The organism is Palleniella intestinalis (assembly GCF_013166595.1).
GTDB classification, from domain to species: Bacteria; Bacteroidota; Bacteroidia; order Bacteroidales; family Bacteroidaceae; genus Prevotella; species Prevotella intestinalis.
In genome coordinates this window covers 57672-115342 of record NZ_JABKKG010000008.1, presented here as the reverse complement: position 1 = coordinate 115342, position 57671 = coordinate 57672, and the positions used below count along the sequence as shown (strand labels likewise).

Genomic DNA, 57671 nt, shown 5'->3' with positions numbered 1-57671 from the left:
ATGCCATGCGCTGTCTTGGCGACTGCTATGCCGGCGGCAATGGCATAAGGAAGAATGCGAAACAAGCCGCTGCATGGTATGCCAAAGCCACGGAATCGGAGGCTGCTTCTAAGTGATTTTGGGACTATTATTGTTTGAAAAAACACTGACAAGCAGTAAAGCTACTCTCTTGCCACCGCTAACGCAGTTCTTTGCACAGACACATCCGGACATTGCATATACAATCAGAGATGTATTTGCGTTTTACCGGACGACACCAATAATTCCTTTTATGATACATAAGAATCCTGACTTTTATCATACAAATCCGACATATTCTAAAGCTCTTCCTGAACAAAACCATCGCTGCGACAAAGCATAGAGAGGACAAACAAGAAAGAGGATGTGCCGATTTGAAGTGAACCCTAAAGTCCTCCGGCACATCCCCTTTATTATAAAGAATTATTCCACAACAACCTTCTTATTACCTATTATATATATGCCTGAAGGGAGTCCCTCCGTGGCAGAGGACATGTCCACTTGCCGCTTTATCAGGACACCTTGGGCGTTATATACATCAACTTGCGCATGGCTGCCGATAACCTCCGTCACGCCGGTTGGCTCGATTGTCGGGTCTGTCACTATTGACAATTTCCCATATTCTGCAACCCATCCTTTGTAATTCTGGTCGGAGAAATCACCGTTGCTCACATAGTTGACAGAGTTGTTGCCGACCTTGATAACGGAGACATCATCAACATACACATCGCCATAGAATGATGAACTCGGCACCATATTGATTGACTTGACAGGCTTCTGTGTCGTGAAACTGATCTCTGCATCCCTCCAAGTTGTAATGATTGTCTGTCCGAACTTAATGTAGTCCTTGCTGATATGGTCATCATACATCACTGTGAAAGAGCAGGAGGTCTGGGCAGACGCCATTAATCTTAGCTTCAACTTGTAATTGCCGGCTTCCAATGGTACGGGGAACCGGTACTTCAACTGCATCTCGTTAGTTTTGTTTTTTTCACGCGAACATTTCAGACATGGATGCTCAACAGGGGAAGGTATAGGCAATATCTCACCCATCTCCCGCCATTCTTCGTTGTTTTTGTACGCTTCCAGACTTTCATCCTTAACATATATGCGTCTGTCACTCCCACTGAAGGCCTGATAAGCAGCAGGCGGCTCGGTGGCAAGAACTGTCACGTCAGATGCCGGACAGCCATTAAAAGCTCTTGCCATATCCTTTACGGATTCTCCAATAACAATATTATAGAGATTGTTACAGTTCGTAGAGATATATCTGCCTATATCTGTCACTGAGTTAGGAATTGTCATTTCGTATAAAGCGCTTCCTGAGAAGGCAAATTCTCCAATGGCAGTGACACTTTCCGGTATTTCCAATGCTGTTAGCGAATGGCATTCTGCAAAGGCACCGTTTCCGATTTTGGTCACAGAGTCAGGAATCTTCACCGATGTCAGGTTTGTATTACTCAACATATCATCACTGATTTCTGTAATATTCTCCGATAAAAGAATTTCCTTCAGTCCAGAATGTGAGAAGGCATAGTTCCCGATTTCCCTTATCGTGTTCGGCATGGAAACCTTCACGACATTTGTTCCTTTAAACGCAGATTCACCTATTCTTGTGACTGTGAATTCCTTGCCATCGGCAATCGCTTTCTCAGGAATATCAATTTCACTTGGCGGGTCCAACGCCTTCACCAAAGTGCATTCCGCAGAACCTTCCTCGTATTCATACACTATATTGTCATAAGTAAATTGCTTCACCAATTCCGGATCTTCAGGGTCTGGGTCCACAGGATCAGGATCTTCAGGATCAGGATCTTCAGGGTCTGGGTCCACAGGATCAGGATCTTCAGGATCAGGATCTTCAGGGTCAGGGTCTACAGAGCCTGACATAGGCAATATCTTACCCATACTACACCATTCTTCGTTGTTTTTGTATGCTTCAAGGCTTTCATCCTTAACATATATGCGTCTGTCATTCCCACTAAAAGCCTGAGAAGCAAAAGGTGGCTCTATGGCAAGAACTGTCACAGTCGATGCCGGGCTGCCACAGAAGGCTTCTGACATCTCCTTTACAGATTCCCCAATAACAATATCATTGAGGTTTTTACAGTCTTGAAAAGCACACCTGCCTATATTTGCCACCTTGTTTGGAATGGTCACTTCACTTAAACTGCTTCCTGAAAAGGCATGGTCTTCAATCTCTGTGATACCGTCATGCAATCCAATATCCTCTAATGATTCACAACCACGGAAAACATCAGATTTAAGTACGGTTAAGCCATTCGGTATGGCAATAGACGAAAGCGATGTGCAGCCCATGAAGGCTCCGCTTCCCAATGTCTGCAGGTTTTCAGACAATACTACACTACGCAAAGATATACAATTTTCAAAAGCAGCACCACCTATTTTCTTTATGGTGTTCGGCATGGAAACCTTCACGACACTTGTTCCTTTAAACGCTGAATCACCTATTCTTGTTACCGTCAATTCCTTGCCATAGGCAGTCACTTTCTCAGGAATCTCTACTTCATACAGAATCTCTACTTCATACAAATAGCCCAACGCCTTCACCAAAGTGCATTCCGTAGAGCCATCCTCGTATTCATAGACAAAATTTTGATCAGCAATAGAACCAATTACAGGCAATATCTCACCCATATTGCGCCATTCGTCGTTATTCCGGTATGCTTCAAGACTTTCCTTTTTGACATATATGCGCCTGTCATTCCCACTAAAGGCCCCGGAAGCAGCAGGTGGTTCAGTGGCAAGAACTGTCACTGCCGATGCCTGACAGTCATAAAAGGCTTCTGACATGACCTTCACGGATTCCCCAATAATAATATTATTTATGCGTGAACAGTTCTGAAAAGCATACAACCCTATGTCTGTAACTTTGTTTGGAATAGCCAAAAACAAAAGCGATGTGCAATGTCTGAAAGCTCCATTTCCCAATGTCCTAAGGTTGGCAGGCAATGCTATGTCACACAAGGAACTGCAACCGGAAAAAGCATAATCGCCAATATCGGTGACGCCGTCAGGTAGTTTTACATCCTTCAGCGCCTCACACCCACTAAAAGTACCCGACATAAGTGTGGTTACACCGTTTGGTATAGCAATAGAAGAAAGCGACGTACAACCCAAGAAGGCACTTTCTCCCAACATCTTAAGGTCGGCAGGCAATGCTATCTTACTCAAAGATTTGCAATAGAAAAAAACATTACTGCCAATATCAGTGATACCGTCATGTAGTTTTATATCCTTCAATGCCTTACACCCACTAAAAGTACCCGACATAAGTGTGGTTACACCGTTTGGTATAGCAATAGAAGAAAGCGACGTACAACCCAAGAAGGCACTTTCTCCCAACATCTTAAGGTCGGCAGGCAATGCTATCTTACTCAAAGATTTGCAGTTGTAAAAAGCCAAGGATTCAATCTCTGTAACTCCGTCTGGCAGTTCCACATTTGTCAGCAACGCACAATCTGAAAAGGCACTTCCTCTGATTTTAGTTACAGATTTAGGAATCTTCACCGATTTCAGCTTTGTAAAGCTAAACATGCCGGAACTGATTTCTGTAATACTTTCTGATAAAACAATTTCTTCCAAATCAGAACTTGAAAAAGCACTGCCTCCTATTTCATTTATAGTATTTGGCATGGAAACCTTCACGACACTTGATTCTCGAAACGCTGCATAGCCTATTACTGTGACTGTTAGTTTCTTGCCATTATCAACCACTGTCTCGGGAATATCTATTTCACGTGGAGAGCCCAGCACCTTCACCAAAGTACATTCCTTCTTAGAGCTATTCCAATATTCATAGACAATATTGTCATAAATGAACTGTCCAGCCATCATCATCTGGCATGCGCCAAGCAACAGCGTCACTGCCAATAGTCTTTTCAATAACATAATAATATCTCCTCTATTCATGATTAATACTGACGCTATTCAGCTGTCAGTGATTACAGCTGCCCTAAAGACCACAACAACTTTGATTAGTCATTATTACGGACAGCTGTAATCTCATTCTATACTCTCATTGCAATAACGGATAAAGTCTTACAGTATCACTTTCACGGTCTTTCCGGAAGCATAGCGGAGGATGTAGATGTCAGAAGGAAGTGCCATAAGCTGTGAACGGTCTGCCTTCTGAAGCAGCTTCATGCCTTTAAGGTTGTAGACATCAAACGATGAATCGTCAACGGCAATGCCCTCCACACCGCTTGATTTGCTGCGGACACCGCGCACAACCACGCCCTGCGTGTTCTTGCGGTTCTCGAAGCCCGGAAGCATGCCTGACATGAGGTACGCTGCCGGATAGTTGCCTGACACCAAGTCTGTGTCGTTGGTCTTTGAAGTCTGGAAGTAAGCCGAACTCTTGTCGTTTCTTGCAGAAACATTCATGTAACCGGTAGCCGGGAAGAAGAGTTTCTCGCCGTTTTTCTTTGAAGTGAACTCAAAGCCTCCGTCCACACTTGACATTGTGCAGTTGTCAAACAGCTCCTGCACTTGCTCCTTGGAAGGAGTGAACCAGCCGTTGCCCATGAACACTGTTGCTGCGTCATACTGTGTGCCTGTCACATCCTCCACAGGGACAACGCGTGGATTATTGTTGACGTATGGGGAAGCGGTGGCCGACCATTTCGTCACAATCTGCGGAGTGGCAAACATGAAGAAGTCGCCCATGTCCTTGGTGGAAGCAGCACCTACATTGGCAGGAGCCCAGATGACACTGAGTCCGAGGTCCACGCCGTCATTGTCTGCCACTTTTCCCACAGTGACCTCGCATACAGCCGCGATGCCTGAGCCGTCAGTGGCAGAAGCTGTGATTTTGGCTGTGCCGTCACCCACTGCCTTCACACGGCCGTAACGGTCGACGGTGGCAACACTCTCGTCGGATGTCACATAGTTCACCAAACGGCATGAAGCATCTTCCGGCTGCACAAAAGCATACAGTGCAGCCTCATCGCCAACGCTGAACTCAAGTTTGTCACTGTTGAGCGCGATGCTGCTGACAGGCTTGGCAGTGGCGTCCGGCTTGTCCTTCACAGGAATGATAAGGCAAGGCGTGTTGCGGTCGGCAGGCTGAAGTTTTGCCCCCGTAAGTGAGAATTCATACATCCATGCCTTGGTGTAGTCTGTGTCGGTGTCCGATGCCCTGTAAGCTGTCGATGTCCAGAATTCGAGAGTCAGATAACCGCTCTTCACCAGCTTGTACACCACCGATGCGCCATTTGTTCCCGTGAAAGTGTATCCACTCACTCTGTTGTCCACGATATAGTCCTGCATGCCAAGCGCAAGCAGTTCCTCCACCTCGGCTTTTGTCGGCAATCGCCAGCCGTCGCCCCACACCATGGAGGCAGCGTCGCAGTTGGTGGAGGAGACTGAAAGCCCCAAATCCATGTCATTAGGCATGAATCCGGCATAGTCCATGTATGAAGCACGGCTGAACGGCGATGCCCACACATACTCGTTAGAATAAGCGTCGGACGAGGATGCCTCCAGATACTGTGTCGACCAGATGACGCTCAGTCCGAGGTCCACACCTTCCTCTGCGGTCTTCGCCGAAGAGTCGGATGCCGGCACAGCAGCGGACATTGTGGCAGTGGACAGAGCCATTCCTGCCATTACCATACCGACACTGCGGGATGCCTTGCCAAAAATTTCCTTGGTGAATTTGCACAAGCCGCTTCTTCCCCATAAGGAAGAAGTTGATGTTGTTCTACTTTTCATTTACTTGTCTGTTTTGGGTTAATAATAGTTTGTAAAACGAATACGTAGAACCACCGCCTAACGTCGTCATGGCCTACCACAGCCAACTTACCTATAGGAAAAAGTGGTTCCACGTTATGCTTCGGACACACTCCACCCATTAGGTAAGTTGAAAAACAGCCTTAAGAAGTCTGATGTGGTAGTTCGACGACGATTAAGCTGTATGTCTTAAAACGAACCTCTCTTAAATTCGTTTATGGCACAAAGGTAATCATTTTTATTCAGATATACAGACTTAATTATTAAAAAAATATTTAAAATAATCATTAATATAGTAACGGTTCGTGAAAGGTAAGCCTTTGTTTTATAAAAAGTGACGGTTTATCAAACAAACGGTGACACCTTGCAACGCAAAGTATCACCATTTGTTTTTCCATTTATTGTCTCACTCATTCCGCACCGTCACATGCCGCCCGTCACATCATAGCGAGAATGTCCTGTCCCACACATTGCCTCTGCCCTCTTTCCTGAAGATAAAGAAGTTGATGGCATAGTGCATAACCACGAAAAGCAGCACATCGACGACAATCATCAGTGTCTGGCTGATGTTGGAGACGAGGTAGTTGACCGTGATGAACATGACAGACAGAAGCAGTATAGCCACCATCGTCATCCTTCCCGTAAGCCCGGTGCGCAGGAGCTTGTGGTGTATGTGGTTCTTGTCGGGCAGGAACGGGTTGCGTCCGTCACGCAGACGGGAGGCGAAAACGCGCACAACGTCGAGCAGAGGGATGGTCAGTGTGCTCAGCGCCACTATGCCTATGTTGTGCAGGGAGTCATTCCACACAGGGTCTTTCTGCCAGAAATGCAGCACAAGGAACGACAGCGTGAATCCCAGAGTGAGACTTCCTGCATCGCCCATGAAGGTCTTGTCGCGCTTGCAGAACACATTATAATAGAAGAAAGAGACAAGCACTCCGAGATAAGCCACCGGAATCAGTGCCCATGTGAAGTTGCCTGAGATGATGTTCAGGCCGGCAATCACCGCCATTGCCACTATGGACAATCCCGATGCAAGTCCGTCGATGCCGTCGATGAGGTTCATGGCGTTGGTGACATAGACCACGAAAAGCACCGTGAAAGGCATGCCTATCCAAAACGGAATGGTACGGATGAAGAAGACATATGAGAAATCTGCCACCCAAAGCCCGCTCACACAGAGTAGCATGGCAGCAAAAATCTGCACACAGAACTTCACCTTGTAGCCTACTCCGTGTATGTCGTCGTACAGTCCGATGACATAGAGCATCATCGCGCCTGCCATGTATGCCAGGAAATGCTGTATCGTGGCACCTTCCCAAACCTTGTCGCCCATCACGCCCATGCGCAGCAGCACCACCAGCACAAGTGTGATTGCGATGACCACAGTGGGGAGGAACATCACGCCGCCCATCCTCGGAATGGGAATCTGATGCACCTTCCTGCTGTCGGGAAGGTCATAGAGGTGCAGCTCTTTCGCCACCGCCACCACACGCGGAGTGAGGAAAATGCCAATGCTGAGGGTGAGGACGAAGGTCACTGCCAAAACAAATATAACGTTCATTGCAAGTTCTTTGTATGTTCTATAATAGTCAGTCCGGATGTCTTTTAATATTTCTCAAAGTGCAGACGCAGCATCTTGTCACGCAGCACCATCCTGTCTCCCGTCAGCCGCTCTACGAAAAATGAGTCCTTCAGACAGTTGATTCCGTGGCGGTTGATGTCGGCAAACCATTTATCTTCCGTCACTTTCTCATCCCCCAAGGTACGGTCGGAGAGGTAAGGCTCGGTGACTGCGACAGTGTCTTTTGCATGGCTGAAGCGGTAGACGAACTTGATTCCCGTGGGCATGTCCTCCGACTGCATCAAGTCTGCCTGGAAAGCCCAGAAGACACGCTCACCACTGTAGTCCACAGAGACACCGCTGCTGAGCGTGTCCACCTGCCTTAGCGACCAGTAGCCGTCAAGTCTGCCATTGTCGGAACTGTGCAGTGAGCATGCTGCAAGCACAGCCGAGAAGATTATAGCGTAGGTTATTTTTCTCATGGTTTGTTTTTTCTGTCAGATTGACAACTTGACAAATTGCCAATTTGCCAAGTTTATGAAAAACTAAAGTTCATACTTCACTGTCATTTGCACTGCCTTGTTGTCCCCGCGAAGCTCACCGAAGTCCGCGCCAAGTCCGAGGGTAAAGGTCACAGGGCGCAGGCAAGAGGACTCTTTCGGAGTGCGGTAGGAGGCCTCGAGAAGCAGGCTCGTGTTCTCCTTCGGCAACATATACGGGTCTGCATATCTGCCCCACCCCTTCTGCCAGCTTGCCTTCAGGCGGTAATGCAACCCTTGCAGAGGGTCGCCGGCGACACCGAAATGCACGGCGCGGAAGCGGTTGCAGTGCGTCCCTATGTACCCGTCATCGTTGTAAAGAGGGGAGAGGTACAGAGGATTGCCCATTACCTGCCCCCAATGCTGCCACCCGGAAAGGCAATAGTGGTTGTAGTAGTCGTCCCGTCCGGCAACATGGTCGCTGATGTTCTCCGTGCGGTCATGGTAGATAGGACCGGACTGATACGTGGTGTTCATGTACTCCAGCACGAATTTGTTGACGATTTTCACCTTCTTCAACTGCAAGTCAAAGCCGAGATTGAAGTCTTTCAATGAATAAACGAAGTATCTGCTGCGCTCCTTCACATTCCAATTCTCTCCCGAACCGTAGCCGTCATAATCGAGGAAGAACATTCCCGAATGGTCCTCAAAGTAATGGTCCATGTACAGTCCTGCCGTTATGCGGTCGTCATTCCACTGCAACCGTGCCACCCACGAACCGAGGATGTTGCCTTCGGCGTTCTCATAAATCCCTTCACCGGCATCGGCTGTCGCACTGCCTACAAAGGCATTCCAGTAGCTTTTAAGGTTGCTCTTCAGCTTTACCGCCTCCTCATGGTTCTCGTTCTCATCCGTTCCTGCCCAGTTGTAGACAGTACCGCCGAACTGCGATGCCATCTCCAGCCCGAGAGTGAGTGTCAGATGATGCGCCTCATCGTCCTTTCCGATGCGCAGATAGCCGGCTTTCTGATGATAGCGCGTGTTCTTGTTCCATTTGTTTGGTGTCCCTTTGGCAAACGATTCCTGCCAGTTACCGTCGGTCATCATGCCGAAGGCGAGATGTCCCTTGAAGGCGAACCACCTGCCGAGTATCGGAATCGTCCAATAATCGTTAAGCCCGAGACGCACCTGAGGCACAGGACGCGCATTGATGCCGAGGGTCTGGGCACCGCTTGCCAGCTCATTGTCACGCAGTTCCATGGGTTGCTGCTTGCTTCCGATGGTCAGCGAACCGAGCTTGTAACGCCCTTCAAAATACGCCTGCTGCACAATGAACGAAGAGGTCGTGTTATATGCCGTGGCGATGTCCAGCCCGTAGCCCACTCCCCACCGTCGTGTGCTGTCGGCAGCGACATCGCGCTCCACCGCCACACGCAAGTATCCGTTGTCCGAATCGAGTGAAGAAAGGCCGTATTTGTTGGCGTTGAGCCACAAAGGGTTAAGTCCCTTGCCCACCGTCACCTGTGTCTCGGCATACGCACCTATGTCGGAAAAGATGTCGCGCTTTGCATCTGCATTGCCCTCTGCCTGCCCGAAGACGGACAGGCAGCCCAAAAACGCCACCACCAATGTATATATTCTCTTTGTCATTCTCATAAATCTTCATTGCGGAGAAGCCCGCAGAATCATAGTCCTTTAGTTTTTAACGCAAAACAACCTTATTTATTTTATAATTGATGCAATAAATTGGAAAGTTTCTTTTCCTGACTGTCCGTTTCATTGATTTCCACCTTCTCGCAAGCAAAATGCTGCGGATTTCTTTGTTTTTCAAAATTAAATGCTTATCTTTGTGGCGCAATTTGCGTTACGCAATTTGCGTAATAAGCATAAAACCCTAACCCAAAGACTGTTACAATGAAGACAAAGAATCCTTTCCTGACCTACGGATACATCAGTCCGGAGTTCTTCTGCGACCGCGAAGAAGAAACCGCAACCCTCATTTCCGCACTGGAAAACGGCAGGAACATCACACTGGTGAGCAGCCGGCGCATGGGCAAGACGGGGCTCATACATAACGCTTTCCACCGCATAGGCAGGGAGATGCCGGAAGTGAAATGCTTCTATCTTGACATTTTCCACACCAATTCGCTGAGAGAGTTCACACTGCTGTTTGCCAAAACCGTCATCGGACAGCTGGATTCCTTCAGCGAAACGATGCTCGGCAGACTGACATCGTTCTTCAAAAGCTGCCGCCCTGTTGTCTCCGTCTACAGCATGACGGGCGCGCCGTCGGTGACTCTCGACTTTGTGCCTGACAATGCGGAGCAGACATTGGGAGAGATTTTCGAGTATATGAAGCAGAGTGGCAAGGAATGTGTCGTCGCCATCGACGAGTTCCAGCAGATAACGGAATATCCGGAGAAGGGAACTGAGGCCCTGATTCGCTCATACATCCAGTTCCTTCCGAACGTAAGTTTCATATTTTCAGGCAGCAAACACCATATAATGCTTGACATGTTCATGTCGCCGAAACGCCCTTTCTACCAAAGCACGCAGAAGATGCACATCGGAAGCATTGACGAAAGGAAATACCACAGGTTTGCCGCATGCCACCTTGCCAAAAGGGGCATAACGATGGATGAAGGGACTTTCCATTATCTGTACACAGCATTGTTCGGGCACACGTGGTACATACAGCGTCTGTTGAACAAGGTGTTCGAGATTGGCGAAGGCAATGTCAGTGAGCAGGACATCAACGAATGCGTAAGGATAATAATCAGCGAGGAGGAATTTAATTTCCAACAACAGTTCTCAATGCTGACCCTCAACCGGCGGAAGCTGCTGACAGCCATTGCCAAGGAAGGCACTGTGGAGGGCATCAATGGAAAGGATTTCATGCAACGCCATTCGTTAGGCGCACCGAGCAGCATCAACCGCGCACTGGACAACCTGCTGAAGAATGAGTTTGTCACAGACAATGGCAACAGCTACCAAGTCTATGACCGCTTCATGGGAATATGGCTGAGGAAACAAAGTATTTAGCAGATGTCCTGTAAAATATAACGTGAGTTCGACGAATTTGCTGTATCCGGTAAAAAGTAAAATGCTATAAAATTCGTCGAACTCACGTTAATATGCAAGAGCTTCACTGCTTGTCATTGTTTTTTAGCGTACACTAACAGTTTCAAAAGGTAACACTTTACCATGCGAAAGGTAACGGTTGACATGGTAAAAGGTAACCTTTCACAGTGCGAAAGGTTATCTTTTGTTTTACTATTTTTATAACATTGATTTACAATCTGTTACATCTTATCTCCCGAACTTGTACACAGCGAATGACTGTGCAGGTACGGAGAGCTTCAGGATGTTGCCGTTTTGTGCGGCAAGGGTTGTGGTCACAGGCTTCACGACATCCTTCTTGGCGATGGTGTTTATTGCCTTTGGATTGTCGGAACGGAGAGTTGTGACAGTCTGCGCACCGATGTTCTTCAGGCCTTTCACCTCTATTGCGACCTCACGCGCGGCATCGTTGAGATTGGCGATTTTCAGGATATACTCCTTTGTGCGCTTGTCATAAGTGGCGGAAGCATAGAGTCCGTCCTCGCCGGCGACAGGCTGCTTGCCGGCAGTCAGCGGGAGGACGTTTGTTCCCGGGTTGGTGGAATAGAGCTGCTGCACATAATAATTAGGTGTGAGGACAGTCTCCAGATTGTCCACCCAGATAAGGTCGGGACGCCACTGCCAGCCGTCGACATGCGCGAAGAGTGGCGCATAGGCTGTCATGTGGACGACATCGGCGTTGCGCTCCATGCCGGTCATGAACGCCGCCTCATGGAGTGCGGAGAGGAAATTGTTCTGTCGTGTAGGCTCTTTGCCCTCGGCTTTCTTTGTGTGGCAGGCATATTCGCCGGCGAAAACCTTAGGCCCTTTGCGCGGATATTTGTCATAGCGCTTGATGTTGTCACGGAACCAGTTCTCGTCACGGTAGTAGTGCTCGTCGACAAGTTCCACGTTAAGGTCGCGCATACGCTTCCAGCCGTAGTCGAATCGCTCACCGCTTGGGTCAGGACCGGAGGAACCGATGATGTTCATCTTAGGATATTTTGCCTTTATAGCCTTGATGAACGGCTCAAGACGCTGAGGGTACGCCTCGTCCCACTGCTCGTTTCCGATGCCGATGAACTGCAGGTTGAACGGTTCGGGATGACCCATTTCCGCGCGAAGCCTGCCCCATTTTGTGTCTGTCGTGCCGTTTGCGAACTCGATAAGGTCAAGAGCATCCTGGATGTATGGGTCAAGCTCTTCCAAAGGCACATTGGCTTTGGCTTCGTTTCCCTTGTTCTGATACTGGCACGCCATGCCCACGTTAAGGATAGGCAATGGTGTCGCGCCGATGTGTTCAGAGATGAGGAAGTACTCGTAGAAGCCCAGTCCGCCCGTCTGATAATAGTTCGGGTAGAGGCGGTGAGGGAATGTGTAGTTCCAACGGTTCTCGTTCAGCGGACGTTCCTCCACCTTTCCCACGGTGTTTTTCCACTGATAGCGTGAGGCAAGGTCAGTGCCCTCCACGATACATCCGCCCGGGAAGCGGAACACTCCCGGCTGCAGGTCCTTCAGAGCCTGAAGCATGTCGGTGCGGATAGCCCCTTTCCATGCGTCGGAAGGGAAGAGACTGATGTGATCAAGATCCACACCGTCCTTTGATTCAAGGTAGACGCGCATGAAGGCGTCCTTTGCCGTTATGGGCGAAGTGATGGTGACAGTATGCTTCTTCCATTCGGTGGAAATGATGTCGAGACGGCTTTTGGCAACGATGTCGTTATCCTTGTTGATAAGTTCCACCCTTATCTTGCCGGCTTTCGCGCCTTTGTCGGCAAGTCGCGCCTCAACGGAGAAATTGTAGACCATGCCCTTCTTCACGCCCATTCCGAAGAATCCGTGGTTCTCAAGACCTGTGCGCTTGTCGCGATGTCCCGGGTCTTTCAGTGTGACATAGTGCGGATTGTTCTTGAAAGCAGGGTTTGCGGTGTTGACAGTGACATTGCCGAAGGTGTTCCAGCCCATGAGTGCCTGCGGGAACTCAAACGAGCGGTTTTCCACCATCTCGGCATAGAGTCCGCCGTCCGCGCCGAAATTGATGTCTTCGAAGAATATGCCGTACATCGTAGGCTGTACGGTGATTCCCTTCTCCGGCTTTGCGGCGTTGAGTGTCCACCTTGCCGGAGCGTCCTCTGCCATGGCAGTCGCTGCAAGGGCGCACATGGCGAGGGTTGTAAGCAGTTGTTTTTTCATAAGTATGAATAATCGTTTTAGTGTATGTAAATATGTTTTGTGTCTTGTGAAATCGTTATGTTTCGCACGGCATACCCCCATTTATACCCCAATGATATTTGGAATCACTTGGGAAATGTTGTACCTTTGCATCAGATAAGCTGCACCTCGGCAATCAGGAACAAGTTTCATTCCATAATTTAAGCTGCACCTCGGCAACATCTCTATCTTGGCTGTAACCAATAATAACTCTGAAAGTGTGGCGGAGCCACAGTCCTCATGGTAACCCCTGACTTCAGTCATGGGGATAGTGTGAATGCTCATAATGCTGTGTGGTGGAACCACACTCCTTTATGCCTCCTATACCCCTCCACCTGTCAATCTTGGTCACCATGACAGCATCGTACCACTCTTTATCCAACATAAAGGAGTGTGGCGCTGCCACACAAGTTACTAATGGACTTTCAAGACCCCATGACTGAAGTCAGGGGTTACCATGAGGAATGTGGCTCCGCCACACCTGCTGCATTCCAAAATCAGCGACTTTAATAGACTACTGTCGTGAGCGCCAATACCGTCGCAATGGTCTCTGTATCCTAAAATCAGTGCTTTTAGTAGACAAATATCCTGTAATCCTTCACGCTTCCGGGAGCACCTGTTTCGGCGCGAGGCAGATATTCGAGGGCGGAGACAGTCTGTCGTGTGCCCAAGTCGATGACAAGCAGATGAGGAGCTTTGGCGTTTTTCGCCGTGCTCCAGTAGGTAGACTCCTGAAGGTCAAAGGCCTTCTCGCCCGTCATGTTCCTGTTTATGTCCTCACTGTCAGCGTATTTCACCGTCCATGGCTCACGGCTGATGCGCCTGCCGGCAGTGTCAAGGAGGTAAAGCTCCGCTATCTGCACATTGCCGGTGCCGTCATGCGTAGTGAGGCACTCTATGGCTATGTGGCGTCCCTCGGCTGGCTTAGCGAAGCGGACGGTCTGCCAGCCGTTGCCGGAGGTGAAGGATGATGCGGCGATTGGTGTGGAGGAAGCGAGGTCAGGGCGGTTTTCAGGGTTGTCGTTCCTGCGCGGCTTCTCTGTCTGCAACTTGTCAAGCTCCGGCGAATCCTGACACCACACGACAGGTTTCTTAGGGCCTGCGACATCAAGCACTATCACTTCGTTGCGCCCTTTCCTAAGCCAGCAGCCCGGAACGTAGAGCGTCTGCTGAGGGCCTATATGCCAGAAGCGGCCGAGAGCGTGGCCGTTGACATAGACTTGTCCCTTGCCGAGGTTCTCGACATTGAGGAATGTGTCGCCGGTGCGTGACAGATTAAACCATCCGCGGTAATATCCTGACGCTCCTTCGATAGGGGACGCTGTCTTAGCCTTCATGCCAAACGCCTGCAAGGCTGTCGCATAGTCGTCAGGAATGATGTCCATCTGCCAGTTTTTCAAGTCCCATGTCAGCTCATGTCCGTCGGATGAGGTCTTGATTGTCACTCCGTTGGTGATGCCTTTGAAATCCTTTATCGCGCGACCGAAGTTGATTCGTCCCATGGCTTCCACCACTATTGTCAGGCGGCTGCCTTTCTTGACGGCAGGGAGGGCGAGGGATTTCTCCTTCCTTACACGGTCGATGGAGCCTATCAGTTTGCCATCGATGAACACCTGGCTGTAGTCGTGCCCCTCGTTCAGTGTGAGCAGACTCTCTCCTTCGAGTTCAGGCAGCTCCGTGGAGTACATGGCTGTGCCCCACCCCATGTCCATTTCCTCGAATGTAAGAGGAGTGCGGGCGGTGAGAGTGTTGCTGATTCCGTAGGACAAGGGCGCATATTCGTCCAGCGAGAACTGAGGGACGGTGATGATTTTCGCAGGCAGTCCCGGCACTTTCGGCAGCTTTTCCTTGGAATGTCTCTGCATCATCTCGCGCAGTTCGTAGTATTTCGGTGTGGCTTTGCCATACTCGTTGATTGGCGCATCGTAGTCGTAGGATGTCACATCCGGCGCGAATCCCGGCGAGTTTGCTCCTGCCCAGTGACCGAAGGATGTGCCTCCGTGGGTCATGTAGAGGGAGAATGAGATGCCTTTCGTAATCATCTCCTCCATATTGTCCACCATTTTCTTTGCCGGACGTGTCTCATGCTTCGCGCCCCACTTGTCAAACCATCCGCTCCAGAACTCCGAACACATCTGCGGAGCGTCAGGACGCAGTTCGCCAAGCCGCTTGAACTGCGCGTCGATGTTGGCACCTGTGCCGAAGTTCATTGTCCATGTGAGGTCGTCAAGTCCGTTCTTTGTGAAGTTGCTCGCCCAGTCGCATTGGAACAGCTGCACCTTGTCAAAGCCCGAAGCACGGACTATGTCGCGGATTTCCCCGACATATTGCTTGTCCTCACCGTAGGAGCCGTATTCGTTTTCCACCTGCACCATGATGATAGGGCCGCCTTTCTCGATTGTGAGCGGTGAGAGTTGCTTGCCCACTTCGCCCATGAACAAGCGCACGCGCTCCATGAAGTACGGGTCTTGCTCACGCAGCCGGATGTCTTTCTTCTTAAGAAGCCACCACGGCAGACCGCCCATTTCCCACTCCGCACATACGTATGGGCCGGGTCGGACGATGACATACATGTCGTTTTTCTTGCACAATCGGCAGAACTCCGCTATGTCATTGTTGCCTGAAAAGTCAAATTTGCCCTCCTTCTGCTCATGGATGTTCCAAAAGACATACATGCAGACGGTGTTCATTCCCAACGCTTTGCACATCTTGATGCGGTGCTCCCAGTAGTCGCGTGGTATGCGTGGATAATGGAGTTCGGCAGCTTTCACGAGGAAAGGCCGGTCGTTCAGCAGGAAAGTCTTCTTGCCTGTCGTGAATGTCCCTGCTTTGTCTGCCTCCGGATTGACGGCTTTTCCCTGCATGGGGATGAGAGAGAGCAGTGCAAGTAAGGTCAGATGTTTCAATGTTTTTATTGTTTTCACAGTGTGGTTGGTGTTTCTTGTTATGGAAAATTCGCTTGCTACCGGACAGCGGCATGCCGCCGGAAACGCGCTGTTTTTACTTCTTTTTAGAGTTCAAACGTGTCCCTTCAGGATTCAGACGTATGACAGTGAATGAGTAAGGGCTCATCTCGTAGTCGGTCATCGGACTTATTTCGAGTTCCGTCTTGACAGGTGCGACAGCCTCATCGGCTGGTTTTCCCGCCATTGTCTCTGCCGTCGCACGGACTGTTGTGCCAAGAATTCCCTCAAGATTCAGCTTTGTATTTACCTTAACAGGCAGGAGATTCATCAGTTTTATGATAATGTCACCCGTCTTGGAGTCACGCACAATGCTGTGTCCTATGCGCAGACGAACATTCTCCTGGTTATTGTCGGCCTTGGCATAGCAAGGGATATACTCGTCACCGGCATTCCGTCCGTAGAGTTTCTGCACATGGTAGTCGGTGGTAAGGCGTATGGATGCGTTGTCAAAATAGATGAGATTATGCGACCACTGCTGATGTCCGCGGCGTGAGAGCAATGGCGCATAGCTTGACAGGCGCACCACATCGGCATTCCTTTCGACAGAGGCGAGATAGAGGGCAGTGGTCAAGGCGGACTCCATGTTGTGCTTCTTGCCCGGCGTATGTGAGGCATACTCGCCGAGATAGACCTTGGTCTTGTTGCGGTCGTAGGAATCATAGAAGTCCTGATTGTAAATCATCCAGCCCGAAGGGACATAGTAATGCTCGTCGATGATGTCGAGATTCATCTCGTTTGCCAGTTTCCAGCCATACTCATAGTCAGAACCTCGGTTGAAAGGTCCTGCCGTTCCGACAATTTGGATGTCGGGATACTTCGCCTTTACTGCCTCGCAAATCATCTTGTAGCGCACGGTGAAGACATCGGAGATAAGGTCTTCGTTGCCTATACCTATATATTTAAGGTCGAAAGGCGCAGGATGTCCCGCCTTCGCCCTGAGGCTTCCCCATTTCGTGGACTTGTCGCCACGTGCCCATTCGACAAGGTCGAGGATGTCCTGGATGTATTGTTCCATCTCCTCCATAGGCAGACCGCCCTGCTGACCGTCACCTCCGTCGGAAGAGTTCTGGCACGGCACACCTGCGGCAATCACCGGAAGCGGCGTCGCACCGATGTCTTCGCAGAAGCGGAAGTACTCGTAATAACCGAGTCCCATTGTCTGGTGGTAGTTCCAGATGTTGCGCATTCCTTTTCTTTCCCACAGTTCTCCTATGGTGTTCTTCCAGCGATAGATGTTGTGCAGGCCGTTGCCGTGGGCGAGACATCCGCCCGGGAAGCGCACAAACCGTGGATGAAGGTCCACAAGTTTCTCGGCAAGGTCCTTGCGCATACCGTTCTTCCGCCCTTTGAACGTGTTTTGCGGAAAGAGCGAAATGAAATCAACAGCAACCTTTCCTGTCGCCAGCGGGCGGAGCTCAAGTCGTCCGTCACTGACCGTTTTATCAGGAACGACGACAGTTTTCGCCTGTTTCCAGCCCTTGCCGCCAATGTTTATCTTACGGCGTGCTATCACATTGCCGTCCTTGCCGACAATCCTCAGTTCGAAAGGCATCACCTTTTCCGACTTTGCGAACATCGAAAAGTCATATTTCTCTCCGGCTTTGACCGCCACACCGTCCCAACCGGCATTGACAAGTGCACCGCCAGTGGTGCTTATGTCCAGCAAGGCATAGTGCGAATTGTTGGGATGCAGAGGTGCAACGGTGTCAATGGACATCGCAATTCCCCCTCCTTCAATGCTCCAGGCGTATGTAGCGTTCCAGTCCTTGTTGCGTCCGCGGACATCATGGGGTGTATATTCAAAGTCACGGTTCTGCAGAAGTTCCGCATAAAGTCCGCCGTCAGCAGCATAGTTGATGTCCTCGAAGAATATTCCGAACAGTTCCGGACTGATTGCTTTCTTGTCGTTAGGGTTGGCGGTGACGGTGAAAGTGACGTCCTTCAGTCCTTTGAACCTCATCGGGTCGTCACGCATCAGTTCCGACTGGCGTGCGTTACGGTATTGGCTGCGCTCATATTCAGCGATAAGGTTGTTCACCACTGCGCGCTCAACTTTTATCACAATGCCCTTCAGACGGTCACCGTCAGGGAACGTAACCTGTTGCCGTTCAATGTTTCTGTTGCCGTTCTTCTTGTCACCGGCGGCATAATAATCCTGCGGTTTCCATAGGACAAGGTCGTCCGTCTCGGTGTTTGCAATGACTTTGCCGTCCTCGTTCACAAGCCATGTGCACACCCATTTGCCGTCCGGACGGCGTAGAAGCACAGGGTCAATCATCCTTTTTCCGCTGCCCCACGGTCCATAGTCACTGGACACAAAGTTGTGAGAATCACCTATCTTGTGCCACGACTTGTTGTCTATGCTCCACGCAAAATGCAGTCCGTCGTGGTTCTTGTTATGATCGGTGGTGTAGGAAAACAGATAAAGAGAGTCCGGTTGGTTCTCGATGGCGTGAGTGTTGACAGCCGCTGTCGCCAACATTGCCATGGCTAATAGCTTTTTCATTTCAGGACGATATTGGTTGGTTATGATGTTAAGTTTCTTGGTTAAAAGGCTCTTGCCCTTGCATCTGCAACGGCAGGAAAAAGGTTTGATGCACAAAATTAGTACTTTCCGAAGGCAACGGCATGCAAAAATGTGTGCTAATCATGTATTTTTGTGTACAGACATTGATATTTGTGCACTATCGCATTAACGGCATATCCACAGGCATTAAGGAATTCAAGAACCTTAATGCCTGTGGATACAAAAATCAAATCATCGGAAACTGTTTACGGCCTCAATGACTTCCGCTGCCTCTTCCGCTGTCATGCAGGGGCTGATGGGCAGGGAAAGCTCCTCGCAGGCAAGGCGTTCCGTGACAGGGAGCGACAAGTCTGCCATGGCAGGATGATTGGCATAGCATTCCTGACGGTGCGGAGGTATGGGATAATGGATAAGCGTCGGTATGCCTCTCGCCGCAAGATGGTCGCGCAGACAGTCACGCTCCGGCGAGAGAACGGGGAAGATGTGCCACACGTTCTGCTCTTCGGGAAGCAGCACAGGCAGTGAGACGAGCGGATTGCTTATACCTTTATTATATAGGTGAGCTATCCTCCGGCGGCGTTCGTTGTCACTGTCAAGATGCGCAAGTTTGACGCCCAGCACGGCAGCCTGAAGCTCATCAAGACGGCTGTTCCTGCCACAATACTTGAATACATACTTCCTTTGCGAGCCGTAGTTTGCCAATGTGCGCACCGTCTCGGCAAGTTTCTTGTCGTCAGTCGTCACCGCTCCGCCGTCGCCAAGCGCTCCGAGGTTCTTCCCCGGATAGAAACTGTGGGCGGCAGCGTCACCGAGCGAGCCTGTCCGCCTACTGTTGAAGCGGCAGCCATGTGCCTGAGCGTTGTCCTCAAGGAGCTTCAATCCATGCTTTCTGCACACCTCTGCCATGCGCTCCGAATAGGCAAGACGGCCGTAAAGGTGGACTGTCATCACGGCTTTCGTGCGCGGTGAGATGCGGCTTTCGATGAGTGAGTCATCGATTTCCAGCGTTTTCGGGTCAGGTTCGACAAGGACAGGCGTGAGACGGTTCTCGGTTATGGCAAGGATTGTCGCGATATACGTGTTTGCAGGGACAATGACCTCGTCGCCCGGAGCCATTATGCCGAGTTCCATGTATGCCCGAAGGATAAGTATGAGAGCATCCAGACCGCTTGCGCAGCCCACGCAGAAGCGTGTGCCGATGTACTCCGCATAGTCGTTCTCAAACCTTTCGTTCTCCTTTCCCTGCAAGTACCAGCCCGAATCCGTCACGCGGCGTATGGCGGCGTGTATCTCTTCGGCATGGCTTGCGGTGATGTCTTTCAGTGAGAGGTAGTCCATTGGAAGTTGTGCGTTATAAGGTTTTGTTGTGGGGTCTTCGGCAAATTGACAAGACATTGGGTTGATGAGTTGTCAGAAAAACCTCACCTTTACACTTTCTGCATATCGTTCAGTTTCTTGTAGTATCCGTCTTTCTCTATGAGTTCCTTATGCGTACCTCGCTCGACAATCTCGCCCTCATGAAGCACACATATCTCATCGGCGTTCTTTATGGTGGAGAGGCGGTGCGCCACAGCCACGGTGGTGCGCGTTTTCATGAGGTTTGTAAGAGCCTCTTGGACAAGGCGTTCCGACTCAGTGTCGAGGGCAGAGGTTGCCTCGTCGAGGATAAGGATAGGCGGATTCTTGAGTATGGCGCGTGCGATGGATATGCGCTGCCGCTGTCCTCCTGACAGCCGGCTGCCACGGTCGCCGATGGATGTCTCGTAACCCTCCTCGCTGTCCATGATGAAATTATAGGCGTTGGCGATTTTTGCGGCACGGTCGATTTCCTCCTGTGTGGCGGAATCCACGCCGAAGGTTATGTTGTTGCGGAAGGAATCGTTGAAGAGTATCGCCTCCTGATTGACGTTTCCGATGAGCTGCCGCAGGTCATGGACACCCATGTCCCTGACGTTCACACCGTCGATGAGCACCTCGCCTTCCTGCACATCATAGTAGCGTGGGATAAGGTCTACAAGGGTCGATTTGCCGCCTCCCGACTGTCCCACAAGAGCCACTGTCTGTCCCTTGCGCACAGTGAGGTTGATGTGTCGCAGAACCCATTTCTCGGCATAGCGGAAACCTACGTTGCGGAACTCTATCTCGTGCTCGAACGTTGTCGGACGGACAGGGCTTTCCTTCTCCGTTATGTTGTTTTCGGCTTTGAGAATCTTGTCGATGCGCTCCACACCGGCAAGTCCCACAGGGATTGTGTAGCCTGCCTTGGAGAACTCTTTGAGAGGATTGATTATGGAATAGAGGATGACCATGTAGTAGATGAATGTCGGTCCGGTCAGCGCCATTTCGTTAAGCACGAGGATACCACCGAACCACAAGACTATGACAATCATCATTGTGCCGAGGAATTCCGACATAGGATGAGCAAGACTCTGCCTTACGCCCACCTTGATGACCTGGTTGCGGTGCTCGTCGTTGATATCACTGAAGCGTTTGTTCATCTTTTCCTCAGCACAGAACGCCTTGATGATGCGCAGACCGCCGAGGGTTTCCTCCACCTGTGACATAGTGTCGCTCCACAGGTTCTGGGCTTTAAGAGAGCCCGCTTTCAGCTTTCGTCCTATGCGCCCCATGATAAAGCCCATGACAGGGACGAAGATGAGTGTGAAGAGTGTCAGCTGCCACGAGATGACAAGCAGGGTTATAAAGTAGGTTATGATGAGTATCGGGTTCTTGAACATCATGTCCAAAGAGGTCATGATAGAGTTTTCGACGGTGGAGACGTCACCTGTGATGCGTGCGATGATGTCGCCCTTTCGCTCCTGTGTGAAGAATCCTATCGGGAGTGATGTCACTTTTTTATATATCTCGTTGCGGAGGTCGCGCACAATGCCCGTTCGCATCGGTATGACAACTGCCGAAGAGAGGAAGTACATGCCAGTTTTCAGGAATGTGGTGACGACAAGGAAGAGTCCGATGATGAGTAGTGTGGTGGTCTGTCCGACATTGTCGATGAGCATGGTGACATAGTAGTCGACATTGTTTGTGACCGCTTCCTTAAGGTTGTCGAAGGTCATCGGGATGTATTCCGTCACGCGCTTGCTGCCCTCTGTCTTGAAAAGGATTTGCAGGATAGGGATGAGCGCAGCGAAGGAGAAGATGTTGAGCAGTGCCGAGAGTATGTTGAAAAGGATTGTGAGTACAAGGTATTTCTTGTAGGGCGGCACGAAACGCCGCAGGATTACTATGAAGTCTTTCATTGTCTGGGTGGTGGTTATTTTGTTTTTCTGACAGTATTGTCAGTTATGTCAGTATTGTCCGGTCAATACTGTCAGTACTGACATAAGTGTCAATACTGACCTTATTTGCTATGCCTTTCCGCAAATTCGGAGTATGTCACGAACTCTTCTCCGCGTGCCTTCAGGTCAAGGATTACAGCCTTCAGGCGGTCGTACATGCCCTGTCCGGCATTGTTGCGGATGATGAACGGCATGCGCAGTTCGGGATGTTCGCCGAGCGGATAGAACTCCCATGGGTGGAAATACGTGTTGAAATATCCGTCGTGGCGTATGATTCTGTGGCACAAAGCCTTGTAGAGCCAAAGCGGAAAGTTGTGGAGCGAGAGCCAGAACATCGGTATCCGGAGCCATGGAGATACACTTGCCGGTATCTGCATCACGCCCTCCTGCATGAACCATGTCCTCAGAGTGGTGAGGTGCATGTAGCGTCCGGGGATGAAAGCAGGGTTGAGCGAGGCGTTGTAGAGATAGCCCTGACGCGCCTGTTCCTTAAGGTCAACCTTGAACATTCGCGGCTGGCGGTAGCCCTTTATCTGCCGTCCGGTCAGCTGTTCAAGGACTCTCTTGGAGTTAGCGACGTCCTCCGGCTTCGGGTTCCAATGATCACAACCGTGCGCAGCCACCTCATGCTCTTCGTCCATGATGCGCTTCATGACCTCCGGAGCATGCGTTGCGAAATTCGTTGTGCAGAAGAATGTGCCCTTCACTCCGCACTCCTTGAGGCAGTCAAGGATACGGTTTGTGCCGTAGCGGGACACTTCCATGCCTTCTTTCAGTGTATCGTAGTCGACACCGTGTTCACGCGGAACATCAAATTCTTCGGTGTCAAAGCTCAGCATTATCATTGTATTATGTTGTTTGGGGAGTTGCTTTTGTATAATCTTTTGTGATAAGTTCGTAACAGAGTTTCAACCACACCATGGCTACAGGTAGGGCTTTCAGGGCGTACGGCTGTATGAATTCCTGCCTGATGGTGCGTGGGAAGAGGTCGGAGGGTGACATGCTTGTGATAAGGAAGACAAGAACCATCAGCGCGATGTCCGCCGATGAGCGTTTCCACGGTGCGCAGCAGTACCAGATGACGCAGCCTGTCATGGCGATGATGTAACCGCTTGACTCCGTTCCCGTGGAGAAAAGGCAGACGAACATCAGCACTCCGGCGAGGACAGTCTCACGGAAAGCCGCACTTTTCCATTGTCCTATGCGGAAGTATCCGGCAGCCATCGCCGCCATTCCTGCCACAATCACAGGCAGGTCGGAATAGCTTCTCATCCACCAGTTGGCGGCATCCACGGGGCTGTCGCCTGCCGTTATGGAGAGGAAAGCCGTATGTCCGACGGTGCAGGCGTAGCCTATTTTGCGGAAAAGTCCGAGGATGGAGATGTTCTGTGCACGGCTCAGGAGATTCTCACCGTTCTTTCCGCCAAGGCATTCGAACCATTCACGGTATTCGGCAAGTTGGTATTCTGGGGAGGAAATGAGCATGGGGAGGCAGAAAAGCACAATGGTCCAAAGACAGAGCGACAGGATGTAGCGCGTCTTGTGCTTTGAAAAGAAGAAGAAAGCGATGCCCACTATGCCGTAAATCTTCACGAGTGTGCCAATGACTATGAACAATGTGGCATACTCATCGCGCTCTTTCTCAACGAAATAGTAGCTCAGCAGGATTATTGCCGCTATGGCAATGTTGAACTGCTGCATGAACAACGCTGTGAGAAGCTCATGGGCGCAGAACCAGATTATGAACGGAAGGATCACACCGTTGACGGCTTTTGTTGTGCGGTTATTGTCTTTTGGCTTGATGCTTCCTGCCACGGAGACCGTGGAGTATCTGCTTACCGCCCAATAAAGGAACACAGCAAGGCATGTGCACCATAGCACCAGACCGAGCCATTCGGGCACAACAGCGAACGGTGCGATAATGATTGAGAAGAATGGGCCGTAATGGTTTGTGTCCCAGAAACCGCCGTCCGTTGCCGGCGCGTATAGTGATGTCCCCTGCCATGTGTTGTAGAAGACATAGCGGAAGATGTCAAAATTGTTGTGCGCCTTCATCTTGCACAGGGCAGAGATGACACCGAGTGCCACCCAGAGCCACGGCATGAAGCGCCTGTCGGACAGTATGCTTTTTATTCTTTCCTTATCCATTATGGTTGTTCTGCATTGTTTCTTTTTGAGTGACTTTCCGGTTTTCCACCCCCCCCAATTTTTTCTTTGACGATATACAGTGGGCGGTGCTTCACTTCTATGTATATCTTGCCGATGTATGTGCCCACGATTCCGACGGAGAGTGTCAGTGCCGCACCGATGAACCATATCGAGCACATGATTGAAGCCCAGCCGTTGGCATAGTGGCCGAGGATAAGCGAACCGATGACATAGCACAGCATGCAGAAGGCAATGATGAGCATTGCCACGCCGATGGTGATGATCAGCTCTATCGGGCGTGTCGAGAACGATGTTATTCCGTTGGTTGCGAGGGAAAGCATCTTCCTCAATGTGTACTTCGAGCTTCCTGCAAGGCGCGCCGAAATGATATCATCGACGGTGGCAGTCTTGAATCCTATCAGCGGAATCATGCCGCGGAGATAGAGGTTTCGTTCAGGAAACTCCGCCAAAGCGTCCAATGCGCGCTTGGACATGAAGCGGAAATCGGCATGGTTGTAGACAGTCTTCACGCCCATGGACTCCAGGAGTTTGTAGAACATCTGCGCCGAAGTCCTCTTAGCCCATGAGTCAGCTTCGCGGCTGACCTTGACGCCATAGACGATGTCCGCTCCCTCATTGTGTCGGTCAATCATCTCTTCTATGGCGTTGATGTCGTCCTGCAGGTCAGCGTCTATTGTCACCACGGCATCGGAACTGTGGCGTGCCGTCATCATTCCTGCCATGATGGCGTTCTGATGCCCCACGTTATGGGCGAGGTCAAGTCCGCAGATGCGGGCATTCTCCCTGTGCAGTTCGGTGATTATCTGCCATGTCCTGTCCCTCGAACCGTCATTGACGTAGAGGATAAAGCTGTCCTCTGCAATCTTTCCCTTCTCGATCAGGCGGTCAAAGAGTGCGGAGAGTGTCTGTGAGGACTCACGGAGTACGGCTTCCTCGTTGTAGCATGGAGAGACGATTGATAGTTTTATCATTGGGTGGTTGTGATTATTTTTTTTCAGACAGTAATGACAGTATTGTCAATAATGTCAGTACTGACAATATTGTCCGATTACTTCTTATACACGAAATGCAGCATCATGAAGTTCACGGGGACGGCAGAGCCCATGGCGAGCAGTGCCGCATACTCCTTCGGAATGCCTGCCCAAAGGTAGAGGTTCAGGAAACCTAACTGCACGAAGAAGTTCACAATGTGCGACCCTCCGAAGCCTGTCAGCCTCTTCCATGACGGGCGGCTGTGGAACGTCCAGTAGCTTGTTATGACGAAGTTGCAGCAGAACGAGACAAGGTAGCTTATGGTGTACGACAGGTTTGGATTCATCCAACGGATAAGAACCCAATAGACCGCATACTGTATAGCCACGGCAAGGCATCCGTTTATGCAGAAACGGATGAACTCGCCCTTCTTTCCGCCACCCTGGAGCGGCATTTTTTTGCTGTTGTTTTGCATGTTTTTTCGGCTTTAAGTGCGGTGAGTTTACTTGAGAAGCCCCTCGTACATCGCCATCATTTGGCGTGTCAGACCATCCGGATCGAAACTCCTGCGTGCATAATCCTCAAGTTTTCTGCCCATCGACTGACGCAAGTCTGTGTCCGAAAGCAGACGGTCGATGTGGTGCGCCATAATCTCCGGGCAGTCCTTGTCGTGCGGATTGACGAGGAAAGCGTCAGGACCTGCCGCCTCAGGGAGCGAGGAAACCGTGGTCGTTATCACCGGAGTGCGCTGCAAGGCAGCCTCAACGACAGGCAGACCGAAGCCTTCATAGAACGAAGGGTAGGCGAAAACCACCGCCTGACGGTAAAGAGCCTGAAGGAGACGGTTGTTGTGTATGCCCGTCGCTATCGTCACCCATTTCTCCAGTTGGTGACCGGCGATGTACTCCTCCACCTTCTTCCTGTACTCCCTTCCGTTGCCTACGACAAGGAGCAGAGGACGGTTCTCCGCAGGGATAAGCTCCATTGCCTGCACCAGTGCCAGCAGATTCTTGCGCGAATTGATGGAGCCGACATAAAGAACGTATGGGCGCACACCTTCCGTTCCTGACGAAAGAGCGTCGCCGAAATGCTCCTTTATTAACCTGACAGCCTCATCCTCCGCCATCGGAGTATAGTAATAATCCTGCACAGGCTGGTAAATGACCTCTATACGCTCTTCGGGGACACCGTAGAACCTCATGATGTCACGCTTTGTGGACTCCGAAATGGCCACCACACGGTCGGCTTTCCGGCATGAACGCCCGTACTTGAAGTCATAGATGTGACGGTCTGCCCAATGGTACATGTCAGGAAACGTGAGCCAAGCGATGTCGTGCATAGTGACCACGGACATAATTTCTTTTGCCCTTCCGCCACATTTCTTTGCGCGGAGGATGTCCATCGGCAGCTCATTTGACAACCCATGGAACAGTTCGCAGCCGTCCTTTGCCGCTTTTTTGCCAAGGGAAAACACTCTCGGGAACGTCCCCTCATCATAGAGAAGGTAGTCATTCCCGGGGAAAAGCCTCTGCAACCCTTCCACCAAAGTGCGCGAATAGTTGCCCAGACCGGTATTGTTGTGATAATAACGCTTAGCGTCGAACCCTATTTTCATGGAAGAACAGCAGATAGAACATATAATAAAGCAGCAGTCCCGAGAACAGTCCTGCGATTGCATCGACAAGATAATGTGCGCGGATGTACACCGTCGCCATGCTGAGGAAGACGAAGAACGGCAGGAAGACATACATCGGACGCCACTTTCCGCGCTTCTTGCAGAGTCTTGCCAGCAGGCATCCGACGACTGTCGATATTCCTATGTGGCTCGAAGGGAAAGCCGCCGTGGCACGCTCGCCCTCATGAACGGCACCGCTCCTTACCAAAGAACGGCAGAAACCGTCCCACCCCGTGGCGGGAAGCATGTCCCTTGACTGCAGGAAATAGTCACCGACATCAGGAAATACGCCTTGCTTCGCATTCTCCAAACCTATGGCATTGAAATAGTACTGTGGCCCTGTGACCGGCACAAGGTCAAAGATTATGTAGTAGGCGAAGAACGAACCGAGAACAACCGACACCGCCTTGACAAAATCCTCGTAACGGTAGATGAAGTACATCATCACCACCGCCAGGATAAGATAGAAATAAGAGTAGTAGCCAAGGTATATCGGTTCGGAGAAAATCCCCCACGGCATTGCCTCAGAAAACACCAAGGAGGGCTGGCAGCCGAACAGATTCTGCTCCATGGTGGCAAAGACATGGTCCATGTTCGGCAGTATGCGGTTAAGCTCGTAAGTGTCTGTGTACCACCAAGGGAGCATCGCCATCTGCCCGACAACGCGCAAGAACACTGTCAGGCGGCAGGGGACAAGCCGGTAGACGCCCCAAAGCAGAGCCATGATGATGAGCGTCTTCACACGCCCGAAGATCATTTCGCCGGGATGAAGGAGGTGGGTATAGCAGAATATCAGCATCACTGTCGTGGCAAAGAGATAAGCCAAAACAACCCATTCGAATGCCATCAGGCCTTTGACGGGCTTTTTCTCCTTTGCCAGCAACGTACTGAAAAGTTTTTTCATCGCGTTCTTTTCGGTTATCGGTTTTTGGGCTTGGGGCTTGGGGAAACTTTGGTCAGTATTGTCAATAACGACAATAATGTCAATAATGTCCGATTGACCTACAACCAGAAACCCATAACCTCCAACCCACAACCTTGGGTTTGATTTATGAAAATTTAATGTATTTTGCTTGCAAAGGTACAAAATATTTCGTTACTTTGCAAAAACTTAAAACATAAAGACTATGGGAAAGGGTAAAAAAGGCGGTAAACGCATGACAAAGAAAGAGCTGACTCCGGTGCTCATGGACTTTTTCCGGCAAGAACCGGGAAAGACTTTCTCGTTCAAGGAGATATTCAAAAGGCTGAAACTCAATACTCATCCATTGAAGATGCTGGCAATAGACATCATGGAGGAGATGGCGTGGGACGACTTCCTCACACGCGTCACAGACTCCTCTTACCGTCTGAACCGGCAGGGACAGACAATAGATGGCGTGTTCATACGCAAGCGTACAGGCAAGAACTCGTTCCAGCCTGACGGCACAGACCAGAAGCCTGTGTTCGTGGCGGAGCGCAATTCGATGTACGCACTTGACGGCGACCGTGTCCGGGTGACCATGATGGCGCGCCGCGACAAGCATATCCGCGAGGCTGTGGTGACGGAGATTCTGGAGCGAAAGAAGACGCAGTTCGTTGGAAAAGTGCAGATTGAGCACGATGTGGCATACATTTCTCCTGACGGGGAGAACCTCTCTCGCGACATCGTTGTGCCCAAACGCCTGCTCCACAAGGCACAGGAGAACGATGTGGTCATCGTGCGTGTCGTGGAATGGCCTACCGACGAGCGTAGCCGTATCATAGGCGAGGTCATCGCAAACCTTGGCACAAAGGGCGAGAACAACACTGAGATGCATGCCATCCTGGCACAGTACGGCCTGCCTTACGAGTATCCTCGCGAGGTGGAGGATGCTGCCAACCAAATCAGTGAGGAGATTACCGCCGAGGATTATGCGGCACGCGAGGATTTCCGCAATACGTTCACCTGTACCATTGACCCGCATGACGCCAAGGACTTTGACGATGCATTGTCACTGAAAGTGCTCACAAAGGGCAGCGAGGAGGACGGAAAGGGCGCATTGTATGAGGTGGGTGTGCACATCGCCGATGTCTCTCATTATGTCAAGGAGGGCTCTGTCATCGACAAGGAGGCACAGGCTCGTGCGACAAGCATCTACCTTGTCGACCGCACAATCCCTATGCTGCCGGAGCGTCTCTGCAACTTCATCTGCTCACTCCGCCCCAATGAGGAGAAACTGGCGTACTCCGTAATCTTCACCCTCGACAGCGAAGCGAAGATAAAGACCTGGAGACTGGTGCACACAGTCATAAAGTCCGACCGCCGGTTCACCTACGAGGAGGCGCAGGAGCGCATAGAGAAGAAGGAAGGGGACTATCAGGAGGAGATAAACATCATGTGGAACCTCGCCCGACAGCTGCGTGACCGCCGCTTTGAGGAAGGCTCTGTGAAGTTCGACCGTGAGGAGATGCGCTTCGACATCGACAAGGACGGTGTGCCTGTGCGCTGCTATTTCAAGAAATCAAAGGAGGCGAACAAACTCGTCGAGGAGTTCATGCTCCTCGCCAACCGCACCGTTGCGGAGAGCATAGGCAAGGTGAAGCGCGGACAGACTGCCAAGACTCTGCCTTACCGCATCCACGATGAGCCTGACCCACAGAAGCTTGCGGAGCTGAAAGGCTTCGTCGCCAAACTGGGCTACAAGATGAAATCCACCAGCACCAAGGGGGCTTCGGCACGTGCCATGAACCAGCTTCTCGCTGACTGTGAGGGCAAAAAGAACCAGAAAGTGGTGGAGATGGTCGCACTGCGTGCCATGATGAAGGCGAAATATTCTGTCCACAACATCGGCCATTACGGACTTGCCTTCGACTACTACACGCACTTCACATCGCCCATCCGACGCTATCCGGACACCATGGTGCACCGCCTTCTCACACGCTACCAGCAGGGTGCGAAGAACGCAAGCAAGGACAAGTACGAGGAATTGTGCAAGCATAGCAGCGAGATGGAGATGACGGCAGCCATGGCGGAGCGCGATTCCATAAAGTACAAGATGGTGGAATTCATGTCAAAGTTCATCGGTGAGGAGTTCGACGCCCACATCTCGGGAGTCGCTTCCTACGGCATCTACTGCGAGATTGACGAGAACCACTGCGAGGGCATGGTCCCCATGCGCGACCTCGGTGAGGACTACTATGAGTTTGACGAGAAGAATTTCGCCCTCGTCGGCCGCCGTCACCACCACACCTACTCCCTCGGCGACCCTGTGCGCATAAAGGTGGCACGCGCCAACCTCGACAAGCGCCAGCTCGACTTCGTACTTGTAAAGGACTGAACGGCAATGCCTTGCGCATGCCGGCACGGCAGTCCGTGAACCGCAAGTCACTTTTCTTTGTAATTCGTTGAAACACAATAAGAAACAAAAGGTTACCTTTCGCATTGTGAAAGGTAACCTTTTGTCATGTCAACCGTTACCTTTTACAGGGTCAAGCGTTACCTTTCGCCACATACAACCTCATGTGTATCCTTACGGATGAAGAAGACACATTGCACGAAAACCACCAACAGAAATCCTCAAGAATCCGCATGAGAAGTTATTTTTTAGCCAAACACTTGCATATCTCGAAAAAAATGCTTTATTTTGCATACAGGTTAAGTATAGCATACAATGACCGACATACCACACTCCTAAAACCCCAAACAAGAAAACACATGAAAAGATACACGGTGCTGTCCTACATCGTCAACGACTACGAAATAGTCCGAGAAGTAGATGCCAAAGATCCTGATGCCGAATACATCCTTGTCACGGATCATGCCGGGACACATTCCGACACATGGACAGTGGTCCACGACAAAGACCTTGAAGGCATGTCGCCATTTGACAAGACCTTCTACATACGCTACAACTGCTTCAAGTACTGCACAACGGACATCTGTCTCCGCATAGACGGCAGCATAAAGGTCAAGCAAAGCCTGAAACCTCTGATAGACATGTTTGAGGAAGGAAAGTATGACGCCGCACTGATGGTACATCCGAGAAATACGGACTTCCGCTCAGAATACAGGATATGGGAAAAGACACGCAACTACCCGAAAAGCCAATCAGAGAAATGCCTGAAAGATATGGCGGCTAAGGGCTATGACTTCAACTATAAAGGGCTGTTCCAGACATGCTTCTCCATACAAAAAAAGGGAGGGGTAACTGACATTATAGACAGGACAGTGTTCTCTTACCTTAAGCAGCTCGGACAGGACGACCATATAGAAAGGCTGGACCAGATACCTTTCTCATACATCATGAACACACAGTTCAGCCACCTGCACATCATGCCTGTCAGCGAGCAGGTGCTGCATTCCTACTGCATGCAGTTCTGCGTCCACCGCTCCGCACAGCGACTTTACCCTGACATGGCAACCATTGACAAGGACAGCAAGGGATTCCTCTTCAACAAAGAGACAGAACTCGTAAGGCTGTATCCCATGAACGACATGGATGCCATTGCAGCACGCGAGAAGGAACTTATAGAGGAACCGCAGGAGGAGCTTGTCAGGTTGCGTGCAAAAAACATCAAGCACCTGAGGGCTTTGCGCATAATGACTTATGCACTCGTGGCACTCGCCACCGCTCTTGTCCTTGCACTGCTGCCATGAAACAGACACTTGACATCTCACACATGCAACAATGAAAATACTCTTTCTCATAAGCCGCTTCCTTGACGGTGGTATTGACACAGTGCTCGTGGAGTACCTTAACGGACTGTGCCGGTACACCGGTCATGACATTACGCTTGCCATCGGCATGAAGATGAACAAGGCGGAGGTGTTCCTGCCGCGCATATCGCCGGAGGTTAGGATAGAGTATCTTGTTGAGAACGATACGCTTACCGCCTACAAGCGTGCCAAGCACCACCGCCGCAAGAATGCTTTGCATGGGGCTTTTGACGAGATTGTGCTCAATCCGCTGCGCCGTTGCATAATGCGGAGAAGACTGAAGGAACTTTCAAGAGAGAGCGATGTGGTTGTGGATTTTGACAGTTGTTTCAGTTCTTTCATGGATATTGTGCCGGAAAAGGTAAGGAAAATAATGTGGTTCCACTTCTCCCTCGCCGCCGAAGAAAGCAGGGCGCCGAAGCGCATCAAGCGGCTAAGGAAGAACATCCGGCACTATGACAAAGTTGTGCTCATAGCCGATGCCATGCTGGAGGAGGCAAAGCGGATGATGCCGGAACACAAGGAAAAGTTCTGCCGCATATACAACTGCCTGAACAAGGACACTGTCATCAAGAAGTCCGGTGAGCCTCTTGACAACAAAATGGCGGCGAAACCGTTCTTCCTTGCCGTGGAAAGGCTTGAGGAATCACAGAAAGACCTCACCACTCTCTTCAAGGCTTACGCGCATCTGAGGAGCACCACGGCGGATTTTGATGTCCCGGCACTGTACATAATAGGTGAAGGGAAGAGCCGCACATGCTTGGAAAGCCTCATCCGGTCTCTCGGAATGGAAAGCCATATCAGGCTGTTAGGTTTCAGACCGAACCCTTATCCGTGGATGAAAGCTGCACAGGCGCTTGTCCACAGCTCCAAGTTTGAGGGACTGCCGACGGTGCTTGCCGAAGGGCTTATGCTCGGCAAGGTCATCATCTCCACCGACTGCCCTACCGGACCGTCAGAGATTCTTGCCAAAGGCAGGGCGGGACTGCTGACACCTGTCGGTGATGTGCACGCACTTTCTGACGCTATGCGGAGGGGAATGACGGACAAGGAACTGCGTGACAGACTCATTATGGAGGGGAAAAGCCATTGCCGGCTGTTCCTGCCGGAGCATAGCATTGCCGATTTCAACAGGATTATTGAATCATGACACTATGGAAAAGCAGAAGATAAGTGTAGTCATCAATACATATAACGCCGCCCTGCGATTGCGTGAGGTGCTTGATGCTGTGAAGGATTTTGACGAAATACTCGTCTGTGACATGGAGTCCACGGACGAAACCTTGCAAATAGCAGCGGAATATGGTTGCCGTATAGTGACTTTTCCACGAGGAAAGCACAACATTGTCGAACCTGCACGCGAGTTTGCCATACACCGGGCACAGCACCCATGGGTGCTTGTCGTCGACGCGGACGAGATTGTCACTCCTGAACTGAGGGACTATCTCTATGCCTTCACACAGGGCGGAAGCGACGGACTGCTCATCCCACGCAAGAACTTCTTCATGGGAAGATTCATGCGCTGCCTGTATCCTGATTATATCCTGCGCTTCTTCCGCAAGGACAAGACCCACTGGCCGGCTATCATACACTGCTCGCCGGAAGTGGACGGCAAGGTGGAAAGGATTCCGAAGAACCGCATGGAACTGGCTTTTGTGCATCTTGCCGATGAGTCGATAAGCACCCGTCTGCAGAAAACTGACCAGTACAGCACCAACGAACTGCCGAAGAAACGCCACAAGAACTACGGCACAGGCGCGCTCATAGGACGCCCGATGCTGTTCTTCCTGAAGACGTATTTCCTCAAAGGGGCATGGCGCGACGGCAGAGCAGGCTTCATAAAGGCTTCCTTGGAAGCACTCTACCAGTTTGTAGTCGTGGCGAAACTGTTGGAGGAGCGAGTAAAGAAACAACATAATGACTTATAGAAAAACATGCTGTTCGTAAGAGACAAAGGACAGATGTGTAACAACATCTATCAATATATTAATGTGTATGCATGGGCAAGGAAGCATAATCGCAGAAGCATGAGCATGCGCTTCGCCCATAAGTACAAAGGGTTTGCCATCTGTCGAATGCCTTATCATAACAAGGCTGTGTATTCTCTTGTAAAGGCATTGGGAGGGGTACGGCTCATACCTTGCATAAATTATGACAACAAGAGTATGACTATAGCACAATGCGAGCAGCGTCTGCTCTCTTCATGCAATGCCATTGTCGAAGGGTGGAATGTCCGTTATGGCAGTCTTTTGCCGGAATATATGGACGAGATAAGGCAGCTCTTTGCCTTTGACGATGGAATAAAGGCTGCTGCACGACGCAACATGCTGCCGGCGGACGACACCACTGTGAACATCGGGCTTCACATCCGGCGCGGTGATTACAAGTCGTTCATGGGTGGAAGGCATTACTTCACGGACAAGGATTTCATGGATTATCTCGCTCTTCTGCTTGACAATTTCAAAGGAAAGCGGTGCAACATCTATCTGTGTACCAACGACAAACACCTCGACCGTGACTTCTTCCTGCGTACAATACGAAGCCGTGAAGAGTGGAACGACTGCCACATCGTCTTCCCTCATGGCAGCGGACATGAGGATTTGTGCCTTCTCTCGGAATGTGACTTCATCCTCGGGCCTGTCAGCAGCTACTCCCTTATTGCCACAATGTACGGGAAGGCGCGCTGCCTGTGGATGAGCCACAAACGCAGGACTATGCTTCCAATGTCCCTTTTCCGTGATTTCCAAAGCCTTACAGATATTTTTGACATCAGTTTCTTCTCTGATGAACATCTATGATAATCCACTGACGACATAAAAAAAACAAAACACCAACTATGAAAAAATTACTGTTCCTTGCGTTCTTCGCCTTTCTGCAAGCAACCGCAATCAACGCTGCGGGTGGGAAAATAGACCGCCACGCACTCGTAAACCGAAACAGTCCGCACATCACGGCGGCCGATTCGCTCAGTTCACTGTCGGTGGGCAACGGTGAGTTTGCCTTCACTGCCGACATCACAGGACTGCAGTCGTTCCCGGAATACTACAAGAACGGTGTGCCGCTCGGCACACAAAGCCAGTGGGGATGGCACAGTTTCCCTAACGTGAAAGGGTTCAAGCCGGAAGAGACGCTTATGGAGTACGACTTCGGGCACGGGCATAAGGAGCTTTATGCCGGACAACCGAAGACACCGGGACGACAGAAGGAGGCTTCCGACTGGTTCCGTGTCAATCCTCACCGTCTGCATCTGGGCATGATAGGCTTCGACTTCGACCGCAAAGACGGTATGAAGGACATCACCGCTGTTGACCAACACCTTGACCTTTGGACGGGAACGCTCGACAGCAAGTTCAAGTACAAAGGTGCAGAGGTTAAGGTAAAGACAGTCTGCCACCCACAGAAAGACATGGTTGCAGCAGAGATTATGTCAAAGAAGCGCACCGGAATATGCTTCCGCTTCCCTTACCCTACGGGGCAGCACTGTGACGATGCGTGCGACTGGAGGGATAATGATGACAGGCACGAGACACAGCTTATATATAAAGACGGCAACAGCAAGAAGGACATCTACTGCGCGAGGCTGAAACGAGTGCTGGACAATACCGTCTACTATGTCACCATCGTATGGGAAGGGAAAGCAACTCTGACAGAGAAAGCCAAGAACTATGTCGTCCTTACTCCGGAAAGTGACCGCTTGGCATTTACTTGTTCCTTCAGCCAACGACCAACACCAATCAGCTTACAGCCTTTCGAAGCTGTGGAAAATGCTTCGAAAAAGCATTGGAAAGCATTCTGGACTGACGGCGCAGCGGTGGATTTCTCCTCCTGCACCGACCCTCGTGCAAAGGAACTCGAACGTCGTGTGGTGCAGAGCCAGTATCTCCTCGCCATACAGTGTGCAGGAACAACACCGCCACAGGAGACAGGACTGACCTACAACTCATGGTTCGGCAAGTTCCACCTTGAGATGATATGGTGGCATCAGGCACAGTTCGCCTTATGGAACCGCACGGAACTGCTTGACCGCACCCTCGGTTGGTACCGTTCAGCCCTGCCTATTGCAAAGGAAATCGCAAGGAGACAGGGATTCAAAGGTGTGCGCTGGATGAAGATGACCGACCCTTCAGCCATAGAAGCGCCGTCAAAAGTGGGCAGCTTCCTCATTTGGCAGCAGCCGCACATCATCTATCTTGCAGAGCTTGTCTACCGTAACGCCACGGACAAAGCCGCCGTTTTGGAGAAATATGGTGACCTCATCGAGCAGACAGCGGAGTTCATGCACTCGTTCGCGACACTCGATTCCGCTAACAACCGCTATATATTAAAAGGTATAATCCCTGCACAAGAGACTTTGAGAGCCGCCGAGACCGTCAACCCTCCGTTTGAACTCTCCTACTGGCATCATGCCATGAACGTGGCGCAGGCATGGCGCGAACGGCGCGGAATGGCACGCATCGAAGCATGGGACGACCTCATCGACCGCCTTTCGCCTCTCGCTTACAACGATGACAAGCTCTATCTTGCAGCGGAGACAGCTACCGAAACCTATCGCGACATACGCTTCACATCCGACCACATGGCGGTGCTTGGAGCGGTGGGCATACTGCCGATGAGCCGGCTTGTCAACGAGGACTACATGCGCAATACGCTCCACTGGATTTGGGACAACTGGAACTGGAACAAGACTTGGGGCTGGGACTACCCGATGACGGCAATGAACGCCGCACGCCTCAACGAGCCGGAGAAGGCAGTCGGCGCGCTCCTCATGGATAAGCGCACAAACACTTATCTCCCGAACGGCCACAACTACCAGGACCAACGCCTCCGCATCTACCTTCCGGGCAATGGCGGACTGCTCACTGCCGTAGCCATGATGTGTGCCGGCTGGGACGGATGCACAACAGAGAATCCGGGATTCCCGAAGGACGGCAAATGGAATGTACGCTGGGAGGGACTGGCCCCGATGCCGTAAGTCCATGCACAACACACCGTGACACAGACATATTTTGTTGTCTGACAAAAGTTTGAGCAATAAAGAACTATTGGTATCTGCTAAAAAACAATGACAAGCAACCAACCTTTTGTATATTAGCATCTTATAAGATTGTTCTTCAAAAGTGGCTTGCCATGTGAACCGCGTCAGCGGTTCTCCGCAAGAGGTTTCCCGGCATAAACATATATACATTTTTACCGGACCACTAATTTGTTTTCTAATGACAGACTTGGGGTTACCCGTGCACATGCATTGCCAATGGGAAAAATACCGGCGTAAAAAAAAACGAAATGGCACTTGACCGTGAGAAAGATAATCTTTCACCAAGTCAAGTGCCATCTTATGTCATGCGAAGCGTCACCTTTCCTCACTGCCCGAGTAACAGAAGTCGTGTCAGTCTATTACGTTCAAGCAGCCCGACAAGCAGTGAGCAGAGAATGAACTCCAGCACTGCCACGGAGAAGACGAGAAGGATGTTCCAACCGTCACTTAGCACAGGGATTTCAAGGTTATCGGAAAGATGTTCAAGAAGATAAATCTGAAGGCAGTAAATGCCGAGGGTACGCCTTCCGCTTGCAAGCAAGAACCGCGTCAGAGAGTTCTCCCCCCCCCCTTATATTTTTAGCGAAAGTACTGAAAATCAGTATCAGAGCCATACTCCCCAGCATTCCGACAGCGAATCTGTAGGTTACTATGGCAAACGAACTGAAGGAGAATTCCACACCTTTCTTTATTGACATAATCCTATAGTGCGGCATATCGTATTCCAAATTCCAGAACATGTACAGCAAAGCAAACGCCACCAGGCATGCCGGCAGCAGCCATTTGGCATTCCTTGCCATGCTTCCCTCATGCTTGCGGACATAATGTCCCAGCCAAAGGAACGGCAGAAGGCGGAAGATTCCCACTCTTGAAACCGTCACAAGCAATGCCGGCGGCACGGTCGCCGCCAACCATTCACGGCGGAAGAGCTTGTTGGAGACATAAGCTATCACGCTGCATCCGAAAAGATATTTCAGGAACCACATGTCACCTCCTGCAAGATAGTCCGCAAAACCGAGTCCCATGGTCATGTCCAGCGGTGTCAGCAGGCGGACAAGGAATGCCACAACCGAGAACGAAAGCACAGGGAGGAGCAACTGGCGTGCCCTCTTCAGGAGAAAACTCTTAGGGTTGTCGGCAAGCATTTTGCCAAGAAAGAGCCCGCTCAGGGTCATGAACAACGGCATGTGGAAAGAGTATATGAAATCATACACCTCGCTCAAGCCAGCGCAAGTGGCAAGGCACTGTATGGAATGCCCCAGTATGACGAGGAAGATTGCAAACGCCTTCAGACTGTCAATCCATATGATTCTCTCGGTTCTCCCTGTTCCCATATTTTATTTTTGTTAATCTGTTAATTAAAAGTATTCTGCATCACCAACACACTGTCCGTATGTTTCATTCTTTATTGTTCTGCTGCGGACAAGCACAAAAGCATCTCTCCATGCATGGAACACCATGTATTCAAGCCAGGATTTGGAAACTGCGATTTCCAAATCTCAAACGAAGGCACGACAATGCAGGCTACAATATGTTGCAATCATCGCGTTGTTTGTTGAAGCGCATGCGGATTTCCGACAGCACAGCTTATCGATGTGCAAAGATAATGGATTTTTCTGTATTATTGGCAAAGTTTCAACAATTATTTCAAAACAACTTGTGGAGTTTTACCGACCGATAATATTATTGCCGGATACAGGCAATCAAGAAAGCTACAACCCATATATTCCGACTTTAAGGATAACTGCTTGTAATACAACTTATTACAGAAGCATAGACAAAAGGTAACCTTTCGCACTGCAAAAGGTGACACTTGACCATGCAAAAGGTGACACTTTGCATGGTGAAAGGTAACGCTTCGCAAGCAATACCAATATGCATGGTTTTCAAAGTGGTTGCTTCTGCCGTGAAGCAAGGTGTAGGAAACAGGTGGGAAATGACCTAAATGGGGAGAAAACAGGCGTAAAACGGTGGATTTTTGTCCGATGGTTTGGGAATATCAATAATTTTAACGAAATTTGCAGAAACTTTCCTATGCGCAACAAATCAACAGATAAAACTATATGACTACATTTCCCAAACGACTGACACTTATGGCTCTTGGCGTGGCGATGACATTCTCCGCCACAGCCCAGACAACTTATCCCTATCAAAACACGGCACTCACTCCCGAGCAGCGTGCCGACGACCTCATCGGCAGACTGACGCTTGAGGAGAAGGCAAGGCTCATGATTGATGTCTCCGGTCCTGTGGAGCGGCTCGGCATAAAGCCTTTCCAGTGGTGGAACGAGACGCTCCACGGCGTGGCGAGAAACGGATTCGCCACGGTGTTCCCTATCACTATGGGTATGGCGGCGTCATGGGACGACGCACTGCTCTTCCGCTGTTTCGACGCTGCGAGCGACGAGGCGCGCATAAAGTACCGTCAGGCGGTACATGCAGGGCAGATGAACCGCTATCAGGGTCTGTCGTTCTGGACACCTAATATTAATATATTCCGTGACCCGCGGTGGGGACGCGGACAGGAGACTTATGGCGAAGACCCATACCTCACGACACGCATGGGACTTGCCGTGGTGCGCGGTCTGGAGGGTCCGAAGGACGCCAAGTACAAGAAACTCCTTTCCTGCGCCAAGCACTATGCCGTGCATTCCGGGCCGGAATGGAACCGCCACTCGTTCAACATCGAGAACCTGCCTGAGCGCGACCTGTGGGAAACCTATCTCCCAGCGTTCAAGGCTCTGGTGCAGGAGGGTGATGTGGCGGAGGTCATGTGCGCCTATCAGCGCATCGACGGACAGCCTTGCTGCGGTCAGACACGCTATTTGCAGCAGATTCTCCGTGACGAATGGGGTTTCAAGGGCATAGTCGTCTCCGACTGCGGAGCGATCCGCGATTTCCATACAAAGGGGCATCATGAGTACACAAAGACACCTGCGGAGTCGGCTGCCAAGGCCATCCTTGCCGGAACGGACAACGAATGCGGCTCTGTCTACAAGGTTATTCCCGAGGCAGTCAAGGCCGGCGAGCTTAAAGAGAGTGACCTCGATGTTTCCCTGAAACGCCTCTTTGTCGGACGTTTCCGCCTTGGCGAGATGGACCCTGACCACCTTGTGCCATGGATGCAGATACCTGAGGAGCGTCTGTGCTCCAAGGCTCACAACGATCTTGCCTACAAGATGGCACAGGAATCAATGGTCTTGCTGCAGAACAAGAACAACATCCTCCCGCTTGCAAAGGAGAACCTGAACATCGCTGTCATAGGCCCGAATGCCAACGACAGTGTGATGCAGTGGGGAAACTACAGCGGTTACCCTACCCACACCGTGACAATCCTTGACGGAATAAAGGCTAAGTTGGGCAAGAATGCCACCGTGAAGTACATCAACGGTGCAGGGCATGTCGCCAATGCTGTTACCATAAGCCATTTCAATGAGCTGACAACGCGTTCCGGAATGCCGGGTGTTGAGGCGTTCTACTGGAACAACAAGAAGCAGGAGGGCACACCGGTTGCCACTGCTGTGTATGTGAATCCTGTGCACCTGGACAATGGTGGCAACACAGTCTTTGCGCCCGGTGTGGAGCTGGAGGACTTTTCCGCCACCTACACCACTGTGTTCAAGCCGCAAAAGGACTGCACCGTGACCATTGACCTTAAGGCTGATGATGGCTACCGCCTGATTATCAATGGCGACACCGTGGCTGACCGGTTCCGCTCGGCTCACGGCATGCAGACCACTCGCAGGGAACTGAAAGCCGTTGCCGGCAGGGCATACGACATTCAGGTTGACTACATCCAGGTCAGCGGAATGGCTCATTTTGAGTTTGACATCAATGAGAAATATGCCGTTTCTGATAATGACCTTGTGGCTCAGGCAGCGGACGCCGACGTTGTTGTATTTGTCGGCGGCATCTCCCCACGCCTTGAGGGTGAGGAAATGAAGGTCGACGCTTACGGATTCAAGGGTGGTGACCGCACGGACATACAGCTTCCGCAGTGCCAGCGCGAACTTATCAAGGCGTTGAAGGCTGCCGGCAAGCGCGTTGTCTACATCAACTGCTCAGGTTCTGCGATAGCCCTCACTGACGAGACAGAGAACTGTGAGGCGATTCTTCAGGCATGGTATCCGGGCGAACGAGGAGGCGACGCTGTCGCTGATGTGCTCTTCGGTGACTATAACCCTTCGGGCAAACTCCCTATAACATTCTATAAGAGTGTGAACGACCTGCCTGATTTCCTTGATTACACTATGGCAGGACGCACATACCGTTACTTCCAAGGCACACCGCTGTGGGCTTTCGGCTACGGAATGAGCTACACCGACTTTGTGTTTGGCAAGCCTCGCTACAAGAAAGGCAAGCTCTCCTTTGCTTTGGAGAACACCGGCAGCCGTGACGGCGAAGAGGTTGTGCAGGTTTATGTGAAGCGAATCGCTGACACAGACGGCCCTATCAAGACGCTCAAGGCTTTCCGCCGCGTCAACGTTGGGGCTGGGCAGAAGACGGAAGTCGTGATGGATTTGCCTCGCGAAGCCTTCGAGTGCTGGGACAAGGAGTCAAACACGATGCGCGTAATCCCGGGCAAGTACAACATAATGGTGGGCAACAGCTCACGTGCCGAAGACTTGCAGACGATTGTGGTGACTGTGAAATAAAAAGTCATTCCATGAATGCGCCCCACGATACATTCTGTTTGTAGTAGTTCAACAGGTAAAAGAAACGCTATGCGGTAGATGGTATATCGTAGAATAAGCGTGTAAATATTTGATGAAATATCTAAATACAAAGAATCGCACTTATGGTTTCTCAACGACAGCCATAAGTGCGGTTCTTCTGTTCGGTAAGTTGATATTGCTTTTAATCAATCAGAAAATTGCTTCGGAGTACATCAAGAATATCCTTTTTTGATACTGATGCCTGTTTGCTTTTGTCATAGATCAGGGCAAGATAAACAGTGGAGTTTTGCGTATCAATATAAAGTGTGAACGTGATAACCCTTGCTCCATTGCTTTTCCCCTTGCCTTTTGAAGCTATTGCCATTCTTATTTTGCGGATGCCATTGCCCAAATCATCACCTAAAGATGGGTTGTTTGCATAATCTGCGCAGAATTTCTTCAAATCATCTTTGAATGAATGATAGCGTTTTGAAAGAATCTTTGCCTCTCGTAGGAATTCGTCTGTGTACCTGAATTCTATATTCATAGCTGTTCCCAGAGTTCGTTTAATGGATGTGTCCGTCCTTCTTTAATATCTGTGAAGCTGGCGACAACTCTGTCAAGCATTTCCTTTTTTGTTGTCTCTACTGCCTCTTTGGACTGGGAAAGGTCTTCCATCAGCCGGTCTGAAAGCCAGCGCTTGTTCTTGATGGACAACGACTGGATTACAGTCCAAAGGCTTTCCACTGGCATGTGCATTATTGCATTCATATTGTTTTTGGTATTATTGGGTTGATGATGCAAAGTTATTCTTTTTCATTGGAATATGCAAATCATTTGGCTGAAAAACTTCTGTTTTTATGTACATAATGCTTTCTACGTATAGTTTTTTTGTTAAGAATGGTCAATAATTGAATAATTTTTATTATCTTTGCACGGAATAATGTGAAAGTCTGCAATTTTGGTCATCCAAAGTTGCTTTCGGTTTGCATGGGTTCTGCACAATGTAAGAAAAAATCTTATATAAAAAATGACAGAAATAATACAGAAAAAGCTCAATGACTCTCCGGCAATGCGCTGGACAGCACTTGTGCTCATTGCGTCCATGATGTTCTTCGGATATATGTTCGTGGACGTGATGTCTCCTATTCAGGCTCTTATGGAGAGCCAGCGTGGATGGACTCCTGATGTGTTCGGTACTTATGCGGCGTCAGAATACATCGTCAATGTCTGCGGTTTCCTTATCATCGCCGGTGTGATTCTCGACAAGACGGGCATCCGTTTCACAGGCGAGTTGTCGGCATCCATGATGTTTGTCGGTGCGGTGATCAAGTTCATCGGTATCACAGAGTGGTTCCAGACAACGGCAATGGCTGACTGGCTGAACTCATGGTGGGTGAGCATGCCTGCCAGTGCCAAGATGGCTTGCTTCGGATTCATGATTTTCGGCTGTGGCTGTGAAATGGCGGGAACGACCGTTTCAAAGGCTATCGCGAAGTGGTTCAAGGGCAAGGAAATGGCTCTTGCCATGGGTCTGGAGATGGCAATAGCACGTGTCGGTGTGTTTGCGATATTCTCTATTTCGCCGATTATTGCCGACAAGATGGGATCTGTCGTAGCCCCTGTGGCATTCTGTACTGTGCTTCTCCTCATCGGACTGATAACCTACACGGTGTTCACCTTCATGGACAAGAAGCTCGACAGCCAGACAGGTGTGACTGCAGAAGAGTCAGACCCGGAGGAAGAGTTCAAGTTCAGCGACCTTGGCAAGATTCTTACCTCTGAGGCTTTCTGGATTGTGGCATTGCTCTGCGTGCTCTATTACAGTGCGATTTTCCCATTCCAGCGCTACGGTGCTAACATGTTGCAGTGCAATCTTGACGGCATTTCCGCTGAAGAGGCATCCAACATCTTCCGTTGGTTCCCTATCGGTGCGGCGGTAATCACACCGTTCCTCGGCAATTTCCTTGACCGTAAGGGCAAGGGAGCGACAATGCTCATGTGCGGTGCGCTGCTGCTCATCTGCTGCCACCTTGTGTTTGCCTTTGTCCTTCCTGAGACAAAGAGCGCGGTGATAGCCTACTCTACCATCGTGCTTCTCGGCATTTCCTTCGCCCTTGTGCCTGCTGCTTTGTGGCCAAGTGTACCGAAGATTGTTGACGAGAAGATTCTCGGAAGTGCCTATTGCCTTATATTCTGGGTGCAGAACATCGGACTCTGCTTTGTTCCGAAACTCATCGGCAACATTCTTACGTCAACCAACGAGGACAATCCTGCCGTCATTGCGGCAAAGGAAGCCGGTGCGGACTTCATCCCATACGACTACACTGTGCCTCTGATTGTGTTCGCAGGCTTCGGTGTGCTTGCACTTATCATCGCCATTTACCTTAAGGCGGTGGACAAGAAGCGTGGTTACGGACTGGAGCTTCCTAATATAAAATAAGTACTATACAATCTAATTCATAAAAAACAACTAACCGTCCCGCGCCTCTCTCCGCATCATGACGGAGGGAGGGCGCAGGGACAACAAAAACAGAAAACTCTATGTTTGAAGGACAACCTAAAGGCTTGTGGGCTCTTGCCCTCGCCAACACCGGTGAGCGTTTCGGTTATTACACCATGCTCGCGGTATTCATTCTCTATCTGCAGGCCAATTTCCACTATGAGCCGGGGCTTGCGACAACTATTCACTCCACATTCCTGATGCTGGTTTATTTCCTCCCTGTCATCGGAGGTGTTGCCGCTGACCGCTTCGGATTCGGAAAGATGGTGACGACAGGCATCTTCATCATGTTCATTGGCTACCTTCTTCTGTCTGTGCCTTTGGGAGGAGATTTCCTCGCTGTGGCAGTGATGGCGGTGGCATTGGTGCTTGTCAGTCTTGGAACAGGCCTTTTCAAAGGCAACCTTCAGGTGATGGTCGGTCGCCTTTATGACGCACCGGAGTTTGCCGACAAGCGTGATTCCGGTTTCAGTTTGTTCTACATGGCTATCAACATCGGTGCTATGTTCGCGCCTACGGCTGCCATAAAGATTATGGACTACGCACAGAGCAGTCTCGATGTGTCAGAGGCCGACTCCTACCATTTCGCTTTTGCAGTGGCTTGTGTCAGCCTTATAGTCTCCATACTTATATATTATTTCTCCCAATCAACCTATAAGCATGTGCTTGTTGGTGAGAAATCAAAGAGCGGCGGCGCAGAGAAAGCGCAGACAAACGTGCCGGAGCTTTCTGCTTCCGAGACACGTGAGCGCATCGTATGCCTTTGCCTTGTCTTCGCAGTCGTTATCTTCTTCTGGATGGCATTCCACCAGAACGGTGCTACTCTGACACTCTTCGCACGTGACTATACACAGACAACCTCCGAGGGATTGCAGAGCATGGCATTCGATGTGACAAACCTTGTGGCTTGTATCTTTATCGTCTACGGCCTTTTCGGCATTTTCCAGAGCAAGACAATGAACGGACGCGGCATCAGTGCGGCTATCATCGTTGCTGCCGGTGCTTTCCTTTCCTACAAGTACAACTCACTCGAAGGCATCGTGGACGTCAAGGCTCCTATCTTCCAGCAGTTCAATCCATGCTACGTTGTGATGCTCACACCGGTCAGCGTGGCACTCTTCTCATGGCTCAACCGTAAGGGTAAGGAACCTACAAGTCCGCAGAAGATAGGACTCGGCATGCTTGTCGCTGCAGCAGCTTTCTGCCTTATGATAGCAGGTTCGACAGGACTTCTTGCTCCTATGGACCAGGCGGCAGCAATCGAAAGCAATGCATCTCCTGAACGTGTGAGTGCTAACCTGCTCATTTCCACCTATCTTGTTCTTACCTTCGCAGAGCTTCTCCTCTCACCTATCGGCATCAGCTTCGTCAGCAAGGTGGCTCCTCCTAAGTACGCAGGACTCATGATGGGTCTGTGGTTCGCAGCCACAGCCATCGGCAACCAGCTTGTGATGATTCCGGGACTGATGTGGGGATGGAACTTCTCTCTCCCTGTCATCTGGGGAATCCTTGCAGGAATCTGCCTCCTCAGCGCACTGTTCATCTTCTCAATCATCAAGAAGCTCAATAAGGTTGCATAGTATGGCAGTGCCTTAATCTAACAAATTGACAAGTTGGCAAATTGTCAATTTGTCAGAATAATATAACCATTAAAGACTTTACGCTTATGTCTATATTCTCTAAAATTGCTTGTGGAGAGATTCCAAGCTACAAGTGTGCGGAAAGCGACACGTTTTATGCTTTCCTTGACATAAACCCTTTGCAGAAGGGACACACACTCGTCATTCCACGCCGTGAGGTGGACTACATCTTCGACATGGAGGACGACGAGATTGCAGAGTTCCAAGTGTTCGCGAAACGCGTGGCAAAGGCGATAAAGAAAGCCTTCCCTTGCATAAAGGTAGGGCAGGCGGTACTTGGACTGGAGGTGCCTCATGCGCATATTCATCTTATTCCGATGCAGTCGGAGAAGGACATGATATTCTCCAATCCGAAACTCTCCCTCACACAGGAAGAGTTTGAGGAGATTGCAAAAAAGATTCGTGAGAACTTTGAATAAAGAATAAGGAAAGTGCGGTGTTATCTCCATACGGGGTGATGCCGCACTTTTGCTTTTTATAGGATAATGAACTAATAACATAATTTTCTACCAACATGACAAAGGGATATATCCAAAAAGACCATGGGAAGCGCACAAAACGATATGTCCAGACCATGGAACTCAAAGACAGTGAAGAGCTTATCCGCCGTTATTGTGAGGCACACGACGAACTGCACATGCGCCCGGAGGTGCTTGCCGGCATGCGCGAAGTGGGAATCCTTGAGATGGAACTCTACCGTCTGGGCACACAAGTCGTTATGATTGTCGACGCTCCCGAGGATTTCGATTGGGACACAGCAATGGCAAAGCTTGCGCAACTCCCCGGACAGGATGACTGGGAAGCCTACGTGGCACAGTTCCAGCAGTGCAATCCCACTGACACCAGCGACCAGAAATGGAAGATGATGGACCGCATCTTCCGTATTTATGATAAGTAAATTACAATCACATGACAAAAATTACCGTCCAAAATACGGAAGTAAATGTTGTAAAAGTTAATGGTGAGGATTATATCTGCCTCACTGATATGCTTCACGCCAAAGACGGTGATTTCTTTATCACTGATTGGTTGCGCAACCGTAATACACTTGAATTCCTTGGGATTTGGGAAAAGGTCTACAATCCAAATTTTAATTATGGCGAATTCGCCACAATTAGAAATCAGTCTGGTCTCAACAGTTTCAAGATAAGCGTAAAGGAATTTGTTGCCCGTACCAATGCTATTTCTTTACAAGCGAAAGCCGGACGATACGGTGGCACATACGCACACAAGGATATAGCGTTTGAGTTTGCTATGTGGATTAGCCCTGAGTTTAAGGTTTATATAGTCAAGGAGTTTCAGCGGCTTAAGACTGAAGAACAACGGCTTGTCGGTTGGTCAGCGAAGCGTGAGTTGTCCAAAATCAATTACCGCATACATACGGATGCCATCAAGCAGAATCTTATTCCCATGGAAGTGACCAAAGAGCAGGCGAGTATAATCTATGCCAATGAAGCGGATGTGCTGAACGTGGCGATGTTCGGACAGACTGCAAGGCAATGGCGTGAGGCAAACCCAGATTTGAAGGGCAATATCCGCGACTATGCCACGGTGAATGAACTTATCTGCCTCTCCAATATGGAAAGCCTCAATGCCGTATTCATTGAGCAGGGATTGTCTCAATCGGATCGTCTTATCAAACTCAACCATATTGCCATCCATCAGATGAGCGTGCTGGAAAGCGGCGGTAATGACAGAAAATTATTAAAATAAAGTGTTGAGAGTTTTGGTGGCAAATCTGTAGATGCCGCGATAACGCATTCTTGTATCATCTTCATGCTCTCTGCCATGCTGGTAAAAAAGATTGCTTTCAAATATGTGCACAACATCCAGGCACAAAATATCAGCCAAACACAACCCACATACCGGCATTGTCCTTGCCCTTATGTTTCAAGATGCTCATCTTTTTCAAAACAGACAGGCCGTGTTCTATTGTACGTGAATTCACAGCCAAAGTCCCGACATTTGTTTGGCGGTGCCCGATGGTGATGCTTTGATGCAATCGAGTATTTTCCACTGACGTTCAGTGAGTTTGTTCTCCGGCATATCTCCGCCATTCAGCATGTCGGTGGAGGCGTAAAGGGTTGTCTGAAACTGTGTAGGAGTAGATTTGAACACAGGTCTTAGTTCGTCTCTATACCCATCCAAAACCTTGGTCTCAAAAGATATTTTTGCCAAAGTAATGTATTAAAGGTATAGGCACCTAAGTAGTTGTAACTATTGGTAAAATTTGCATAAAAAAAACAAAAAAAAACTTTCTCTTAATATACATTTTCTTTATCTTTGTAAAAAGTATCAATTATGACATCTGAAGACAATAAAGTAATAAGATTCTATGGCAAAAATGTGTGTTGGGGAATCCTCTCCCTCCTTGCAATCTTATGCGGTTGCGAATCTGAGAAAAATTTCACTTCGTTGACTATGCAAGATGGTTTTGTTATAACCATCAACAAAACAACCAAATACTATCCAACAGAAGAAGATTTTTTCCATAATGTACGCACAGATTTCCCACATACATATATGATTGAAAATGTGGAGAAAATGGAGTACGAAGAAAATAAACACTATGAAGTTATAGGTTATAACCAAGATTTCGTAGGTTGCTGGGAAAAGGCAAAATTTGGAAATTGGGCAGAAAACTATGGACTTACGCCAAATAAAATTTATTACGTTTCAACAAAATTATATGCAAAATATGTTTCAAAGCCCGATAACACATTGATGATTGTCCCTGAAAAAGGTTTGCAAAATATGGGATATTGCCCAGGCCTAAACGATAAAACATTCTGTGTAGAACAAGATAATGTTACAAATACAAATATTCTAACAACAAGTACTCGCTTCATAGGCTACAATTCAGAAGGCAACCATGTGCAATGTACAATAAATTCATTCACAAACAATAAATTAATATGGAAATTTTTAATTTTACAAGATGTATGGGATTAGTCCCTGCCACATGTACGTTTATTTGCTTAACATTTTGTTCATGCTCTTCAATAGATGAAAGTTTTGGAGATACACAAGATGAGAGTACAGGAAAGATTATACACCTTGACAATGGTGAAACAATAATTCTTTCTGACACAACTACCTATTACCTTGATAATGAAGAGACAGAAGATAGCATCGCAACATCTGTTGCGAATGCCAAGAGTAATTTGTTTGATTTGCAGAGCAGAGCATCAAATGTTTATAAGGCATACGGTTATGACCGCCTTGAACCAGAAAGTGATTGGAGGAAATATAGTGTTGGCAATAGGTGGGTTGATTATGGAATAGTCCCTGGCAGTTATATTGCACGATATTTTATAGTTCATAAAAACTTAACAACAGAACCAGGCACATCTGTTTCACCAGGCAACTATGAGTCTGCAAATGCTCCTAAAAATGCAATGGGACTAAATGGCACAACAGGAAAAATTGGTTTTATTCCTATCCCAACAACAGATTATATTACAGACGGAGTATCAAGAATATTCGTTATCAATTGTGATGCATCAGGAATAGTATACAATAAAAATTTGCCTGCTGACCCATCGAATTTCATATGGGCATATCAACTTATTGAGAATTCAGATGTTTGGCAATAGTACTTTTATGAATTTGCAATTCAACATTAGGAGTTTTTGTCACACTTGCTAATCATAAATTCTATGAAGGTCACTTAAGCAATAAAACAGATGGCGTGTCAGTGTTGTGATACGCCATCTGTTTTATTGCTTAAGTACATAATGTTTCTTATACAAAAAATATCTGTATAATTACTTTTCATATATACGGAAGATGATGGACCGCATCTTCCGTATATATGAAAAATAGAGGATAAAATGACTGCTATAATGAAAGGTGACACTTAGTATCTTTGTCTTTTCATGTCTGCGCATCTCGTTTGTAATTCCTGTGTAATTTGTATTTTACCTATTTAAAATAATGCAGGACTGTGTCATGATAAACGACACAGTCCCGCATATTCTTTTGCATATATGCCTATGGAAAACCTGCTTGCGGAGCTTTCCGGAAGCAGCAGACACGGATGTTTACTCGATAGTGATGCTGTCGATGCGCAGCTTCAGGATGCCGCGAGGAATCTTGATTTCCACCTCATCGCCAACCTTTTTGTTGAGCAAGCCCTGTGCGATAGGAGTCTCTATGGAGATTTTTCCTGCACGGAGGTCAGCCTCCTGCTCACTTACGATGGTGTAGGTCATCTTGGTGTTTGTGGCAAGATTTGTCATCTCGACCTTTGACAGAAGCTGCACGGCATCAGTGCTGAGACGGCTCTTGTCGATGATTTTCGCGTTTGCGATAGTCATCTTCATCTGATTGATTCTATCTTCGAGATGCGCCTGTGCCTCTTTTGCCGCATCATACTCCGCATTCTCTGACAAATCACCCTTGTCACGAGCCTCTGCGATAGCCGCCGAGGCCTTCGGACGCTCTATTGACTCCAAACGCTGGAGTTCGGCCACGAGATTCTCGTAGCCTTCCTTTGACATGTATCCCATATCTTTTAGAATTTAAAATTAGCTGTTAATAATGTTGTTTTTCAAGCAGACGGCAAAAATATAAGAATCCTGATACAAACCGTTGCACCAGAATTCCCCACAATCTTTACCGTCAAAATAAGCGAGCATCACGATGCTCGCCATTCCTTAGTTCCGTAGTACCCAGAACCGGGATCGAACCGGCACGCCTTGCGGCATTGGTGTTTGAGACCAACGCGTCTACCTATTCCGCCATCTGGGTGAACAGTATTTTCTGTGATGCAAAGGTACTAATAAAAGTTGAAAGTAGGAAGCCTTAGGTTAAAAGTTGTGCGTAATTAAGAATTATTTAACAATTTTCTTCCCATTTATCCTTGGAATATCTTATCTTTGCAGAAGATAAGCTGCACCTCGGCAGTTCTGAGCAAGCTCAGCTGCTCTCGGTTTGCATTATCTTTGCATGCATAATAAATATGAGAAGCACAACTGCGGCACCTATTCTATAAATGCCTTTCTGTCGGCATTGATGTGTCGGACATTAGGGCGGATATGGCGGAAGTGCTGTCTCTTAATCCTACAAATCTATGAAAATAACTGATAAAGATAAGCGTTTCATGCAGACGGCCATAGACATCTCTGTCGAGAATGTCAGGAATGGCGGCGGGCCTTTCGGTGCTGTTGTTGTCAGGAATGGCGAGATTGTTGCCACCGGAGCCAACAGGGTCACTGCCAACAATGACCCTACGGCACATGCGGAAGTGTCTGCCATAAGGGAGGCGTGCCGGAAACTTGGGACGTTCAGGCTTTCCGACTGTGTCATCTATACGTCGTGCGAGCCATGTCCGATGTGTCTCAGTGCGATATACTGGAGCGGTATAAACACCATATATTATGGTAACACTGCCGCAGACGCTGCGGACATAGACTTCAGCGACCGTTTCATTTACGAGGAAATCGGGCGTCCTATGTCCGAGCGCACCATCCCATGCATCAATGTCATGCGCAATGAGGCGCTTGCTGCCTTCCGTGCATGGCGCGACAAGAGTGACAAGATAGAATATTGATCAATGCGGCTATGGCAGTAACGCCCTGTATGCTTGCAGAAAGCACAGCCGCGAAACAACTTTAATCCCATGAGCAACCAGAAAAACACATTGTGGGAGAAGTCAGGAAAGACAGCCCACTACTATTGCCTTATTCTTGCCGGCGGCAAAGGACGCCGCCTGTGGCCTGTCAGCCGTGAAGAGTGCCCAAAACAATTTCTTGATTTCTTTGGGACCGGCAAATCACTGTTACAACAGACCTACGAGCGTTTCGAACGGATAATTCCGAAGGAGAACATATACGTGTCTACATATATCGACTATGAAGACATTGTGCGTGAGCAACTGCCGCAACTCTCCGAGGAATGCCTCCTTTGCGAACCGATACGGCGCAACACGGCTCCTATCGTGGCGTGGGCGACACATCGCATCAATGCGCGGGACATCGACGCCACAATTATCGTCACACCGGCAGACCAACTGATACAGGATGATGTGGCTTTCCGTGACGATGTGCTTGAAAGCCTTGAATATGCCGCCCGGCACGACTGCCTGCTTACAATGGGCATACGGCCCACACGCCCTAACCCGGGATATGGCTATCTGCAGAAAGGAGAGCCGTTGGAGTATCGTGATGGCAGGCATGGGGATTTCCATACAGTGCAGTCGTTCACGGAAAAGCCTGAACGCGAGTTTGCCGAGATGTTCATGAAGAGCGGCGAGTTCCTGTGGAACACAGGCCTGTATGTCATCTCCACCAAGATGATACGTGACCATCTTGCAGCGGTGATGCCCTCTGTGGCACGCCTCTTCGGCAATCAGGAAGGTGCGACACCTTTGAGGGAGGAAGCCTGGATAACCGACTATTACTCCATGTGTCCTAACCTTTCCATCGAAGCGGGAGTGCTGGAGAAATGCAAGAACATCTGCCTCCGCGAGTGCCATTTCGGCTGGGCGGACATCGGAGCGTGGCATGGCATCTACGAAGCGGTGTCCACAGACAGTGCCGCCAATGTCACCCTTGCCACGGAAGCCGTACTCTCCGACACGGAAGGATGCCTTGTGATTCTGCCCTCAGGCAGGAAGGCGGTCATCAACGGCCTGAAGGATTTCATCGTTGCAGAGCATGACGACATACTTCTCATTACTCCAAGGCAGGACACTTCCGACCAGATTGTGAAGACAATGACACGCTATAACGGGAAATAGGTGTGGCATCTCTGCCGGCGTGGTTGCGGCGGATATTGGGTAAAATGTTACACAAATATGGGTAAAATGTTACAAAAGACAGTTTCACCGTTCTTTTCCCTTGGCTGTTACGTGTTTTTTTCGTAACTTTGCCTTACTTTCAGCGAAGGAAAACATTACATATAATCATCAACAATAACTAAAACGAAAAAGAAAATGGCAAAAGAGTATTTTCCAGAGATTGGCAAGATCCAGTACGAGGGTCCGGAGTCAAAGAACCCAATGGCGTTCCATTACTATGACGCTGAGCGCGTAGTTGCAGGCAAGCCTATGAAGGAGTGGATGCGCTTCGCTATGGCATGGTGGCACACTCTCTGCGCTGAGGGCGGCGACCAGTTCGGCGGCACAACAAAGTCCTTCCCTTGGAACCAGGGCACTGACGCTGTAGAGATTGCCAAGCAGAAGGCTGACGCAGGCTTCGAGATTATGCAGAAGCTGGGCTTCCCTTACTACTGCTTCCACGATGTTGACCTCGTGAGCGAGGGCAGCTCCATCGAAGAGTATGAGGCAAACCTCACAGCAATCACTGACTACCTCAAGGAGAAGATGGACGAGACAGGCATCAAGCTCCTTTGGTCTACAGCCAACGTGTTCGGACACGCACGCTACATGAATGGTGCGTCCACAAACCCTGACTTCGATGTTGTCGCTCGCGCTATCGTTCAGATCAAGAACGCTATCGACGCAGGCATCAAGCTCGGTGCTGAGAACTACGTGTTCTGGGGCGGACGTGAGGGCTACATGTCTCTCCTCAACACTGACCAGAAGCGCGAGAAGGAGCACATGGCTACAATGCTCCGCATGGCACGCGACTATGCACGCTCAAAGGGCTTCACAGGCAACTTCCTCATCGAGCCAAAGCCAATGGAGCCGTCAAAGCATCAGTATGATGTTGACACAGAGACCGTTATCGGTTTCCTCAAGGCTCACGGTCTTGAGAAGGACTTCAAGGTGAACATCGAGGTCAACCACGCAACACTCGCAGGCCACACATTCGAGCATGAGCTTGCTTGCGCTGTTGACGAGGGCATGCTTGGCTCTATCGACGCTAACCGCGGTGACGCTCAGAACGGATGGGACACTGACCAGTTCCCTATCGACAACTTCGAGCTGACACAGGCTTGGATGCACATCGTGCGCAATGGCGGTATCGCTCCGGGCGGCACAAACTTCGATGCTAAGACACGCCGTAACTCTACTGACCTCGAGGACATCTTCATCGCACACATCTCAGGTATGGACGCATGCGCTCGCGCACTGCTCAATGCTGTGGAAATCATGGAGAACTCCGAAATCCCTGCTATGGTCAAGGCACGCTACGCTTCCTTCGACAGCGGCATGGGCAAGGATTTCGAGGACGGCAAACTCACACTTGAGCAGGTTTACGAGTATGGCAAGAAGAACGGTGAGCCTAAGCAGACTTCCGGAAAGCAGGAACTTTACGAGGCTATCGTTGCTCTCTACACAAAATAATCCTTACTGTTCCTGCTCCTGTTCTCCGGCAATCCCACTGCGGATGACGGCGGAACGATAGGATGGAATTAGGATAAATAACAATAAAGGGACATTCCGTTTTCGGAGTGTCCCTTTTTGTGTTTGCCTGACATCATGGCTTATCCCTCAGAGAATTGTCGTAGTAACATCTATAGGATTTGCCGAATGCCAATAATAAAAACAGTCTTGAGAGTTTTCGTTGCTATCAAGACTGTTTCTGTTTGTTTGGAGTGTGCTTGCCGGTGTATGGCAAGCACATATGGGTTTAGAGTACCACCTTGACTCCGTCAATGATGTATGCACCCGGAGCGAGTGCCACTGTTGTGCTTCCCTGATTGACAGTCAGTGTGGTTACACACATTCCGGAAACGGTGTATATGCTGATAACGCGCTTTTCAGCTGACACAATCACAAGCCCTTCTTCGCTTCTGTATAGCTTTGTGCCACCGTACAGTTTGCCGGAATCAATGCCGGTGGAGGTGTCAGCCTTACCGATAGCGAACGATTCGGCTGCCTGCGGACTGTTTGCTCTTGCATAAACCGAGAATGGAGCGATGAGGCTGCCCACCTCTTCTTCGGCTATACGGACGAAGCGGTAGCCTTCTGCATCAGGCAGATACATGCCGTTGTCGGTCTTTGTTGCAGCATAGCATCCGTAAAGACAGAAGTCGCGGCCGGTCTTGATGATGGCATCTTGTTCCGGTGTTATCGGCATATCGAAGGTTTGTGACATATCATCGGCAGCCGGTGCCTTGTCATTCTTTGTGCTTGTGGCAGAGAAAATGAGTTCTATGTCTTCCTTCGGACAAGCGTTTATGCGTACCATGTACGGCTTGTTAGCTTCAATCGAAGTGTGGCGTTCGAGTGCTGTGCCATTGGTCTTGAATGACATCACACTGATTGTATTCTTGCCCTTGCTGCTTATGGCATACTCGTTTCCGTTGATGTCAGTGATGCGTGTCGGTACGAACGGCAGGATGATGCCTTTCCAATCCTTTGCGACATCTTCCGGATGAGTGTAGGTCAGCTTGACAGGCAGTGATGCGCTTCGCTTGCCAAGTTCGAAGCTGGCAGGGATTCTGAATGCCGAATTGTCATTGAGGATAATGTCGGTCATAGCTTCACGCTTGCCATTGCCGTTGAGTACGATGTTCGTCTTTGCAGAAATCATACTCTCCAGACCTTTAGACATATAGATGATACAGTTCGGGTTGATGCCTTTGAATGACTCGTCGGTTATGCCTGTCACGGTAGCGCGTGTCTGTCTGCCGTTGTTGTTACCGTTGAGCATAATGCTTGTGATTGACGAACATCCGTCGAAAGCTCCATTGCCGATGGTGGTGACAGAGTTGAGTGTCAGCGATTCAAGCTGTGAGCAGCCTTTGAAAGCATCTTTGCCGATGGCAGTTACGTTATCCGATACTACAACATTTATCAGCGATTCCATACCCGCGAAAGCATTGTCAGGAATCTCCGTGTTGTTTGTTCCCGACAGGTCGAGATTCTCCAAGGATGTGAAATTATTGCGTATGTTCGCGAATGTGCTGCCGGTCATTGTGCCTGACAATTCAAGGCTTGTCACTTCTGCGGCTTCCTCCTTGCCGATGTTTGTCACATCTTCAGCGTCAAGTACAGGCTCGTCATCTTCGGAAAGTGCCATTGTCACATCCATTGTCACGTCCGACTGTAGGTTTGTCACTGCATATACCCCGTTTTCATCTGGATAGATGGTTTCGCCGCCCATCTTCACTACCGGTGTCATATTTGCGTTTTCGGATGTAACGGTAAACCTGTATGTGCCGCCCTCTTTATACAGTGTAGGGCGTTGTGTTGAGCCTTCCACAAACTTGTTCATCTCTGCGTTTCGCCAGACGCTTGCCTCGTCCAAGTCTACGAACTCAATCTTTGCTTTGCCCGACAGGTCATTGACTTTTATGTTGTAATGGAACACAACGTCAATGACATGATCCTGTGGACAGGTAAGATACTGCGGGTCTTTTGACTCGCCATAGAATGGGACAAGGTAGACTCCGTTTCTGGCAAACACATTATTATAATCAAGTGCATTGAGCAGTCCGGTCACGTCCTGCTTGTTGTCATACAATTTGAATGCCACACCCTCCCTGTAGCCCGGATTCGGCTTGTAGGAAGTCGGGCGGAAGTTCGGCAGTCCGAGCTGCACGGTCTTGTGTTGGCTTCCCGACGGTCCCTCAATGTGTGTCAGCGGCTCTTTGTCAGAGTACTGGAACACTCTCTCTGGGTCGATCTGTATGTTATAGTAGACAGGAGATACACTGCTTGTCAGGTCTTTCCAGAATGCACTTGCGGCATAGGCAGCCTCCGCACCCTTTGGAACTTCGAGGGTTATGCCTGAAATGTTTGTCGGGAACGGACTGCTTGTCAGTTTTACAGGTATCTTTGACCTAACCACGATTTTCTTGAGGTTTATACATGAGGTGAAAGCTCCGCTTCCAATGTAGGTCACGTTCTCAGGAATGATGATTTCCTGTATCTTTGCGCAACGGTAGAATGCATTTGCCTCTATGCTCTCAAGGTTATTCGGCAGGAGGATAGTCGTTAACGCCGTTGCTTGTACGCCTGACGAAGCGAAAGCCATTGAAGGCAATGAGTTTTGGTTCGGATAGCTTTTGATGGTCACGTCTGTAAGGTCGAGTGCCACAAGTTTTGAAGCATTGTCCTGCAGTACCTTGAAGTCGGCGGCGTTCATCTCGCCCATCAGTTTCAGGCGTGACGGGAATGCTCCCGGCGAAACCTTTGAAGCCAGCTCACCCGTATGGATGTTGATGGCAGTGTAAGTGTCATTTCCGGCAGCCACAACCTGTATGGCAATGTCAAGGTCTTCGCGCACGCTTTCCACTTTGACCTGTGCGACACCTACGCGGTCAGCTACAACCTTACCGTTTACAAGCACAGTGATAGCATCCGCCACAGAGACAGGCATGATTTTGCATGCGAAGTCCATTCCGCGGACAATTTGGTCGGCAGCGCCTTGGATGGTAGCACCCTTCACCGCTGACGGCATGGTAATCTTATGATAGACAACCTCGTTGCCGATGGCGTTGACAGCATCTTTGACAGCATTGTTTGTTCCCTTGACAAGATACCAGTCTTTCTTGTCGTATGAAGTGACGATATGCACTTTGTTTCCTTCGCGTACAGAAGATTCTTTCACCTGGCAATTGAATGTGCAAGGGAGGTTGCCGTAGTTGCTTGCCGAGTTGTTGAATATTGGGGAAATGAATTCCTTGATGGCTCCGTTGGCATCGGTGAGTGCGGCAGCATAGAACATTGCTGCTTGCTCCTTTGGAATAGCCAATGCGTTGGCGCGTATGGAAAACGCCTTTCCCGGCAGCACATTGATGACATCGGTAGCCAATCCAATACCGCCTTTGGCGTCGGTCAGTTTCCATGATGACGCGCCGATGGTCGGTGTCGGATGGACGAAGTTGGCGTGAATCATGGTGTTGGCATTCACCGTTACCGTATATCTGCCGTCAGAGCCGGCATTCAGCTTGGTTGTATTGGCATAGACCTCCATCATTGCATCGCCAAAACGCTCGTCGGTCTCAACAGTGAAAGAGAATGATTTGCCCGCCTGCACTTCAAGGTTTTCGGTTTCGGGAGTGATTTTCACACCCTCCTTCTCCTGAAGAACCACCTTATAGGAAGAAGCAGGTGACGGATTTTCCTCAACAATGTTCTTGAAATCCTTCCAATTGTCCTTTGCCTTGTAAGCGGCAGACGCTCCGACAGGCACGACAAGTTTTGCTTTCGGAGTACCGGTGAACACGCACCAGTTCACCCAAGCCGGCGCATTACGACGTACAATGACTTCGCTCAGATAGGAGCAGTTAAGGAAGATGTTGTACTCATATGTGCCGACAGATGCCGGTATTTCTATTTTTCTCAATCCGGTGCCGTTAAAGCATCCGTTCTTCAGTGTGGACAACTTTTGTGGCAATATGATTTCCTGCAATGACCTGTAACCGCTGAACGCCTTGGTAGGTATGGCGTTGGCAGGATTTGAACCGTTTGCCACAATGTTTGTACCTGAAATATCAAGTGATGTGAGCTTCATCCGCTCACGTATGAAAGTGAAGTCGCGCACGTCGATTGTGCCATAAAGTGTCAGTT

General features: G+C 49.6%; 43 protein-coding genes and 1 tRNA gene (2 of these 44 cut by a window edge). 19 read left to right on the top strand and 25 right to left on the bottom strand.

Going from position 1 to position 57671, the window contains the following annotated elements; translation table 11 throughout:
- On the top strand, positions 1–116 hold the 3' portion of the coding sequence (locus HPS57_RS11230) for a tetratricopeptide repeat protein (RefSeq protein WP_172183128.1). 973 nt of this gene lie to the left of the window's left edge; 116 of the gene's 1089 nt are visible here — the last part of the coding sequence; its start codon lies off the left edge, out of view; the stop codon is at positions 114–116.
- A 325-nt stretch (positions 117–441) separates the two neighbouring features.
- On the opposite strand, the gene HPS57_RS11225 is transcribed toward HPS57_RS11230, so the two are convergent.
- The 5 genes from HPS57_RS11225 to HPS57_RS11205 form a co-directional block, all read right to left on the bottom strand.
- Positions 442–3930 (bottom strand): leucine-rich repeat domain-containing protein, encoded by a 3489-nt coding sequence (locus tag HPS57_RS11225; protein WP_172183126.1) that lies wholly within the window; start codon positions 3928–3930, stop codon positions 442–444.
- A 150-nt stretch (positions 3931–4080) separates the two neighbouring features.
- Positions 4081–5754 (bottom strand): Ig-like domain-containing protein, encoded by a 1674-nt coding sequence (locus HPS57_RS11220; protein ID WP_172183124.1) that lies wholly within the window; start codon positions 5752–5754, stop codon positions 4081–4083.
- Between the two features lie 460 nt (positions 5755–6214).
- Positions 6215–7336, bottom strand: a complete 1122-nt coding sequence (locus HPS57_RS11215) for an MraY family glycosyltransferase (protein ID WP_172183122.1) — start codon at positions 7334–7336, stop codon at positions 6215–6217.
- Between the two features lie 44 nt (positions 7337–7380).
- Positions 7381–7818, bottom strand: a complete 438-nt coding sequence (locus HPS57_RS11210; RefSeq protein WP_172183120.1) for a lipocalin-like domain-containing protein — start codon at positions 7816–7818, stop codon at positions 7381–7383.
- A 63-nt stretch (positions 7819–7881) separates the two neighbouring features.
- Entirely contained in the window at positions 7882–9465 is a 1584-nt protein-coding gene (locus HPS57_RS11205; RefSeq protein WP_172183118.1) for a capsule assembly Wzi family protein, read from the bottom strand.
- A 264-nt stretch (positions 9466–9729) separates the two neighbouring features.
- Between HPS57_RS11205 and HPS57_RS11200 the strand changes: the two genes are divergently transcribed.
- Positions 9730–10857, top strand: coding sequence for an AAA family ATPase (locus tag HPS57_RS11200; RefSeq protein ID WP_172183116.1), 1128 nt, complete (start codon positions 9730–9732; stop codon positions 10855–10857).
- Between the two features lie 267 nt (positions 10858–11124).
- On the opposite strand, the gene HPS57_RS11195 is transcribed toward HPS57_RS11200, so the two are convergent.
- The 12 genes from HPS57_RS11195 to HPS57_RS11145 form a co-directional block, all read right to left on the bottom strand.
- Positions 11125–13107 carry an alpha-L-arabinofuranosidase family protein gene (locus HPS57_RS11195; protein ID WP_172183114.1) on the bottom strand — a complete coding sequence of 661 codons (1983 nt, stop codon included), beginning with the start codon at positions 13105–13107 and terminating at the stop codon, positions 11125–11127.
- Positions 13108–13381: 274 nt separating this feature from the next.
- A complete protein-coding gene (locus tag HPS57_RS14460; RefSeq protein WP_256378291.1) occupies positions 13382–13510 on the bottom strand; it encodes a hypothetical protein in 129 nt (42 codons plus the stop codon).
- A gap of 187 nt (positions 13511–13697) precedes the next feature.
- Positions 13698–15989, bottom strand: coding sequence for a beta-galactosidase (locus tag HPS57_RS11190; protein WP_172183191.1), 2292 nt, complete (start codon positions 15987–15989; stop codon positions 13698–13700).
- Positions 15990–16125: 136 nt separating this feature from the next.
- Complete coding sequence (locus HPS57_RS11185; protein WP_172183112.1) at positions 16126–18597, bottom strand: alpha-L-arabinofuranosidase family protein; 2472 nt, start codon at positions 18595–18597, stop codon at positions 16126–16128.
- Positions 18598–18849: 252 nt separating this feature from the next.
- Positions 18850–19956, bottom strand: coding sequence for a DegT/DnrJ/EryC1/StrS family aminotransferase (locus HPS57_RS11180; RefSeq protein WP_172183110.1), 1107 nt, complete (start codon positions 19954–19956; stop codon positions 18850–18852).
- A gap of 89 nt (positions 19957–20045) precedes the next feature.
- Entirely contained in the window at positions 20046–21875 is a 1830-nt protein-coding gene (locus tag HPS57_RS11175) for an ABC transporter ATP-binding protein (protein WP_172183108.1), read from the bottom strand.
- 101 nt (positions 21876–21976) lie between these two features.
- Positions 21977–22759, bottom strand: coding sequence for a polysaccharide deacetylase family protein (locus HPS57_RS11170; protein ID WP_172183106.1), 783 nt, complete (start codon positions 22757–22759; stop codon positions 21977–21979).
- 4 nt (positions 22760–22763) lie between these two features.
- Positions 22764–24062: a glycosyltransferase family 87 protein gene (locus HPS57_RS11165; RefSeq protein WP_172183105.1), complete on the bottom strand. Its 1299-nt coding sequence runs from the start codon at positions 24060–24062 to the stop codon at positions 22764–22766.
- Entirely contained in the window at positions 24062–25054 is a 993-nt protein-coding gene (locus HPS57_RS11160; RefSeq protein WP_172183104.1) for a glycosyltransferase family 2 protein, read from the bottom strand. Before HPS57_RS11160 ends, HPS57_RS11165 begins: the two co-directional genes overlap by 1 nt.
- A gap of 77 nt (positions 25055–25131) precedes the next feature.
- Positions 25132–25530 (bottom strand): GtrA family protein, encoded by a 399-nt coding sequence (locus HPS57_RS11155; RefSeq protein ID WP_253946536.1) that lies wholly within the window; start codon positions 25528–25530, stop codon positions 25132–25134.
- Between the two features lie 27 nt (positions 25531–25557).
- Entirely contained in the window at positions 25558–26670 is a 1113-nt protein-coding gene (locus tag HPS57_RS11150) for a glycosyltransferase family 4 protein (protein WP_172183103.1), read from the bottom strand.
- On the bottom strand, positions 26648–27634 hold the full coding sequence (locus HPS57_RS11145) for a phosphatase PAP2 family protein (RefSeq protein WP_172183102.1): 987 nt from the start codon (positions 27632–27634) through the stop codon (positions 26648–26650). Before HPS57_RS11145 ends, HPS57_RS11150 begins: the two co-directional genes overlap by 23 nt.
- A 223-nt stretch (positions 27635–27857) precedes the next feature.
- Here HPS57_RS11145 and rnr point away from each other — a divergent pair, with 223 nt between their 5' ends.
- From rnr to HPS57_RS11115, 6 genes are all read left to right on the top strand, one after another.
- Positions 27858–30029 (top strand): ribonuclease R, encoded by a 2172-nt coding sequence (gene rnr, locus HPS57_RS11140; protein WP_172183101.1) that lies wholly within the window; start codon positions 27858–27860, stop codon positions 30027–30029.
- A 377-nt stretch (positions 30030–30406) separates the two neighbouring features.
- Complete coding sequence (locus HPS57_RS11135) at positions 30407–31348, top strand: hypothetical protein (protein WP_172183100.1); 942 nt, start codon at positions 30407–30409, stop codon at positions 31346–31348.
- 31 nt (positions 31349–31379) lie between these two features.
- Positions 31380–32558, top strand: coding sequence for a glycosyltransferase (locus tag HPS57_RS11130; protein WP_172183099.1), 1179 nt, complete (start codon positions 31380–31382; stop codon positions 32556–32558).
- Positions 32559–32562: 4 nt separating this feature from the next.
- Positions 32563–33336: a glycosyltransferase family 2 protein gene (locus HPS57_RS11125; RefSeq protein WP_172183098.1), complete on the top strand. Its 774-nt coding sequence runs from the start codon at positions 32563–32565 to the stop codon at positions 33334–33336.
- Positions 33337–33342: 6 nt separating this feature from the next.
- On the top strand, positions 33343–34206 hold the full coding sequence (locus HPS57_RS11120; protein WP_172183097.1) for an alpha-1,2-fucosyltransferase: 864 nt from the start codon (positions 33343–33345) through the stop codon (positions 34204–34206).
- A gap of 38 nt (positions 34207–34244) precedes the next feature.
- A complete protein-coding gene (locus HPS57_RS11115; RefSeq protein WP_172183096.1) occupies positions 34245–36380 on the top strand; it encodes a glycoside hydrolase family 65 protein in 2136 nt (711 codons plus the stop codon).
- A gap of 388 nt (positions 36381–36768) precedes the next feature.
- Here the strand turns inward: HPS57_RS11115 and HPS57_RS14455 are convergent, their stop codons facing one another.
- Both HPS57_RS14455 and HPS57_RS11110 read right to left on the bottom strand, forming a co-directional pair.
- On the bottom strand, positions 36769–36897 hold the full coding sequence (locus tag HPS57_RS14455; protein WP_256378290.1) for a hypothetical protein: 129 nt from the start codon (positions 36895–36897) through the stop codon (positions 36769–36771).
- Positions 36898–36925: 28 nt separating this feature from the next.
- Positions 36926–37777 (bottom strand): acyltransferase family protein, encoded by an 852-nt coding sequence (locus tag HPS57_RS11110; RefSeq protein ID WP_172183095.1) that lies wholly within the window; start codon positions 37775–37777, stop codon positions 36926–36928.
- Between the two features lie 729 nt (positions 37778–38506).
- Between HPS57_RS11110 and xyl3A the strand changes: the two genes are divergently transcribed.
- On the top strand, positions 38507–41098 hold the full coding sequence (gene xyl3A, locus HPS57_RS11105) for a xylan 1,4-beta-xylosidase (RefSeq protein WP_172183094.1): 2592 nt from the start codon (positions 38507–38509) through the stop codon (positions 41096–41098).
- 202 nt (positions 41099–41300) lie between these two features.
- Here xyl3A and HPS57_RS11100 read toward each other — a convergent pair whose 3' ends face one another.
- Together HPS57_RS11100 and HPS57_RS11095 are read right to left on the bottom strand one after the other, a co-directional pair.
- Positions 41301–41645 (bottom strand): type II toxin-antitoxin system RelE/ParE family toxin, encoded by a 345-nt coding sequence (locus HPS57_RS11100; protein WP_135940279.1) that lies wholly within the window; start codon positions 41643–41645, stop codon positions 41301–41303.
- Positions 41642–41869: a surface protein gene (locus tag HPS57_RS11095; RefSeq protein WP_172183092.1), complete on the bottom strand. Its 228-nt coding sequence runs from the start codon at positions 41867–41869 to the stop codon at positions 41642–41644. The genes HPS57_RS11100 and HPS57_RS11095 overlap by 4 nt, the downstream gene beginning before the upstream one ends.
- Positions 41870–42128: 259 nt before the next feature.
- Here HPS57_RS11095 and HPS57_RS11090 point away from each other — a divergent pair, with 259 nt between their 5' ends.
- From HPS57_RS11090 to HPS57_RS11070, 5 genes are all read left to right on the top strand, one after another.
- Entirely contained in the window at positions 42129–43541 is a 1413-nt protein-coding gene (locus tag HPS57_RS11090) for an MFS transporter (RefSeq protein WP_172183090.1), read from the top strand.
- 101 nt (positions 43542–43642) lie between these two features.
- Positions 43643–45181: a peptide MFS transporter gene (locus HPS57_RS11085; protein WP_172183088.1), complete on the top strand. Its 1539-nt coding sequence runs from the start codon at positions 43643–43645 to the stop codon at positions 45179–45181.
- A gap of 86 nt (positions 45182–45267) precedes the next feature.
- Positions 45268–45660: an HIT family protein gene (locus HPS57_RS11080; protein ID WP_172183086.1), complete on the top strand. Its 393-nt coding sequence runs from the start codon at positions 45268–45270 to the stop codon at positions 45658–45660.
- Between the two features lie 95 nt (positions 45661–45755).
- Positions 45756–46139, top strand: a complete 384-nt coding sequence (locus tag HPS57_RS11075) for an L-rhamnose mutarotase (protein WP_172183084.1) — start codon at positions 45756–45758, stop codon at positions 46137–46139.
- Between the two features lie 11 nt (positions 46140–46150).
- Positions 46151–46954, top strand: a complete 804-nt coding sequence (locus HPS57_RS11070; protein ID WP_172183082.1) for a KilA-N domain-containing protein — start codon at positions 46151–46153, stop codon at positions 46952–46954.
- Between the two features lie 231 nt (positions 46955–47185).
- Here HPS57_RS11070 and HPS57_RS11065 read toward each other — a convergent pair whose 3' ends face one another.
- Complete coding sequence (locus HPS57_RS11065) at positions 47186–47389, bottom strand: hypothetical protein (RefSeq protein WP_172183080.1); 204 nt, start codon at positions 47387–47389, stop codon at positions 47186–47188.
- 153 nt (positions 47390–47542) lie between these two features.
- Here HPS57_RS11065 and HPS57_RS11060 point away from each other — a divergent pair, with 153 nt between their 5' ends.
- A complete protein-coding gene (locus HPS57_RS11060; RefSeq protein ID WP_172183078.1) occupies positions 47543–48193 on the top strand; it encodes a hypothetical protein in 651 nt (216 codons plus the stop codon).
- Complete coding sequence (locus HPS57_RS11055; protein ID WP_172183076.1) at positions 48157–48837, top strand: hypothetical protein; 681 nt, start codon at positions 48157–48159, stop codon at positions 48835–48837. Before HPS57_RS11060 ends, HPS57_RS11055 begins: the two co-directional genes overlap by 37 nt.
- Positions 48838–49284: 447 nt before the next feature.
- On the opposite strand, the gene greA is transcribed toward HPS57_RS11055, so the two are convergent.
- Positions 49285–49752 carry a transcription elongation factor GreA gene (gene greA / locus HPS57_RS11050; protein ID WP_135940273.1) on the bottom strand — a complete coding sequence of 156 codons (468 nt, stop codon included), beginning with the start codon at positions 49750–49752 and terminating at the stop codon, positions 49285–49287.
- Positions 49753–49911: 159 nt separating this feature from the next.
- Positions 49912–49993, bottom strand: a tRNA-Leu gene (locus HPS57_RS11045).
- 322 nt (positions 49994–50315) lie between these two features.
- Between HPS57_RS11045 and HPS57_RS11040 the strand changes: the two genes are divergently transcribed.
- The 3 genes from HPS57_RS11040 to xylA all read left to right on the top strand — a co-directional run bounded on the left by HPS57_RS11040 (position 50316) and on the right by xylA (position 53495).
- Positions 50316–50795, top strand: a complete 480-nt coding sequence (locus HPS57_RS11040) for a nucleoside deaminase (protein WP_172183074.1) — start codon at positions 50316–50318, stop codon at positions 50793–50795.
- A gap of 69 nt (positions 50796–50864) precedes the next feature.
- Positions 50865–51983: a mannose-1-phosphate guanylyltransferase gene (locus HPS57_RS11035; protein WP_172183072.1), complete on the top strand. Its 1119-nt coding sequence runs from the start codon at positions 50865–50867 to the stop codon at positions 51981–51983.
- 195 nt (positions 51984–52178) lie between these two features.
- Complete coding sequence (gene xylA / locus HPS57_RS11030) at positions 52179–53495, top strand: xylose isomerase (protein ID WP_172183070.1); 1317 nt, start codon at positions 52179–52181, stop codon at positions 53493–53495.
- Between the two features lie 286 nt (positions 53496–53781).
- Here xylA and HPS57_RS11025 read toward each other — a convergent pair whose 3' ends face one another.
- A protein-coding gene (locus HPS57_RS11025) for a C10 family peptidase (RefSeq protein ID WP_172183068.1) crosses the window boundary here: on the bottom strand, positions 53782–57671 show its 3' portion. Its footprint extends 1789 nt past the window's final position; only the last 3890 of its 5679 coding nucleotides appear in the window; its start codon lies off the right edge, out of view — the gene reads right to left on this strand; it ends in the stop codon at positions 53782–53784.

Excerpts from the sequence above, each read along its gene's own strand:
- HPS57_RS11125 (WP_172183098.1), top strand. The coding sequence starts at position 32,563 with ATGGAAAAGCAGAAGATAAGTGTAGTCATCAATACATATAACGCCGCC.
- HPS57_RS11080 (WP_172183086.1), top strand. The coding sequence starts at position 45,268 with ATGTCTATATTCTCTAAAATTGCTTGTGGAGAGATTCCAAGCTACAAG.
- HPS57_RS11110 (WP_172183095.1), bottom strand. The coding sequence starts at position 37,777 with ATGGGAACAGGGAGAACCGAGAGAATCATATGGATTGACAGTCTGAAG.
- HPS57_RS11135 (WP_172183100.1), top strand. The coding sequence starts at position 30,407 with ATGAAAAGATACACGGTGCTGTCCTACATCGTCAACGACTACGAAATA.
- HPS57_RS11215 (WP_172183122.1), bottom strand. The coding sequence starts at position 7,336 with ATGAACGTTATATTTGTTTTGGCAGTGACCTTCGTCCTCACCCTCAGC.
- HPS57_RS11100 (WP_135940279.1), bottom strand. The coding sequence starts at position 41,645 with ATGAATATAGAATTCAGGTACACAGACGAATTCCTACGAGAGGCAAAG.
- HPS57_RS11120 (WP_172183097.1), top strand. The coding sequence starts at position 33,343 with ATGCTGTTCGTAAGAGACAAAGGACAGATGTGTAACAACATCTATCAA.
- HPS57_RS11185 (WP_172183112.1), bottom strand. The coding sequence starts at position 18,597 with ATGAAAAAGCTATTAGCCATGGCAATGTTGGCGACAGCGGCTGTCAAC.
- HPS57_RS11060 (WP_172183078.1), top strand. The coding sequence starts at position 47,543 with ATGACATCTGAAGACAATAAAGTAATAAGATTCTATGGCAAAAATGTG.
- HPS57_RS11160 (WP_172183104.1), bottom strand. The coding sequence starts at position 25,054 with ATGATAAAACTATCAATCGTCTCTCCATGCTACAACGAGGAAGCCGTA.
- HPS57_RS11210 (WP_172183120.1), bottom strand. The coding sequence starts at position 7,818 with ATGAGAAAAATAACCTACGCTATAATCTTCTCGGCTGTGCTTGCAGCA.
- HPS57_RS11040 (WP_172183074.1), top strand. The coding sequence starts at position 50,316 with ATGAAAATAACTGATAAAGATAAGCGTTTCATGCAGACGGCCATAGAC.
- HPS57_RS11130 (WP_172183099.1), top strand. The coding sequence starts at position 31,380 with ATGAAAATACTCTTTCTCATAAGCCGCTTCCTTGACGGTGGTATTGAC.
- HPS57_RS11190 (WP_172183191.1), bottom strand. The coding sequence starts at position 15,989 with ATGCAGGGAAAAGCCGTCAATCCGGAGGCAGACAAAGCAGGGACATTC.
- HPS57_RS11150 (WP_172183103.1), bottom strand. The coding sequence starts at position 26,670 with ATGAAAATAGGGTTCGACGCTAAGCGTTATTATCACAACAATACCGGT.
- HPS57_RS11195 (WP_172183114.1), bottom strand. The coding sequence starts at position 13,107 with ATGAAAAAACAACTGCTTACAACCCTCGCCATGTGCGCCCTTGCAGCG.
- xyl3A (WP_172183094.1), top strand. The coding sequence starts at position 38,507 with ATGACTACATTTCCCAAACGACTGACACTTATGGCTCTTGGCGTGGCG.
- xylA (WP_172183070.1), top strand. The coding sequence starts at position 52,179 with ATGGCAAAAGAGTATTTTCCAGAGATTGGCAAGATCCAGTACGAGGGT.
- HPS57_RS11090 (WP_172183090.1), top strand. The coding sequence starts at position 42,129 with ATGACAGAAATAATACAGAAAAAGCTCAATGACTCTCCGGCAATGCGC.
- HPS57_RS11035 (WP_172183072.1), top strand. The coding sequence starts at position 50,865 with ATGAGCAACCAGAAAAACACATTGTGGGAGAAGTCAGGAAAGACAGCC.
- HPS57_RS11225 (WP_172183126.1), bottom strand. The coding sequence starts at position 3,930 with ATGTTATTGAAAAGACTATTGGCAGTGACGCTGTTGCTTGGCGCATGC.
- HPS57_RS14460 (WP_256378291.1), bottom strand. The coding sequence starts at position 13,510 with ATGTTGGATAAAGAGTGGTACGATGCTGTCATGGTGACCAAGATTGAC.
- HPS57_RS11145 (WP_172183102.1), bottom strand. The coding sequence starts at position 27,634 with ATGAAAAAACTTTTCAGTACGTTGCTGGCAAAGGAGAAAAAGCCCGTC.
- HPS57_RS11180 (WP_172183110.1), bottom strand. The coding sequence starts at position 19,956 with ATGGACTACCTCTCACTGAAAGACATCACCGCAAGCCATGCCGAAGAG.
- HPS57_RS11200 (WP_172183116.1), top strand. The coding sequence starts at position 9,730 with ATGAAGACAAAGAATCCTTTCCTGACCTACGGATACATCAGTCCGGAG.
- HPS57_RS11175 (WP_172183108.1), bottom strand. The coding sequence starts at position 21,875 with ATGAAAGACTTCATAGTAATCCTGCGGCGTTTCGTGCCGCCCTACAAG.
- HPS57_RS11095 (WP_172183092.1), bottom strand. The coding sequence starts at position 41,869 with ATGAATGCAATAATGCACATGCCAGTGGAAAGCCTTTGGACTGTAATC.
- HPS57_RS11165 (WP_172183105.1), bottom strand. The coding sequence starts at position 24,062 with ATGGATAAGGAAAGAATAAAAAGCATACTGTCCGACAGGCGCTTCATG.
- HPS57_RS11205 (WP_172183118.1), bottom strand. The coding sequence starts at position 9,465 with ATGACAAAGAGAATATATACATTGGTGGTGGCGTTTTTGGGCTGCCTG.
- HPS57_RS11220 (WP_172183124.1), bottom strand. The coding sequence starts at position 5,754 with ATGAAAAGTAGAACAACATCAACTTCTTCCTTATGGGGAAGAAGCGGC.
- HPS57_RS11075 (WP_172183084.1), top strand. The coding sequence starts at position 45,756 with ATGACAAAGGGATATATCCAAAAAGACCATGGGAAGCGCACAAAACGA.
- HPS57_RS11085 (WP_172183088.1), top strand. The coding sequence starts at position 43,643 with ATGTTTGAAGGACAACCTAAAGGCTTGTGGGCTCTTGCCCTCGCCAAC.
- HPS57_RS11170 (WP_172183106.1), bottom strand. The coding sequence starts at position 22,759 with ATGATAATGCTGAGCTTTGACACCGAAGAATTTGATGTTCCGCGTGAA.
- rnr (WP_172183101.1), top strand. The coding sequence starts at position 27,858 with ATGGGAAAGGGTAAAAAAGGCGGTAAACGCATGACAAAGAAAGAGCTG.
- HPS57_RS11115 (WP_172183096.1), top strand. The coding sequence starts at position 34,245 with ATGAAAAAATTACTGTTCCTTGCGTTCTTCGCCTTTCTGCAAGCAACC.
- greA (WP_135940273.1), bottom strand. The coding sequence starts at position 49,752 with ATGGGATACATGTCAAAGGAAGGCTACGAGAATCTCGTGGCCGAACTC.
- HPS57_RS11155 (WP_253946536.1), bottom strand. The coding sequence starts at position 25,530 with ATGCAAAACAACAGCAAAAAAATGCCGCTCCAGGGTGGCGGAAAGAAG.
- HPS57_RS11070 (WP_172183082.1), top strand. The coding sequence starts at position 46,151 with ATGACAAAAATTACCGTCCAAAATACGGAAGTAAATGTTGTAAAAGTT.
- HPS57_RS11055 (WP_172183076.1), top strand. The coding sequence starts at position 48,157 with ATGGAAATTTTTAATTTTACAAGATGTATGGGATTAGTCCCTGCCACA.